The organism is Burkholderiales bacterium (assembly GCA_035543335.1).
Classification (GTDB): Bacteria; Pseudomonadota; Gammaproteobacteria; order Burkholderiales; family JAHFRG01; genus JAHFRG01.
In genome coordinates this window covers 1-55,364 of sequence record DASZZH010000007.1, presented here as the reverse complement: position 1 = coordinate 55,364, position 55,364 = coordinate 1, and the positions used below count along the sequence as shown (strand labels likewise).

Genomic DNA, 55,364 nt, shown 5'->3' with positions numbered 1-55,364 from the left:
GACGGTCAGAACTATCTTCTCAATCTGATCGACACCCCGGGCCATGTGGATTTTTCCTATGAGGTGTCGCGTTCGCTCGCCGCTTGCGAAGGCGCGCTGCTGGTGGTGGACGTCTCACAGGGCGTGGAGGCGCAAACCGTGGCCAACTGCTATACGGCATTGGAGCAGGGCGTGGAGGTGGTTCCGGTGTTAAACAAGATGGATTTGCCTTCCGCCGACCCCGAACGCGTCATCGCCGAAATCGAGGACATCATCGGCATTCCCGCCAAGGGAGCGCTGCGCGTCAGCGCCAAAACCGGACTGGGAGTGGAAGAAATTCTCGAATCGGTTATCCAGCGCATCCCGCCGCCCAAAGGTAAATTGGACTCCCCACTCAAGGCGCTGATTATCGATTCCTGGTTTGACAATTATGTCGGAGTGGTCATGCTGGTGCGGGTGGTGGACGGCGCTCTAAAGCCAAAGGACAAGGTTCTTTTAATGTCAAACCAGGCGACTTATCTTTGCGAGGAGGTCGGAGTGTTCACGCCGAAACCGAAAACCAAGGATTCGCTATCGGCGGGCGAGGTCGGGTTTGTGATTGCAGGCATCAAGGAACTTAGGGCCGCCAAGGTGGGTGACACCCTCACACTGGCCGTCAACCCGGCTCCGGCCGCGCTGCCCGGCTTCAAGGAAATCAAACCTCAGGTGTTCGCCGGCCTGTACCCGGTGGATTCCAACCAGTACGACGCGCTGCGCGACGCGCTGGAAAAACTCAAGCTCAACGACGCCTCGCTGCACTACGAACCGGAAACGTCTCAGGCCCTGGGTTTCGGCTTCCGTTGCGGGTTTCTCGGCTTGCTGCACCTGGAAATCGTACAGGAGCGGTTGGAGCGCGAATACGGCATGAACCTGATTACCACCGCACCCACCGTGGTGTATCAGGTATTGCTGCGCAACGGTGAGGTGCTGGAAATTGAAAACCCGTCCAAAATGCCCGACCCGTCTAAAATCGAGGAAGTCCGCGAGCCCATCATCACGGCCACCATCCTGGTCCCGCAGGATTACGTGGGGCCGGTGATTACCTTGTGCATCGAGAAGCGCGGCGTGCAGAAAAACATGCAATACATGGGACGGCAGGTGCTGCTCACCTACGAGCTGCCACTGAATGAAGTGGTGATGGATTTTTTCGACAGACTGAAATCGGTGAGCCGCGGTTATGCGTCGCTCGATTACGAATTCAAGGCATATCGCGCCGCCGATTTGGTCAAACTCGATGTTCTGATCAACGGAGACAAGGTAGATGCGCTCTCGCTGATCATTCACCGCGCCAACAGCCAGTACCGCGGGCGCGAACTAGCGATAAAAATGCGTGAGCTCATTCCGCGGCAAATGTTCGACGTCGCGGTGCAAGCCGCCATCGGCTCGCACATAATCGCGCGGGAAACCATCAAGGCGATGCGTAAGAACGTGCTGGCGAAATGCTACGGCGGTGACATCACGCGCAAAAAGAAACTGCTGGAAAAACAAAAAGCCGGCAAAAAGCGCATGAAGAAGGTCGGTAACGTGGAAATCCCGCAGGAGGCCTTTCTCGCAATTTTGCGGGTAGAAAGTAAATAACCCATGAATTTCGCCCTGGTCATGTTCATATTACTGGTAGGCACCGGCGGCATTGCACTGCTCGATCGCCTCTGGCTGAAAAATCGGCGCCGGCCCGATCGCGCCGAACCCTGGTGGGTGGAATACCCCAAGAGTTTTTTTCCGGTAATTCTGGTGGTTTTTTTACTGCGTTCCTTTCTGGTTGAACCGTTCAAGATACCTTCCGGCTCGATGATCCCGACCCTGCTGGTGGGGGATTTCATTCTGGTCAACAAATTCGCCTATGGCATCCGGCTGCCCATCCTCAACGCCAAGATCATTGACATCGACGAACCCAGGCGTGGTGAAGTCATGGTGTTCCACTACCCGGGAAACCCGTCACTGGATTACATCAAGCGGGTGGTGGGCCTGCCCGGCGACCAGGTGGTCTACCGCAATAAGCGTTTATGGATCAGCGGAGAGGAGATCAAGATTACGCCTTCCGGCGAGTATAATTATGTCGAGTCCGGGCTGAACTTCATTACCACGAAACGTTTTACCGAGAACCTGGGCGGGCATAGGCATACCATACTCGTCCAGAAAGAGGCGCCGGCGGTGCAGACGGGAGGCGTGCGGCCATTCCCGTTTCGCGAAAATTGCGTCTACAATGAAGAAGGCTTTGCCTGCACGGTTCCGGCAGGCCATTATTTCATGCTCGGCGACAACCGAGACAGCAGCAGCGACAGCCGTTATTGGGGTTTTGTGCCGCAGGGAAACATCGTCGGCAAGGCATTTATGATATGGTGGAATTTTGATAACTTGAAGCGCATCGGCCAATCCATCGAATAGAGGGTGATATGAAACGACAACGTGGCCTTTCCATGACGGGTTTTTTGTTCCTGGCGGTCGCTTCGGTGTTTGTAGCACTGCTTGCTTTCAAAGTGCTGCCCGCTTACCTGGAATATTTTTCGATACAGAGAGCTCTCAGCGGCATGGCCCGTGACCTGGATATGCAAACTACAACACCCAAGGAGATCCGGAGCTCGTTCGACAAACGTGCAGCGATTGACAACATTACCGTCATTACCGGTCAAGACCTAGAAATCGACAAGGAAGGCAATCAAGCCGTGGTGCTCGCCAATTATGCGCAAAAGATCCCCCTGTTCGCCAATATCAGCGTGTACATCGAGTTTCAAGCCTCTACAGGCAAACGCAAGTAGGGGGCTATACCCGGCATAATGGATATCGAAAACGTTTGCCGTAAACTTGGCTATTCGTTTCGTCAACCCGAGCTTCTGCGGCAGTCCTTGACGCACCGCAGCTTCGGCTCGCCTCACAACGAACGTTTAGAGTTTCTGGGCGACAGCATATTAAATTGCGTTATTGCGCATGCCCTGTTCCGGCGTTTCCCAGCTTTAAGCGAAGGCGAGCTTTCGAGACTGCGCGCCAATCTGGTCAACCAGCAAACCCTGTTCGAGCTCGCGCAAAAGCTGAACTTGGGCGATGAAGTGCTGCTCGGTGAAGGCGAGCTCAAAAGCGGCGGCTTCCGCCGCCCCTCCATTCTGGCCGATACGCTCGAAGCCATGATTGCCGCGGTCTTTCTCGATGGCGGGTTCGACCAGGCCGGGCAGGTGGTCCAAAACCTGTACGCCACGTTGTTGCAGGACATCGACCCTAAAAATCCCGGCAAAGATCCCAAAACCCTGCTTCAGGAATTTCTGCAAAGCCGCAAAATGGCGTTGCCCCAATACAGCGTGGTTGCCACCGCAGGCGAAGCCCACCAGCAGCAATTCCGAGTGGAATGCTTGGTTGCGGAGCTTAATATTCGTTCTTTCGGGACCGGCACCAGTCGGCGCAATGCCGAACAGGATGCGGCAAGGCAGGCCTATCAGCTTGCCGCCGGCGCCTGACTCATGCCGGGCTCAATCCATACCCGCTATCGCTCCGGGCTGATTGCCGTTGTCGGACGCCCCAACGTCGGCAAATCCACTTTACTTAACCGGCTCATCGGGCAAAAAATCAGCATCACTTCGCGCAAACCCCAAACCACGCGGCATCGCATCACCGGCATCCTCACTCGCGAGGATGCGCAATATATCTTTGTCGACACACCCGGCTTCCAGACCCGGCACGGCGGCGCGCTCAACCGGATTCTGAACCGCAGCGTCGTACAAAGCCTGGATGCGGCGGATGCGGTGTTGTTTGTGATCGAGGCCATGAGGTACAACAACCGCGACCGGGAAGTGCTGGAGCTCCTGCCCGAACGCCCGGTGGTGCTGGTCATGAACAAAATCGACCGCCTTGAAAGCAAAACCGAACTGCTGCCGCTTATCCAAAAAATTTCGAAAGAATTTAGCTTTGCCGGCATCGTTCCCGTCAGCGCGCAGAAAGGTACGCAACTTGCAGAACTTCTTGAAACCGTTCGCGGTTTGCTGCCGGAGAACCCGGCGCTTTATCCGGAAGACGCCATCACCGACCGCAACGAGCGCTTCCTGGCGGCGGAAGAGCTGCGCGAGAAAATTTTCCAGCTGTCCGGAGAAGAGGTGCCTTACGCCGTCAGCGTAACCGTGGATGAATTCAAGATGGAGCGCGGATTGCGCCGCATTCAGGCTTCGATCATCGTCGACAAACCGGGGCAAAAGGCCATCCTGATCGGTGCTAAAGGGGAAAAACTCAAGACCATCGCCACGCGGGCGCGCAAAGACATGGAAAAGCTTTTTGGCGGCAAGGTATTTTTACAGGTATGGGTCAAAGTGAAAAGCGGCTGGGCCGATGATGCGCAAGCGCTGAAAAAACTGGGCTATGAATAGGCATTACCGGGGAACCCATGAGCGCGCAGGACAAGTTTAAACAAGACAATCAGCCTGCATTTCTACTGCACGGCTACCCGTTCCGTGAAACCAGCCTGGTAACCGAATTATTCACGCAAAACTTCGGCCGGCTGGCGGTGGTCGCGCGCGGTGTGCGCCGGCCGAGATCCGCGTTGCGAGGAGTGCTGCAGGCTTTCCAGCCGCTGCTGGTCGGCTGGTCCGGAAAATCGGAATTGCGCACGCTGCACCGCGCGGAATGGCAGGGGAGAACGCCCCTGCTTCAAGGCAGGAGCTTGCTTTGCGGTTTTTATTTGAACGAGCTGATAATGAAGCTTTTGCCGCGCGACGATCCTCACGAACAGTTGTTCGCGCATTACCAGCACACGCTGCTGGTTCTCGCTGCACAAAACGACCCCGCCACGGCCTTGCGCCGCTTTGAAATCCGTCTGCTCAAGGAACTGGGTTATGCGTTGACGCTGGAGCGCGACCCGCATAGCAGCAAACCGGTGCAGCCTGAACTTCTTTACTCCTACGTCATCGAACGCGGCCCAGTCGCCTCAAACACCGAGCCGGGCGCAATGCATATCCTGGGAAAAACCTTGTTGGACTTAGCGAACGATGACTACAGCGACCCCAATACCCAGCAGGAGAGCAAAGCGCTGATGCGGCTTATTCTCAGCCATTATCTCGGTAACCAGGTGCTCCACACCCGTCAGCTGCTCAAGGATTTACAACAGCTTTAAACGCCTGGCCGCGGTTATTGCGGATATAATTTGTCCTTTTAATCAAATCAGAAACATGATACGGCTGGGAGTAAACATCGATCACGTGGCGACGCTGCGCCAGGTGCGCGGCACGCCTTATCCCGATCCGATAGAGGCCGCGCTGCTGGCGGAAAAAGCGGGCGCCGACACGATTACCCTACATTTGCGCGAAGACCGCCGGCATATTCAGGACGGCGATGTAACCCTGCTGCGCCGCAGGTTACGCGTGCCCATGAACCTCGAACTCGCCGCCGCCCGAGAGATGTTGCAGATTGCGCTGCGCATCCGCCCCCAGCACGCCTGCCTGGTACCGGAACGACGGCTGGAACTCACCACCGAAGGCGGGTTGGACGTGGTCGGGCATTTCAAGCGCATCAAGCACGCCTGCATGCTGCTCGCGGAAGCCGGAGTACGCGTTTCGCTTTTCATCAACCCGGATTGCAAACAACTGGAAGCTGCGAAGGAGACCGGCGCGCCAGATGTGGAAATTCACACCGGCCATTATGCGGATGCGCCCAGCCTCGGTGCGCAGAACCGGGAGTTGAAAAAAATCCGCGTGGCGGTGGTCTATGGGCACAAGCTAGGCCTGCAAGTCAACGCCGGCCACGGTCTTCATTATCGCAATGTGCAAAAAATCGCCGCCATTCACCACATCAATGAGCTCAATATCGGCCATGCCATCGTCGCCCATGCATTGTTTGTCGGCTGGCCGCAGGCGGTGCGGGAAATGAAAAGCATCATGCGCAAGGCGGCGCGGTGATTTACGGCATAGGCACCGACCTTGTCGAAGTCAACCGGGTTGCCCGGCTGCTGGCAAAATACGGCGAGCGTTTCGCCAAAAGAGTGCTGACTCGCAACGAGCGGGAGGACTACGCTTCTGCGCGTCATGCCGCCGCATTCATTGCCAAAAGTTTTGCCGCGAAAGAGGCGTTTGCCAAGGCAGTGGGCAGCGGTTTTCGCTATCCGGTGATCTTAAGCCAAATCAGCGTGACCCATGACGGCCTGGGCAAACCCGAATTGCGGTTCCATCCTGCGCTCGAACTGTATTTGCGGGAGCGCAACATCGTGCGTCATCACCTGAGCCTGAGCGACGAGAAAGGCCTAGCTTGCGCGGTGGTGGTGCTGGAGTGCCCGTGAAAAGCGCAAGATCCATGCCGTTGGGGCCGCTGATGCTCGATATCGCCGGACCAGAGCTTGCGCCTGAAGACAGCGAGCGGCTGCTGCATCCTCTAACCGGCGGCGTCATTCTCTTTTCCCGCAACTACCAGTCACCGCAGCAACTGCTCGAACTCACCTCGGCAATCCATGCGCTGCGCAACCCGCAACTCCTCATCGCGGTGGACCATGAAGGGGGCAGGGTGCAGCGTTTCCGCGAAGGCTTTACCCGCATTCCGGCGATGCGCGAGCTGGGGAAAATCTGGGACGCCCATTCGTATCAGGCGAAGAGCCTCGCGCGCATGACCGGGTTGGTTCTCGCCGCGGAACTTCGCGCCTGCGGGGTAGATTTGAGCTTTACCCCGGTGCTCGACGTGGATCATGGCGCGAGCACCATTATCGGCGATCGCGCTTTCCACAGCGATCCGCAAGCGATAGCCGAACTCGGGCATGAGTTGATGCTGGGCTTGAAACAGAGCGGCATGGGCGCTGTGGGCAAGCATTTTCCCGGCCACGGCTATATTGCCGCCGATTCGCATCTTGAAGTGCCGGTGGATGAGCGCAGCTTTGAGGACATCGAGATGCTGGACCTCGTGCCTTTTGCCCGAATGATAAGCCTGGGCTTGAGCGCGGTAATGCCGGCGCATGTTATTTATCCCAAGGTAGACCTGCAGCCGGCGGGCTTCTCCAGCGTCTGGCTCAAGGACATCCTGTGCAAAAGGCTTGGGTTTGAAGGCACGGTGTTCAGCGATGATTTAAGCATGGAAGGTGCCCGTGTCGCCGGTGGCGTCATTGAGCGCGCGCAAGCGGCCTTGCATGCCGGCTGCGACATGGTGCTGGCATGCAATGACACGGCGGCAGCCGGCAAGCTGCTTTCCGGCTTGCGCTGGCCTATGCCGGCGGTGAGCCTGGCCCGGCTGGCGCAGTTGCATGGCAGGCCGCACCCCGCGTCGCTCACCCGCCTGCGCGAGGATTCTTTTTACGTGAAAGCGGTGCACGAAGTCGCGAGCATCGGGTTTGCCAGCGGCGATCTGGCTTTGGAAAGGAATACCGATGGCCGCGCCTGATCTGCGCTTCCGCACCTATTCCCATCACGGAGAAACACCTAGCCGTGTTCACTGGGCGCTGCTGATCACACTCAGTTTTGCCGGGGTGGAAGCCATTGGCGGGTGGTGGTCGGGTTCGCTGGCATTATTAAGCGACGCGGGCCACATGTTTTCCGACTGCGTGGCGCTGGGACTCACCGCTTTTGCCGGTTGGGTAACCAAACATCCGCCTACCCGGCGCCATACCTACGGCCTGCTGCGCGCGGAAGTCATCGCCGCGCTGTTAAACGGCCTCATGATGTTGCTCATCATTCTGTTCATCGTGGTCGAAGCGGTAGCCAGACTGCGCGAACCGCAACCGGTGTCGGGCGCAGCGGTCATGGTGATTGCGGGCGCGGGATTGGCCGCCAATATTCTGGTTATTTTTCTACTGAGTCATGGCGAGCAAACACTCAATGCGCGCGCGGCGTTGCTGCATGTGATGGGCGATCTGCTCGGTTCGGTGGCGGCGCTGCTCGCCGGCGCAGTGATTTACTTTACCGGCTGGCTGCCGATCGATCCGATCCTGTCTCTGGTGGTAGCGGGGCTGATCCTCTTTTCCACGCTCAACCTTTTGCGCGAAGCGCTGCATGTGCTGATGGAAGGCGTGCCACTCAACTTGCAAATCGAGGCGGTGGGGCGGGAAATGACGCACATCGAAGGCATACGTTCGGTGCATGACCTGCACATCTGGACTTTGGCCTCGGGCAAGGTGGCATTGTCGGCCCATCTGGAAGTGCCCGTACTTGCCGCCTGGCCGAAAGTGCTCGAGGCGGCTCAAGTCATGCTGCACCGGCAATTCGGCATCGACCATGTGACGCTGCAGCCGGAAGAGCCGCAAACCCCCGAAAAGCGTTACCCCGGCTCGATCCGCATTTACCCCAAGAAATAAAAGCCGGCAGAGCGCGGCTTGAGCAACCGGCAGGCCGGGGAAGCCTTAGACTCTTTCAATGTATTCCCCGGAATCGGTACTCACCTTGATTTTTTCCCCTTGCAGCACAAATGGCGGCACCATCACCGTCAACCCGGTCTCTGTTTTGGCCGGCTTATAGGAACTCGTTGCCGTCGCGCCTTTGAGATTCGGTTCAGTCTGGGTAATGGTGAGCACTACACTGGCCGGCAGTTGCATCCCAATGACCCTGCCATTGTGAAAATTCAATTGGACATCGGTATTGGGCAGCAAATACTCCACCTGCCCTTCAAGGAACTCCACCGAGAGGTTGAATTGCTCGTAGGTTTTCTTGTCCATGAACACGTAGCTGCTGCCGTCGTTATACAGGTACTCCATGTCCCGGCTTTCGACAAATGCGCGCTCCACTTTTTCCTCGGTGCGGAAGCGCTGGTTGAGCTTGGTGCCGGCTTCAATATCTTTCATCTCCACCTGCATGAAGGCGCCGCCGCGCCCGCCGACGTGGACATGGTAACATTTGAGGACGCGCCATATGCGTTTTTCGAATTCAATCAGGTTGCCGGCTCGGATTTCGGTTGCGAGAACTTTGGCCATAGCGGGTCGCGTTACCCTTAGCAAAGAGCGCGATTTTACTATAGAGGAGGGAAGAAAAGAATTGCCGCATGCGGTATTTTCCACTAACTGCACGGATTGCCTGCGCTTGTCCGGTTTCTGGAGTGCATCCGCCGCGAGCATCCGGACTATTACGCTAAGCCGGTGGCAGCGTTTGGCGACGCCAAACCCGGGCTGCTCATCGTCGGCCTGGCGCCCGGATTGCACGGAGCCAATCGTACCGGGCGGCCGTTTACCGGAGACCACGCTGGGATTTTGCTTTATCGGACGCTCCATCGTTTCGGTTTTGCCAGCCTGGTTGAATCGAAGAGCCGCAAGGACGGTTTGCAGCTCATCGGCTGCAGGATTACCAATGCCGTCAAATGCGTACCCCCAGCCAATAAACCAAACCCGGAAGAAATTGTTAATTGTAATAAGTATTTAAAGCATGAGATTAAAGCTCTAAATGAGAATACGGCTATCCTGGCTTTGGGAAGAATTGCACACCAGGCGGTGCTCATGTCGTTATTGTTGAAGGCGAGAGATTTTCCTTTTGCCCACGGTGCAGAGCATAAACTTGGCAACGGGCTCACCTTATACGATAGCTTCCATTGCAGCCGTTATAATACTCAGACAAAGCGCCTTACCCCGCAGATGTTCGAGGTGGTGTTCGCCCGCATTTCTCAACAGCTGCGCAAGCAAAAGGAAGTCTGGTGCCCTACGTGAATGTCCGCTTGGTTGGAACTCTGACTCGAGAACAAAAGCGCAAGATCGCCGAGGAAATCACCGAGATTCTCGAGCGCATCGCGCACAAACTCAAATCCTGCACTCACGTCACCTTCGACAAGCTGGCCGGCGAGAACTGGGCGGTTGGCGGAAAGCTTCTCGACGAATGACGCTTTAGGCAGCCGTGCTCAATCCCAAAGAAGTCATCGCCGGGCTGCCCAATCTGCCCGGGGTGTATCGCATGCTCAACGCGGCTGGAGAGGTGATTTATGTCGGCAAGGCGCGCGACCTTAACCAGCGCGTTTCCTCCTACTTCCGGAAAAACCTGCAATCGCCACGCACCCGGCTGATGATGGCGCAAGTCACTCAAGTCGAAACCACGGTCACCCGTTCCGAAGGCGAAGCGCTGCTCTTAGAAAACAATTTAATTAAAAGTTTAACTCCACGCTACAACATATTGTTTCGTGACGATAAATCATATCCGTACATTATCCTCACCGAGCACCGTTATCCACGCCTGGGCTTTCACCGTGGCGCGCTCGACAAGAAAAACCGTTACTTTGGTCCCTACCCGAATGCCTGGGCGGTGAGGGAAAGCATTCAGTTGCTGCAGAAGGTATTCCGCATCCGTACTTGTGAAGACAGCGTGTTCAATAATCGCTCGCGCCCCTGCCTGCTGCACCAAATCAAACGCTGCACCGCGCCATGCGTAGGCCTGGTCAAGGAACAAAGTTACCGAGCGGATGTGGCCAATGCCGCGTTATTTCTCGACGGCAAGCAAAACGAAGTACTGCGTATTCTCGGCCAGAAAATGCAGGAAGCCGCGAACGCGCTGAACTATGAAACCGCCGCGCTTTACCGTGACCAGATGCAGTCGTTACGCAAAGTCCAGGAAAAGCAATTCGTAAGCAGCGCCAGCAGCGCGGACGCGGACGTGATTGCCTGCGTTTCCCGCGGCGGAATTCTGTGCGTGAATCTGGTGATGGTAAGAGGCGGCCGGCATCTTGGCGACAAAAGCTTCTTTCCGCAAAACGCCGAGGGTTATGAGCCGCAGGCGGCGCTGGAGGCGTTTCTGGCGCAACATTATCTTTATCGTCCACTCCCGGATACGATAGTGATCAATCAGCCGGTTGATCGCGACGCGCTCGGGGTGCTGTTGGGCAAACGCAAGACTCAGGTGGTGACGCGGACGACAGGCGAGCGCCGCGTCTGGCTCAATATGGCGGTCAAGAACGCAACCCTTATGCTTGAACAGAAATACCAAAGCCAGGCGAGCCAGGAAGCGCGGATGCAGGCACTGCAGCAAGCCTTGGATCTGCCTTCCAGCGTGCAACGCATCGAATGCTTCGATATCAGTCATACCATGGGCGAAGCCACCTTGGGTGCTTGCGTGGTGTTCGACAATCTCGCCATGCAATCCGGGGAATACCGGCGTTATAACGTCGAGGGCATAACGCCAGGCGATGATTTCGCCGCCCTGCGCAATGTGCTGACGCGCCGCTACCGAAAAATTTCCGCAGGGGAGGGCAGGGTTCCGGATTTGATCTTGGTGGACGGCGGCAAGGGACAGGTGAGCGTTGCCCAGGAAATCTTCGCCGAGCTCGGGCTCAATGACGTTTATCTTGTCGGCGTGGCCAAGGGTGCGGAGCGCAAACCCGGGCTGGAACAACTCATTTTTCCCGGGGATAAAAACCCGCTACAATTGGCTCCGGATAACATCGGTTTGCATCTGATTCAGCAAATCCGCGACGAAGCGCACCGCTTCGCGATTCAAGGCCACCGCGCCAGGCGCGCCAAGACGCGCGTCACGTCCTCACTGGAAAAAATCGGCGGCGTGGGCGCGAAGCGCCGGCAAAAACTGCTGTCGCGGTTTGGCGGCCTCAAAGGGGTGCTTGCGGCGAGTGTGGACGACCTCGCGATGGTGGAGGGCATCAGTCGCAAATTGGCCGAAATAATCTACCGCGAGCTGCATTAGTAGCGCACCCCATGCCATTCAACATACCCAATCTCATCACTTGGCTGCGTATTCTTCTGATTCCGCTGTTTGTCGGAATCTTCTATCTCTCCGATGCCGTGCTGGCCATGCATTATAAAAACCTGCTGGCAACAGCGATTTTTGCCGTAGCCGCGATCAGCGACTGGCTCGACGGCTATCTCGCGCGCACGCTCAACCAAACCTCGGCTTTTGGTGCGTTCCTCGACCCGGTCGCCGATAAGCTAATGGTGGTGGCCGCGTTGATTATCCTGGTCAACCTTGGTCGCGTTGATGCGCTGATCGCTTTCATCATCATCGGCCGTGAGATTGCGGTTTCGGCGCTGCGCGAATGGATGGCGAAAATCGGCGCCGCCAAGAGCGTGGCGGTGTCCTTTTTCGGCAAAATCAAAACGATTTCGCAAATGGCGGCAATTTTGCTGCTGCTTTATCACGATACTTTGCCATGGATGCTGAACGCCCAGCTAATCGGCACCTGGTGCATTTACATTGCGGCGATTTTGACTTTGTGGTCAATGGCCTACTATCTGAAAAAAGCCATGCCGCAGGCGTTGAAACGCGCGTGAGTAACCTTGACTTTAGTGACCAGACTCCTATAATGCACACTCTGTTTTTTGCGGGAATAGCTCAGTTGGTAGAGCGCAACCTTGCCAAGGTTGAGGTCGCGAGTTCGAACCTCGTTTCCCGCTCCAATTCCGGGGAAAACGAACCAATGAATCAATATTTCGTTTTCCCTGTTTAGTTTTAATGACCCGTAAAAACGGCGGGGTGGCAGAGTGGTCATGCAGCGGCCTGCAAAGCCGTGTACGCCGGTTCGATTCCGACCCCCGCCTCCAAGATACAAGAACCGCCCGAACTGTCCTGCGCCCGGATGGTGGAATTGGTAGACACAAGGGACTTAAAATCCCTCGGGCTCTAATCCAGCCCGTGCCGGTTCGATTCCGGCTCCGGGCACCACCTAGTAAACTCGTGTTCTTCCCCTATTGCAATACAACAAAAAAACGAATTGAGTTAAAGCGTATATTAGTTAAACCTAATGTATTACTTTAATTTAACATAATATACATTATACGAAGTTATTGATAGCATTGGGCCCAACCATTTTATATTTCTTTTGGAGGCAACCATGGGCCCAAAACCCTACTTACTGAAGTCTGAAAAGCCTGAAAAAGTTCTGTGTGGTGGCGCTGGCAACGTCTTCGAGCGGGATGTTGCGCAACCTGGCGATTTCCTCGGCGACATGGCGGACAAAGGCAGGCTGGTTGGTTTTGCCACGGTACGGTACCGGCGCCAGAAAGGGAGAGTCGGTTTCAATCAGCATGCGTTCAAGCGGCACTTGCGTGGCGACTTGCCTCAATGCAACTGCATTCTTGAACGTCACGATGCCGGAAAAGGAAATATAAAAATTCATCGCCATGGCGGCTTGCGCCATTTCCCAGCTTTCGGTGAAGCAGTGCATGACACCTCCGATTTCGGACGCGCCCTCTTCTTGCATAATGCTTAAAGTATCCGCCGCCGCTTCACGGGTGTGGATGATAAGTGGCTTGCAGCAGGCCTTGGCGGCACGGATGTGGCTGCGGAAGCGCCGCTTCTGCCATTCCAGATTGCCTTTCAGGCGGTAATAGTCAAGCCCGGTTTCGCCGACGGCTATAATTTTAGGATGGTCGGCGCGCTTGAGCAGTTCGTCGATCGTTACCTCCCCTTCTTCCTCGTAATCCGGATGCACTCCTACGGAAGCGTAGATGTTGGGATATTGCTCGGCGAGCGCGCGCACCTGGGGAAATTCGGGGAAATTGACGCTGACGCAGAGCGCGTGGCTCACCCGGTTCTCGCGCATTTTCGCCAGCACTCCGGGAACGTTGTCCGCGAGCTCAGGAAAATTGATGTGGCAGTGGGAATCGACAAACATGCCAGAAGCCGGGCGAGCCCGGGTTACATGGTGTGCGTCGGCCGGCTGGATTGCAGGTAGTCGCCCAACAGCCCTTCTATCTTGGTGCGCGCCGCAATGCCGCTTGCATCGTTGTTGAATTGCACGCCTATCCCCTGCGTCTTGTTACCTTGGGCGCCGGAAGGCGTAATCCATACCACCTTGCCCACCACCGGCAGTTTGTTGGGGTCATTCATTAAGCTTAACAGCATGAACACTTCATCGCCGACACGGTAAGGCTTGCTGGTGGGAATGAAGATGCCGCCGTTTTTCAAACCCGGCATGTAGGAGGCATAGAGCGCCGACTTCTCGCGGATGTTCAGCGACAACACGCCTGGCCGCGAGGCGGCTAGCAGTTTGGGGGCATCACTCATTTTTCAGCACCAAGCAATAATAAGACAATGCAAGCTGCTCCAATACCAGCTTGGGGTTAAGCGGGTGCCGCACGGCGCGCTGCGCGATCAGGAGTTCGCGGTAATATCGCATGAGTCCGAGGGCGTCCGCTTTTTCGGCAAGGCGCTCCAGCTTGTCCGCAAAGTCTAAATGATAACGGATTTTACCGGTGAATTTGCAGTAAGCGAGGTCGCAAACCCATTTTTGCAGCCAATTCACCACGTCAGGAAGCGGGTATTGCAATGCGCTTTCGGCCAATGCCAGCGGATTCGGAACGGCTGCGCCGAGGCGTTCGAGAAAATCGCGGCGCTGGATTTGTTTTTCCTCCTCTTTAACTTCCAGTGCGGCAAGCGGCGCGTAGCCTGCCTGCGCCAGCGCGATTTCCGGATGGGCGACGCCCTCCCCTTGCAGCCACTGCAATGAAACAGCGGCGGCGGGGACCGGCAGTGGAATGCCGCGGCAGCGGCTGATGATGGTCGGCAACAGGCGCTGCGGCGCGTGGGAAACCAGGACGAAAACGGTGTTCCCCGGCGGCTCTTCCAGAGTCTTGAGAAGCGCATTGGCGGCATGCGGATTCATCGCCTCCGCAGGGTGAATCAGAATGACCTTGTAGCCGTTGCGGTGGCTGGTGAGATTGACGAAATCATCGAGTGCACGGATTTGCTCGACGCTGATTTGATTGGCCGCTTTCTCGGATTTTTTCTCTTCGGCTTCTTCCTCGCCGGCGGCCGCGCTGTATGCGGCGGGTTCGAGCAGGCGGAAGTCTGGATGATTGGCGCCAGCAAACCACAGACAGCTTTGGCATTTGCCGCAAGCAGCCAGAGGCTCTCGCGCTTCGCACAGCAGATACTGTGAAAGCGCTTGCGCGAAGGCGAGCTTGCCGATGCCTTTCCTGCCTTTTATAAGGACTGCGTTCGGCCAGCCTTGGCTGCGGGAAACAAGCGCGTCCCACACTGGTTTATGCCAAATATATTTACTCAAAAACAGCATGTTATAATAATTACTTCAAGTTGTTTCCTAATGGCTGACAGGCCCTGCGTGGCGTCGATTACGTGCAGGCGTTCAGGGTGGCGCCTGGCCCGCTGCAAATAAGCTTTGCGCACCTTCTCGAAAAACATTTCCTGCTCCTGCTCAAAGCGGTCCAGTCCAGGATTATTTACCAGCCGCTTTTTGCCGACAGCGGGCGGCACATCAAACAACAGCGTGAGTTCCGGCTGCAAGCCCTGCTGTACCCATTTTTCCAGAATTTCCAGTTTCTCTACGGCCACTCCCCTGCCCCCGCCCTGGTAGGCGAAGCTGGCGTCGGCAAAGCGGTCGGAAACCACCCAGGCACCGCGCGCCAAGGCCGGAAGAATTATTTTATCCAGGTGCTCGCGGCGCGCGGTAAACATGAGCAATGCCTCGGTTTCCGGGTGCATGGTTTGGCCGAGCAGGATTACCCGGAGTTTTTCACCTAGCGACGTCCCGCCAGGCTCGCGCGTCACCACCACCTCAAGCTGGCGCGCGCGCAGTTGCTCCGCAATCCACGGCAAATGCGTGCTTTTGCCCGCGCCGTCTATACCTTCAAGCGTGATGAATTTACCTTTGCTTTTCGGTTTTGCCGCCAAAGCCTGCTCCCGTTCAAGGTTTGCGCCGCCCGCTTTTCTGGTATTTTGTCACGGCGCGGTTATGTTCTTCCAGCGTATCAGAAAAATACGACGTGCCGTCGCCGCGCGCGACGAAATATAGCGCTTTGCTGTTTGCCGGATTAAGTGTCGCCTGAATCGAGGCCAGCCCGGGCATGGCAATCGGCGTCGGCGGTAATCCAATTCGAGTGTAGGTGTTGTAAATCGTATCCGTTTCCAAATTGCGCTTGCGTATATTGCCGTCAAAGCTCTCGCCTATCCCGTAAATTACCGTAGGATCGGCCTGCAATTTCATGCCGAGCCGCAGCCGGTTTATCAGAACCACTGCGACCATGCGCCGCTCGGTCGCCTGGCCGGTTTCCTTTTCGACGATGGAGGCAAGAATCAATGCCTCGTAGGGATTGGCGAAAGGCAGGTTCGGCGCGCGCCCAGCCCAGGCGGTACTGATATTGGATTTCATGGTCTGATAAGCCCGCTTGAGGATGGTAGCATCGCTTACGCCCTCGCTGAAATGATAAGTGTCGGGGAAAAGCAAACCTTCGGTGGACTCTTCCGTCGCGCCGATGCTCTCGAGTATTTCTTTCTCGCTCATCTTAACGGTGTCATGACGGATACTCGGGTGGTTGTTGAGCGTCTGGCGCGCTTTACTGAAAGTCCAACCTTCGATAAAGGTGATTTCCTTCTGCGTAAAATCGCCCTCGGTGAGCTTAATGAGCAAGGAATAAGGGCTTAACTCGCCTTTCAGCTCATAGTTGCCGGCCTTGATTTGCCCGGCCTTGCCCAAGGTTCTTCCCAGCGCCACAAAGTTCCACGGCTCAGGCAGTACGCCGATTTCGGTGAGTTGTTTTGCCGCGCTCCTCAGGCTGCTGCCGGGTTTCAAACTGAATTCGACCGGGGTATTTGATAATTGCAACGGCGTGTTGGCATAGTAAGCCAGCCAGCCCGCTGCTCCGGCCAAAAGCGCAACGAGAAGAAAACCCAGAATCCGGATGGCGCGTTTAGTCACAATCGCGGTCAAGCCAGTCGCGGACCATGGGAGCAAAACAGCCTGGTTCCCAGCGTTTCTCTCCGATTTCCCTGATCTGCCACACGCCGATTACGCTGTTGGTCAGAAATGCTTCATCCGCTCGCAGGAGCTCAGGCAAGGAAATAGCTCTGACTTTGCAGGCAATGCCTGCTTTGCCCGCCCGCTCCAGAACGCGCTCGCGCTGCACTCCGGCCAGCCCGCAGCGGGACAGATCCGGTGTGCATAGCTCGGCGCCTTTCAGCGTGAACAGGTTGGTCATGGTACCGCAGATGACATGGCCTTCACCATCGAGCAGCAGTCCTTCGGCAATGGCTTCGTCGTTCCATTCCTGGCGAGCCAATACGTTTTCCAGCCGGTTGAGATGCTTGATCCCGGCAAGCCGCGGTTGCAGTCCCAATCTTAAATCACAGATCCGCACCTTCACACCTTGCTCGTAGTGACTTGCCGGATAGTCGGGAAGCGGGCTCGACATAACGACCCGGTTGGGTGTGGCGCCAGGCGCGACACGATAACCCCGCGTTCCGGCACCACGGGTGATGATGATTTTGACGACGCATTCAGGATTGGCTTTTGTAACCGCTTCCACTTCCATGCTTAAAACCGCGATGGAAGGGCAATTAATGTTGAGCGCCGCACAGTCCGCCAGCAGTTTGCGGTAATGGCGTTGCCAGCACAGCGCTACGCCGTGGCTTACACGCAGGGTGCGGAACACGCCGTCACCGTACATCAAGCCGCGGTCGTGCACGCTTAACGAGTCGGTTTGAACGCCGTTGACTAGAATCATTTTGAACTCACCGGCAGCACGCAAAAAGCCGTAATAAATGAAACTAATTTAACCCGGTTGCCGAAAAAGGAAAAGGCGCCGCCGTATCAAGCCTTGGTAAAAACCAGCGTGCCGTTGGTGCCGCCGAAACCAAACGAATTGGACAGGGCCGCCCTGATTTTCATGTTGCGCGCGGTGTTCGGCACGTAATCGAGATCACACTGCGGATCCTGCTCGAAGAGGTTGATGGTGGGAGGGGCGATCTGGTGATGAATGCTCAACGTTGAAAATACCGCTTCCACCCCTCCCGCCGCGCCAAGCAGGTGCCCGGTCATGGATTTGGTGGAACTGACTGCGATTTTTTTTGCGTGATCGGCAAAACAGCGCTTGACCGCCACGGTTTCGGCAATATCGCCCAGCGGCGTTGAAGTGCCGTGGGCGTTGACATAATCCACCTGATCCGGGTTGAGTCTGGCGTTGCGCAAGGCATTCGCCATGCAGCGCGCCGCGCCTTCGCCGTCTTCACAGGGTGCAGTCATATGGTGGGCGTCGGCGCTCATGCCAAAACCGGCAAGCTCGGCGTAAATACGCGCGCCGCGTTTTTGAGCATGCTTCATTTCCTCGAGCACCAGCACCCCCGCCCCTTCGCCGAGCACAAAACCGTCGCGCCCTACGTCCCACGGCCGGCTGGCGGTGGCCGGATCGTCGTTGCGCGTGGACAGCGCACGGGCGGAAGAGAAGCCGCCTATGGCCAGCGGCGTCAAAGTGGATTCGGAGCCGCCGGCTACCATCACGTCCGCGTCGCCGTATTCGATGAGCCGCCCCGAATCGCCGATGCAATGCGTGGCCGTGGTGCAGGCGGTGACCATCGCCAGATTTGGGCCTTTCAATCCATACAGAATGGAGAGGTTGCCCGAAATCATATTGATGATGGTCATGGGGATGAAGAACGGTGAAATTTTGCGCGGCCCGCCCTTGAGGAAGGCGTTGTGGGTTTCCTCGATGATTGGCAAGCCCCCGATGCCCGACCCGATGTTGACGCCGATGCGCTCGGCGTTCTGCGGCGTGATTTCGATTCCCGAATCTTTGATCGCTTCAATGGCCGCGGCCATCCCGTAGTGAATGAACGTATCCATGCGGCGGGCATCTTTCGCTGAAAGATAGTTCTCGGGATTGAAACCTTTTACCTCGCCGGCAATCTGCGAAGCAAAGCCTGAGGCGTCGAAGCGGGTGATTCGGGTGATGCCCGGTTCCCCCGCGACGATGTTTTGCCACGCTTCAGCGACGCCAATACCGACCGGTGACACGATACCGAGGCCAGTAATGACGACTCTGCGTCTGGACAAGATTACTCCAGGTGCGAAGGGTTAAAACGCGGGGGAATCAGTTTAGGTGGGTTTTGATGTAGTCAATGGCTTGCTGCACGGTGGAGATTTTTTCCGCCTCTTCGTCGGGAATCTCGCACTCAAACTCCTCTTCCAGCGCCATCACCAGCTCAACTGTGTCTAGCGAATCCGCGCCCAGATCGTCCACAAACGAAGATTCGTTCTTGACTTCGCCCTCGTTGACGCCGAGTTGTTCAGCAACAATCTTTTTTACGCGTGGCTCTATGTTTTCCATCTAAATCCCTTTCTGGTTCCGTGGTGGTCAAAGCAATTCAATCTTGGGCTGCAGCAAATTCGACTATTCTACCAAATTTACCCTGATTACAAAATCGCAATGGTCGCTGTCTAATTCATGTACATCCCGCCGTTCACCTGCAGGGTGCAGCCGGTAATGTAACCGGCGCCATTTGAAGCCAGGAAAGCCACAGCTACGGCAACTTCTTCGACCCGCCCCAGTCGCCCCATCGGCACATGCTGCAGCAGCGCCTGCCGTTGCGCTTCGTCGAGCGCCCGGGTCATGTCGGTGTCGATAAAGCCGGGCGCGACGCAATTAACCGTGATATTGCGGCTCGCTACTTCGCGTGCCAGTGACTTACTGAACCCTGCGATTCCGGCCTTGGCCGCGGCGTAATTGGCTTGACCGGGATTGCCGATTTCCCCGGAAATGGAAGTAATGTTGATAATGCGACCGTAGCGTACTTTTACCATGGGGCGCAATAATGCGCGACATAGCCTGAATACCGATTTCAGGTTGGTCGACATGATGTCGTCCCACTCCTCGTCCTTCATGCGCAGCAGCAGATTGTCGCGGGTAATGCCGGCATTATTGACCAGAATCGAGATCGCGCCATGGCGGTTCTGGAGGTCCTCGAGCAGGTGTTCAATCGCTTCGCCGTCATTGACATTGAGCGCCATTCCGGCGCCCTTGATCCCCGCCTTCGCCAGATAGGCGCTGATGGCCAGCGCGCCGTTATCCGTGGTCGCGGTGCCAATCACGGTTGCGCCCTGTTTGCCCAGTTCCAAAGTAATGCCCTGCCCGATCCCGCGGCTCGCGCCTGTGACTAAAGCAATTTGGTTTTCCAGCATTTTTTGTGAGTTGTCGTGAAAAAGTCAGGCCAGTACCGCCAACGCCTGCTTGAGCGCCGCCCCATCGTTGAACGCAAATACTTCCTGAGCGGGAGCAATTCGCTTGTTGAGGCCGGCCAGCACTCCGCCCGGCGCGCATTCCGCGACATGCGTTACGCCTCTTTGCGCCAAAGCCCGGATGGTTTCCACCCAGCGCACTGGATTATACAGTTGTCGTACCAGCGCTTCCTTGATCGCGTCGGGCTCCGCATGTTCGCTCACGTCCACATTATGCACTACCGGGATTTGGGGTGGCTTGATTGCCGCTGATTGCAAACGTTCTTTCAGCTTTACCGCCGCTCCGCGCATCAGCGAACAATGCGAAGGCGCGCTCATCGGCAGCATGATGGCGCGCTTTGCGCCTTTGGTCTTGGCCAGCTCCATGCCGCGCAGCACCGCTGTTCTATGCCCGGCGACCACAATCTGGCCCGGCGAATTGAAATTCACCGCCTCCAGGACTTCGCCCTGCGCCGCTTCCAAGCAGATTTCCTTAATCTTTATTTCATCCAGGCCGAGTATTGCGGCGATTCCCCCCATTCCCTCGGGTACGGCTTGCTGCATGGTTTCCGCCCGGAATCGCACCAGCGGCAACGCTTCGGCGAAATCCAGCGCTCCGCCCGCGACCAGGGCAGTATATTCCGCCAAGCTATGGCCGGCCAGCAAGTGGGGCGCTGCGCCGCCCAGCTTTCGCCAGGCGCGATAAACTGCGATGCCGGCAATCAGCATCACCGGTTGGGTATTGACCGTCTGGCTCAATGCCGTTTCCGGCCCGTTTTCCACTAGCGTCCACAAATCCTGATTGAGAATGCCTGAAGCCTCATCAAAGGTCTGGCGTACCACGGGTAAATCGGCAAAGCCGCGCATCATGCCAACCGACTGCGAGCCTTGGCCGGGGAAGACGAATGCGAATTTCATGTTTATTTAATTACCAGCGCAACAGAACCGAGCCCCAGGTAAATCCCCCGCCCACGCCTTCCATGAGAATCAGCTCGCCACGCTTGATACGGCCATCCTGCACCGCGTCGTCCAAAGCCAGCGGAATCGAGGCAGCGGAAGTGTTGGCGTGGCGATCTATCGTCACTACCACCCGATCCATGCCTAAACCCAGTTTCCTGGCGGCTGCCTGAATGATGCGGATATTTGCCTGGTGCGGAATCAGCCACTGGATATCGCTTTGTTGCAACTTGTTGGCGGCGAGGGCCTCATCCACCATTTCTTCCATTACCTTCACTGCAAACTTGAACACCGCATTGCCTTCCATCACCACCTGCGGATTGCCCGTCACCTTTCCGCCGCACACGCTGCCCGGAACAGCCAGGGCTTTGTGGTAGCTGCCGTCCGCATGCAAATGGGTGGAGAGGATTCCAGGCGTTTCGCCGGCTTTTACGATAACCGCGCCCGCGCCATCGCCGAACAGCACGCAAGTGGCGCGGTCATTCCAGTTCAGAATGCGTGAATAAATTTCAGTCCCCACGACCAAAGCACAACGGTTCTTGCCCGAGCGAATAAACAGGTCGGCGGTGGCCAAGGCATACACAAAACCGCTGCACACCGCCTGCACATCGAAAGCCGGGCAGTTCTTGATGCCGAGCTTGGACTGCAGGATGCAGGCGGTGCTGGGAAAAATCATGTCCGGTGTGGTGGTGGCGACGATGATCAAGTCGATATCGCCCGCTTTCACTGCCGCCGCTTGCATCGCTTTCTTGCTGGCGTTAAGCGCCAGATCACTCGCGTTTTCGTTGTCTGCCGCGATATGGCGCTGACGAATACCGGTTCGGGTGAAAATCCACTCATCCGAGGTATCCACCATGGTTTCAAGGTCGCGGTTGGTGAGGATTTTTTGCGGCAGGTAGCTGCCGCTGCCGACAATGCGCGAGTACATCAAACCGGCTCCGGGTGAATCGGCGCCATGCGCTCGCTGATGCGACGCAGGACGCCGTTTTGCACCTCCTCCACTGCGCGCCGGATGGCAAAGCCAAAAGCAAAGCTATCCGCTGACCCATGGCTTTTTATCACTACGCCGCGCAAACCGAGCAGACTCGCGCCGTTGTAGCGGCGGTAATCAACCCGGTGCCTGTAGGCTTTGAGCGCCGGCATGGCGAACCAGGCGCTTATCCTGGTCAAAAGGCTGCTCTCGAATTCCTCGCGCAGGAAGGTCCCCAGCATCTGCGCCATGCCTTCGGAAGTCTTCAACGCCACGTTGCCGACAAAACCGTCGCACACTACGACATCGGTGGTGCCTTTAAAAATATCGTCGCCCTCGACATTGCCGTAGAAATTGAGCCCACTTGCGCGCAGCAGTTCCGCCGCCCGTTTCACCACTTTGTTGCCCTTGATTTCTTCCTCGCCGATATTGAGCAGGCCGATGCTCGGACGTTCGTTGTGCTCCACCGCGGAAACCAGGGTGGCGCCCATGATGGCGAACTGCAGCAGGTGTTCCGGGGTACAGTCGGCGTTGGCGCCCAGATCCAGGACATAAGTTTGACCGCGCAAACTGGGCAATGCGGTGGCAATGGCGGGGCGTTCGATGCCCGGCAGGGTTTTCAGCACAAAACAGGAAATGGCCATGAGCGCGCCGGTGTTACCGGCGCTGACACCGGCTTGGGCTTCGCCGTTTTTCACCAGATTGATCGCCACGCGCATCGAGGAATCTTTTTTGCCACGCAGGGCGAGGACCGGTTGTTCATCCATGGTCACTATTTCGCTGGCGTGATGCACGCGCAGCCGTGGACCGGTTTCGGCGCGCATGGCACGCAACTCCGGTTCGATGACGTCGCGCAGGCCGACCAGGACGATTTGCGTATCGGGATTGCGTTGCTGGAATTTTACCGCTGCCGGCACCGTAACCTGCGGGCCGTGGTCACCGCCCATGCAATCGATGGCTACCGTGATATCCATTCCCGTGCAGGCAGGGGTCGCCCGGTTTGGCGACTATTCGCCCCTGCCGCGAGTTACTTTCTTGCCACGGTAATAGCCGTTAGGGCTGATGTGGTGGCGCAAATGGACTTCGCCGGTGGTGGGCTCGACTGCCAGCGGCGGGTTGGTCAGAAAATCATGCGCACGGTGCATGCCGCGCTTCGACGGGGATTTCTTGTTTTGCTGAACTGCCATGACAAACTCCTATTCAGTGTTCCGATTTTTCAGCGCCGCGAGCGGCGCAAAAGCCGTGCGGCCGGCCCGGCTGCCATCATACTCTTCACTGATTCGACATGCCGCCGTGTCATGCCTCGGAGAAAGCGGCAACCCCAATATGATTTCTTCCTCGAGCAAGGCCAGCACATCCAGCTCCGTTTCCGCCGGGATGCAGTCTACGGTTTCGTCTTCTTCCGTAACTTCGGAAAAATCATTTTGGTTTTCGATCAGCAGCAGATCGCAAACCCGATCCACATCCTGCGCCAGCTCGCCCAGGCAGCGTTGGCATTTGAGACAAATCCTGCCTTGAATTGCTAGATGCAATTGCGGCTTGCCCCGGGAATTTACCGTGCCGCGCAACTCGTATTCGATGACACCTTCCGTAGAATATAAATAGGTGCGCAAACGCAGCAAGTCGGCGACGGGTATTTTACCACGCAGAGCTTCCGCGCCGCGGGCAAATGTCAGGCTGTCGACAGCGACCTGTTCAGGCATAAGGCGCGCATGATATTATTTTTGCAGTTTGGTGTCAAAAACTTACGAGAAAAATTTGAGCTCTCCACAGCTGGTTTTAGCTTCGACTTCTATTTATCGCCGCGAGCTGTTAGAGCGCCTGCAACTCCCCTTCTCCGCCGCCGCTCCCAACGTTGATGAATCGCCCTTGCCGGGCGAGCGGCCCGAACAAACCGCCGCTCGTCTAGCCCAAGCTAAAGCCCTGGCGGTGAAAAACCTATACCCGCAAGCGCTCATCATTGGCTGCGACCAGGTCGCAGCCCTGGACGGCACGCTGCTGGGCAAACCACACACCCATGATAATGCGTTGAAGCAATTACAATTCATGCGCGGCAAGACCGTGATGTTTCACACTGCCATATGTCTGCTTAATGCTCGAACCGGAAACCTGCAAACTCGGGTTGTGCCTTACCAGGTCAGGCTGCGCGATTACAGCGATGCGCAGATTGCCGGCTATCTGGCCAGGGAACAGCCCTACCATTGCACAGGCAGCGCCAAAACCGAAGGCTTGGGCGTCGCGCTCCTCCAAAGCATGCGGGGCGACGACCCCTCTTCATTGGTAGGCTTGCCACTGATCGCACTGGTGGACATGTTGAAAAACGAAGGCTTCGAGGTCCTCTAGGCTTAGGAACCTCTGATTAAGTCCCACGTGGTTGCGACGGCGGCTTTCCGGAAGGGGATGCGCGAAGCGAGGCGCAGCCAATGGCCAGACCCCCTTGGCAAGCCGAGCGACAAAGCAGACCGCCCGGACAAGCGCCCCGGACTCAGTCTCGCGCAGCGTGGTGCGGGCAGGGGCGCAAGCTGCCGCAAGAATCACTGTTAAACGGGGGCGCCCATGCTGCCGCTCCCGCACCCCAAGCTTCGCTCACCGTGTCGCGGCAGCCGTCCCATCCGGGTTGCGGTAAAATGCGGTGTCTGCGTCGTGCTCGCCGGAGCGTGGAGCCTCGGCACGTGCGACCGCGAAGGCGAGCGCTGGCCCGCTTCACTGCACAGCTTCGCAGGTGCGGACGCTGCGCGGGCCCTCCTCGGTGTCGTACTTCGAGTACGACCTTCGTCGCGCGCCTTGCATCCATCCGCATTTTGCCGGCAACGCAATTCGCGGAGGACTTAATCAGAGGTTCCTTGATCTGAGGCAGAGCAATGGCGGCTAAGAAAGGCGAGCGCAAGATGCAGATTTTGCAGACGCTCGCGCAAATGCTGCAAAACCCTCGTGCGGAGAAAATAACTACCGCGGCGCTGGCGGCGAAACTCGACATTTCCGAAGCGGCGCTTTATCGCCATTTCGCCAGCAAGGCGCAGATGTTCGAGGGGCTGATTGAATTCGTCGAAGAATCGCTGTTTGGGCTGATTAACAAAATCACCTCGGACGAACAAAGCGGCTTGAAGCAGCTGGAAGCGATGCTCTCGATGCTTTTGGGTTTCGCCGAGAAAAATCCGGGGATGACCCGCGTGCTGATAGGCGATGCGCTGGTGAATGAGAATGAACGGCTGCAAACCCGCATCAATCAATTGCACGACCGGCTCGAAGCCTCGCTGCGCCAGGCGCTGCGCTTTGCCGCGAGCCGCAATGAAATTCCTGCCGATCTGGACACGGCGGCGCAGGCCAATCTTTTAATGTGCTTCGTCACCGGCCGCTGGCACCAATACGCCAAGAGCGGTTTCAAGCGCGAACCGATGGAGCACTGGGCCGGGCAGTGGCGGGAGTTGATAAGAGGTTAAGTATTTAACACTTGCGCTTTCGCGCCTCAAGCAGGGCACGGCGGGTTCTTACCGAATTTAATTGAGCGCCATTTCTTTGAAAGCGCAGCAAGCAGGGCGTTAGGCCGCCGAACACAACTTAAATATGCAATCCCTCAAACAACTGCTCAAAAACAATCGAGCATGGGCTGACCGCATTCGGCAGCAGGATCCGGATTTTTTTCTCAAGCTCTCGCACCAGCAGTCGCCCGCCTATTTGTGGATTGGCTGCTCCGATAGCCGGGTGCCCGCCAACCAGATTGTCGGGCTCCCGCCGGGCGAGCTGTTCGTTCACCGCAACGTGGCTAACATAGTGGTGCACACCGACCTCAACTGTCTCTCGGTGATGCAGTTCGCGGTAGATGTGCTCAAGGTGCGCCACATTATCGTCTGCGGGCACTACGGTTGCAGCGGTGTTAAAGCCGCGTTTTCCTTCACCCGCCTGGGCTTGATTGATAACTGGCTGCGCCACGTGCAGGATGTGCGCCAGAAGCACGAGGCGTTATTGGCTGGGATGCCCGACGATTCCAGGCGCTGCGACCGGCTGTGCGAGCTGAACGTCATTGAGCAGGTGGCCAACGTCTGCCAGACTACGATTGCGCGCGACGCATGGGAGCGCGGGCAGGAGCTGGCGATTCACGGCTGGATTTACGGGCTGGAGAACGGGCAGCTGCGCGACATGGAAATCACGGTTAGTGGAACGCATGAGACCGCCGCGGCCTACCAGGCGGCGATTTCCGCTTTGTCATGATTTGCCGCGGCCTGACTGGCTGCTAAGCATTCACCGCCTGCGCCTTTCTGTCGCACACGGTGCACTGCGGGTCTTTGGCGAGTTTGATCGAGCGCCATTCCATCGAAAGCGCATCAACCAAAAGCAATCTCCCATTCAGCGTTTCGCCCGCACCGGTCAATAGCTTCAGCGCTTCCGCCGCCTGAATGGTGCCGATGATGCCGGTTAACGGCGCGAACACGCCCATCACCGCGCAGCGCGTTTCCTCGACTTCGCCTGCTTCGGGGAACAGGCAGTGGTAGCAGGGGCTTGAAGTTTCCCGCAAATCGAACACCGCGACTTGGCCGTCGAAGCGCACGCCGGCGCCTGAAACCAAAGGCTTGCGGTGCGCGACGCAGGCGCGGTTCACTGCATGGCGGGTGGCGAAGTTGTCGCTGGCATCGAGCACCACATCGGCGTTCCTTACCAAATCAAGGATGTCTTCGCGGGTTACGCGCTTGGAAACCTCGACCACGGTTACTTCGGGATTGATGAGTCCAAGCGTGTTGCGCGCGGATTGGGTTTTGGGTGTGCCAACAGAAAGTGTGTGGTGGACGATTTGCCGTTGCAGGTTGGTGAGATCCACCTTTTCGCCATCGCAGATGGTGATTTTGCCGACCCCGCTCGCCGCGAGATAAAGCGCGGCAGGAGAGCCCAGACCGCCTGCGCCGATAATCAGCGCATGCGAGTGAAGCAGCTTTTCCTGGCCTTCAATGCCGATTTGCGGCAGCAGAATATGCCGGCTATACCTGATTAACTGGTTATCATTCATGGCAAAGCCGGGTCGAGCGGCAAACCTGCAAGAACTTATTTTTGCCCTTGCAGGATTTGCAGGCCTTTGAGCAGGTTGACCGCCTGGTTCAGCTGGTAATCGTTTTTTCCGCCGAATTCCGGAAGCTCGACCTTGCCTTCTTCGCCTTTGGGTTTGGGGTTCAGCTTGGGCGGCGTGGGCTTTGGTGGAGCGGATTTCTCTTCCGGCTGCGTATCGTTGGAAAGATGCCGCTCCAAATCCGCTTCGCGCAGCCGCGGGCCCGGTTCGACACCATTCACCGTGGCTTCTTCCACCACGATGTCCGGCACGATGCCCTTGACCTGGATTGAACGGCCATTTGGCGTGTAATAGCGCGCCGTGGTGAGCTTAATCGCCGTGTTGTTGCCGAGCGGCAGGATGGTTTGCACCGAGCCCTTGCCGAAGCTTTGCGTGCCCATGATGATGGCGCGCTTGTGGTCCTGCAGCGCGCCGGCGACGATTTCGGAAGCCGAGGCCGAGCCGCTGTTTACCAGCACGACCAGCGGCACGCTCTTTACCGCCGGTGGCAGTTTTTTCAGGTAATCTTCCTTGAAATTGCCGCGCAGGTAATTTTCCGGGATGGCGGAAAGCCGCATCTTCGCGTCATCGGAGCGGCCTTCGGTGTAAACCACCAGCGCATTGGGTTGCAGGAACGCGGCGGACACGGCGACGGCGCTGTTGAGCAGCCCGCCTGGGTCGTTGCGCAAATCCAGAACCAGGCCTTTCAATGTGCCGGGCTTGTATAAATCGTTGATTGCCTTAACCAGCGTCTCGCCGGTGTGCTCCTGGAACTGGGTGATGCGGATGTAGCCGTAGCCAGGCTCGAACATCTTGGATTTGACGCTTTGCACCTTGATGACGGCGCGTGTCAGCGTAAACACCAGCGGCTTGGACTCGCCCTTGCGCACCACGGTGAGCGTAATTTGCGTATTGGGCTTGCCGCGCATGCGCTTCACTGCATCGTTGAGGGTCATGCCTCTTACCGCAGTGTCGTCGAGCTTGATGATGAGGTCGCCGCTCCTGAGCCCGGCAGTGTAAGCAGGGGTATCTTCAATCGGGGAAACCACTTTTACAAAACCGTCTTCCATGCTGACTTCTATCCCCAAACCGCCGAATTCGCCCTGGGTTCCGACTTGCAGTTCCTTGAAGGCATCGGCATCGAGATACGCCGAATGCGGGTCAAGGCCGGTCAGCATGCCGTTGATGGCCTCGGTGATGAGCTTCTTGTCATCCACCGGCTCGACGTAGTCGTTCTTGATGCGGCCGAACACTTCGGTGAAGGCTCGCAACTCCTCGACCGGCAGCGGCGTGGCGGCTTCTTTCTGCGCCACCGCGGAGAAGTTAAGGCTCAAAGCCACGCCCAGCAAGGCGCCCAGTATTACCAGGCCGAGCTGCTGTAATTTGTCCCGCATTTAGATCTCCTCGTGCTGCTTTCCAGTGACCTGTTTGCCTATTTGACGGTGACCCAGGCCAGGGGGTCGAATGGTTTGCCCTGGTACCGCATCTCAAAGTATAAACCGGAATCGGGATTGCCGCCGCTGTTTCCGACCGCCGCGATGGTGTCTCCGCCGTGGATTTCGTCGCCCACCTGCTTGTATAGGGTTTCGTTATTGCCGTAGAGGCTCATGTAGCCCGCGCCATGGTCGAGGATGATCAGGTTGCCGAATCCGCGCAGCCAGTCGGCGTACACTACCCGCCCGGCGGCGACGGCTTTCACTTCCTGCCCACCGGGGGAGAGGATGAACAGCCCTTTCCAGGTAAGCCCGCTGTCAGAACGTGGACTGCCGAAACGATTGGCGAGTTCCCCTTTGACCGGCAAATTCAGCTTGCCCTTAAGTTGCTGGAAAGGACTGGTATCGAGCGAGGAGTCGGGAAGCCGGCTGTTGCTGAGTCTGGAGGGTGCTTTTTTTTCCGAAAGGATTTTCGCCAGCCTCTCGATGAGCCGGGTCAGGCGTTTCTCGTTGCGCTGAAGCGTGCCGATCTCGTGCCGTTGCTTGGTGATTTGCTGGGAAAGTCTGGCCAGCACGCGCTGATGTTCCGCATTTTCCTTTTCCAATTGCCGCTTCTGCGCCGCATGTTCCCGTTGGATGGCCTTGAGCTCGTCGCTTTTTTCCCTAGTTTGGGTGGAGAGGGTGGCGAGCTGGTTGAGATTGCCCCGCAGCCTGGCGATTAAATCGGCGCGCGCGCGGGAAATGTAGCTGTAGTAATGGAGCTGCCGCGCCAGCCGGTCGGGGTCCTGGCCGTTTAGAAGCAGAGCAAGGTAATCCGGCTGCTGCCCGATGTAAGCCTGGTAAAGCAGTTTTTCCAAAAGCGTTTGCTGATTGCGCAAGCTGCTTTCAGTCTGCCGGCTTTGTGTTTGCAGCGTGGCCAGTGCGGAATTTATTTCACGCTGCTGGCGGCTTAACTCATACAGCTTGCGATTGGCCTCGGAAATGGCGCGCTCGGATTCCTTCAACGCATCGGCCGCCTCGGATTTTTCGTCTTCCGCGCTCGCCAGCTCCTGTTGCAGCGCTTCGATGCGCCCGCGCAGTTGTTTGAGCTCTTCCTTTTTGAGCTCTTCCTTGGGAGGGGCGGCATCAAGAGGGAAAGCCGGTGCAAACACGAGCAGGAAGCAGCTTGCGCAAATCCAGCAGCGTTTCACGCCCGGGCTTTGCCCTGGTCGGCGACCGCCTGGCTCGCCTGTTTTATTCTTTCCTGATCCCCCAAATAGTAACTTTTGAGCGGCCGCAGGCGGTCGTCGAGTTCATAGACCAGAGGAATCCCGGTCGGGATGTTGAGTTCGACGATTTCCTCGTCGGAAACGTTGTCGAGATACTTAACCAGCGCGCGCAGCGAATTGCCGTGCGCGACGATGATGACTTTTCTCCCCGCTTTCACCGCCGGAGCAATGGTTTCGTTCCAGTAGGGCAGAAAGCGATTTACCGTATCTCTCAGACACTCGGTAAGGGGAAGCTCTTTTTCGGCAAGATTTTTATATTTTGCGTCGTGTCCCGGATAACGGGGGTCGGACTTGTCGAGGGCAGGAGGAGGCACAGCGTAGCTCCGGCGCCACACCAGAACCTGCTTCTCGCCAAATTTGGCCGCGGTTTCGCCCTTGTTCAAGCCCTGCAAGGCGCCGTAATGTCGTTCATTAAGCCGCCAGGAATGATGTATGGGAATCCACATCAGTTCCATTGCCTCAAGCATGAGCCACAGGGTTTTAATCGCCCGCTTGAGCAGCGAGGTGTAGGCAACATCGAAGGCAAAACCGTTTTGCCTGAGAATTTGTCCGACGGCTTGCGCTTCCTCCAAACCCTTTTCCGACAATTCGACGTCGGTCCAGCCGGTAAAGCGGTTTTCCTTGTTCCAGGTGCTTTCGCCGTGGCGCAGCAGTACGAGTTTTTTCATTACAATCGGCCTGCGGTAGGTTGGAATACAGTATTATCTTATAGTTTTTCCCTGCCGACACCTCTTGACAACAAATCGTTCCGCGACTTTTCCGGGCTTTTCTCACATCAGCCTTGCCCTCGTCGGACTCATGTGGGTGTTGCCTTTCCTTCAGCCGCGCCATTTTTACCCGCTTTCCCTCTTCTACAGCGAGTGGCTGGCTTTTGCGCTTGGACTTGCAGCGCTGTTTTTACTGTTGAGCAAACGGCATGACTGGAAAAATCTGGAGCTTCCTGGTTTTGGTCTGGTGCCGTTCATACTTTGCGCGGTGCTGCTGGTGCAATGGGCGCTCGACAGAATAGTCTATCCGGAGCAGGCATTGCTGGCGTTGCTTTACCTGCTGTGGGCGGCCTTTCTGATATTGCTCGGAAATATTCTGCGACGAGAAATTGGATTGGCCACACTCAGCACCACGCTTGCCTGGTGTCTTGTTGCAGGCGGAGTATTGAGCGCCATTGCGGCCTTGCTGCAGCACTATCAGATTCATACCTTTCTTGATCCGCTGATCGCGGTAAAAACTTCTAATGCGGTTTATGGCAATCTGGCGCAACCGAATCATTTCGCCGACTATACCTGCCTGGCTTTGGCTTCGCTGCTGTTTCTCTCCACAACCCGCAGGCTGGCGTGGGCCGCCGCTGCGGGATTGGCGGTAGTATTCCTATTTGGTCTGGCCTTGAGCGGTTCGCGCAGCGCCTGGCTTTATCTTTTTGTGCTGCTGGCGCTGTCGGTATGGTGGTATCGGCGCAATCAAAATAACGTCGCACTGCTGATAGCCAGTATTCTGTTGATTCCTGGTTTCGCTTTGATGGAATGGGTGGCGCAATTACCCTGGTTTGCCGCGCCGGTACCCGCAATAACCCCCACGCAAAGACTATTCGAGCTCGCTGTTGGTGGCATCCGCCTTGAGCTGTGGCACGAAGCGTGGTTTATGTTTTTGCAGTCTCCGCTGCTGGGTGTGGGATGGGGCCAGTTTGCCTGGCAGCATTTCGAGTATGGGGTATTGTTCAAAAGCTCCGGCATCGGCGGCTTGTACAATCATGCGCACAATATCGTCATGCAATTGCTGGCCGAAACCGGACTAGTCGGTGCTCTGGTGGTAGTGGGGGGTGTGGTGATGTGGCTGCACGGGTTGAGGCGCATGGCTTTCGATATCCACCTCTGGTGGCTGCTGGGGTTGCTGGCCATCATCGGCATTCACAGCATGCTTGAATTTCCGTTATGGCATTCGCATTTTCTCGGCATAGCCGCGCTGTTGCTGGGCCTAGGAGAAACGCGTTTCTTCCGCTTGGAGCTGCAACGCGTGGGCAGAATCAGTTTTGCCTTGATGCTGGCTTTAGGATGGTTATCGGCAGCCTCGCTGATTTACAGTTACCACGACCTGGAGGGGGCGCTCTATGCCCAGGGCCTAGAAAACCTGGATGCGGCAGGACTCGAGCAGCTCAACCAGGATTTGCTGCGAATTCACCGCACTTCGCTGCTCGCGCCTTACATAGAGCTGGCTTATACCGGCACCATTGTCCTCAACAAGGATAACCTCTCAGACAAGCTTGAATTGAACAGCCGGGTGATGCATTTTGCTCCGGTCAGCGATGTGGTTTTTCAGCAGGCGATTTTGCTTGCGCTAAACGGTGAAGCGCAGGCAGCAAAGATACAGCTCGAGCAAGCCGCCATTGCTTATCCGGGGGAACTCGAAAACTTCACGAAAGTAATGGACCGCTTCGCCAAACACCCTGCGGAATTTGAGCCTCTGCTAGAATTAGCTAACCAGAAACTCAAGGAGTTTGGAATTGCAGTTCGTGCAAAATAACTTCTGGCTTATCCTGCTCGCGGTGGCCAGCGGCGGCATGCTGATTTGGCCGTATCTCAGCCGCGGTTTCGGCGGCGGCGGTCCGGAACTCGGCACCCTGGAAGCGGTGCAGCTCATCAACCGTCGCGACGCGCTGGTGCTGGATGTGCGCGAACGCGGCGAATTCGCGGCCGGGCATATCCCCCATGCCAGGCACATTCCGCTTTCGCGCCTGAACGAGAGCTTGCGTGAACTTGAGAAGTTCAAGACGCGGCCAGTGCTGGTGAGCTGCGGCAACGGCGCGATATCAGGCAAGGTGTGTGGCATACTGCGCAAGAACGGTTTCAAGGAAGTGTTCAAGCTGAAAGGCGGCCTCGTGTCCTGGGAGCAGGCAAACCTGCCGCTGGAAAAAGGTTCCTAAATGCCCCTGGTCCGGATGTACGCGACCGGTGTGTGTCCGTATTGCATGATGGCGGAACGTTTGCTGCGCGCCAAGGGTGTATCAGAAATCAACAAAGTTCGTGTCGATCTGGAGCCGGAAAAACGCGTGGAAATGATGCAGAAGACTGGACGGCGCACCGTACCACAGATTTACATCGGCGAGCAGCATGTCGGCGGGTACGAAGACCTGGCAGCGCTGGATCACGCCGGCAAGCTCGACGCGCTGCTGTCCGGCGGCAAAACCTGATTTTTATTCCCGGAATTATCTAAATGAGCGAAGAAAAACAGCAGGCGGTTTTTTCCATCGAGAAGCTCTACGTCAAGGACCTTTCTCTCGAAATCCCCAACGCGCCGCGCATTTTTCTGGAGCGCGAGGCGCCGCAGGTGGATGTGCAGCTCCACACCGAGGGCACGCCGGTTGATGAGGGCGTATTTGAAGTGGTGCTGACGGTTACTATCACCGCCAAGCTCAAGGACAAAACCCTGTTCCTGATCGAGGCGGCGCAGGCTGGAATCTTTCACATCCGCAATGTGGCGCAGCAGGAAATCGAGCCGATTCTGGGGATCGCCTGTCCGAATATTCTTTACCCTTATGTGCGCGAAGTGATTTCCGACGTGGTGAGCCGCGCCGGTTTTCCGCCGGTGATTCTCAATCCGGTGAATTTCGAAGCGCTGTATCAGCATCGCAAGCAGCAGTCGCAACCCAGCACGGAGACTGCCCATTGATTTTTCGCAAGATGCATTTTTGCTTGCTCGCGCCTTTGCTTTTCGCGGTCCCGCTGCAGGCGGCGGAATTCCGCTCGGTTGTGGAAAATGTGGCGGTGCTATACGACGCGCCGTCGCTTAAAGCCCGACAGCTCTATCTTCTTGGCCGCGATTATCCGCTGGAAGTGGTGGTGAAGCTGGAAAATTGGATAAAAGTGCGCGACGCAACCGGTGAACTGGCCTGGGTGGAGAAAAAATACTTGAGTGAAAAGCGCACGGTGCTGGTCACGGCGCAACTCGCTGATATCCGCCAGGCGCCGGAAGACAATTCGCCACCCGTGTTTCAGGCGGAACAATCCGTGCTGCTGGAATTGCTGGAATTTTCGGCGCCCGGCTGGATCAGGGTGCGGCACCGCGATGGGCAGACCGGCTATGTGCGCATAAGCCAGGTGTGGGGCGGATGAAACTCGCGATTCTGGGCGCCGGCGCCTGGGGCACCGCACTCGCGATCGTTCTGTCACAGCGCCATCAGACGGTTCTGTGGGTGTGGGACCCCGATCAGCTTGCAGAAATGCAAGCGAACCGCAGCTCGCGCTTTCTCCCGAATTTTTCCTTGCCCGCCTCCGTTCAACTTCATGCAAACGTGGAAGACGCGCTGGCCCAGGCTGAACTTGCAATTGTAGTAGTGCCCACGCAAGGCTTGCGGCAGACGCTCAAGGAAATCAGCGCGAGCGCAAAACCTGTTTCGGTGATTTTAGCCTGCAAAGGTTTTGAGCCGGGAAGCCCGAACCTTCCCCACCAGGTGGCCGTGCAGGAACTGGCTGCCGGCACGCCTTGCGCGATTTTGTCCGGGCCCAGTTTCGCCCAGGAAGTGGCGCAAGGCCTGCCCGCGGCGCTAACGCTGGCTTCCAACGACGGCGCGTTTGCCCAGTCCGCCGCCAAGGAGCTGCACAGCCAAATGCTGCGGGTTTATTCGAGCGATGACGTGATCGGCGTGGCCGTCGGAGGCGCGGTAAAAAACGTCATGGCGATTGCAGCAGGAATATGCGATGGCATGGGTCTGGGCAACAACGCCCGGGCGGCGCTGATCACCCGCGGGCTCGCGGAAATCACGCGCCTGGGACTGAAGCTGGGCGGAAAGCCGGAAACGTTTATGGGTTTGGCCGGTGCGGGCGATTTGATTCTCACCTGCACCGGTGATCTTTCACGCAATCGCCAAGTCGGAATGATGCTGGCAGCGGGAAAATCCTTGCCGGCCATATTGGCTCAACTCGGTCATGTGGCGGAAGGCGTGCCTACCGCGCGCGAGGTGCTGCAGCTCGCCGGAAAGGTGGGCGTGGACATGCCGATTACCCGCGCCGTAAACCAAGTGCTTTACGAGAATGTTCCAGCCATGGCGGCGCTGCAGGAACTTCTCAATCGCGATCCCAAGGCGGAATTTTAGCGACCAGCAAATTCAGTGAAAACCGACACTGACCAAAGCTGATGGCTGACTGCTGATTGCCGATAGCTGGTTTATTTTCCACCTTTGAATCCGTTTTGGCGCCATGCTTCGTAAATTATTATTGCGGCGACGTTGGCGAGATTCAGGCTTCTGCTTTGCGGCAACATGGGTAGCCGAATGCGGTTTTGTTCCGCAAAGCTTTCCAGCATGGATTGCGGCAGGCCGCGTGTTTCGGAGCCGAAGACCATCATCTGGTTTGTACGAAAGCGCATCGTAGCGTTGCTTGCCGCGGGTGGAGACGGCGAATGCCCGGCGCCCGGAGAAAAATTCCCTGCAGCATTCCCAATTTTCGTGGAGCTTGATGCTGGCAAACTCGTGGTAATCCAGCCCGGCGCGCTGCAACTGCCGATGATTCAGCCTGGACCCCAAGGGCTTCACCAGATGCAGAGATACCCCGGTATTCGCGCACAGACGGATAATGTTTCCGGTATTGGGGGGAATTTCCGGTTCGAACAGGAACAGGTTGAACATAGGGAACCTCTGATTAAGTCCTCCGCGTGACGCGTTGCGGGCGAGGAGCGGCCGCATGCAAGGCGCGAAGACGTGGCGCTACCGAGTTAGTAACGCGAGCCCGGGGCGCCCGGCCGCCGGGCTTAGTCGCTCGTCGCTTATTGGGGAACGGCCCAACGGCGCTCCTCGCTTTGCAACCGACAGCCGGAAAGCGCATCGTCACGCACGTGTAGGACATAATCAGAAGTTCCTTGAGCTTGTATCATAAGGCAAAAAAGACTAAGTTAGCGCTAGCACGCCGCATGCTTGCCGCAAAACGCTGTTGATGTCATTTGGAGAGAGTATGGCCAGACCGGAAAGAATCCGTTTGGGTGAAATCCTGGTGCTGCAAAAGCTGATTTCGCAGGAGCAGCTGAAACTTGCGCTCGAACAGCAAAAACGCAGCGGGCGCAAGCTGGGACGCGTACTTTTCGAAAATGGCTTCATCACCGAAGAGCAGATTTCCGAAGCGCTCGCCAAGCAGCTTAATATTCCCTACATCAACCTCAAGTACTACAACGTCAGCGCCGATACCATACACAAGCTGCCTGAGGCACAGGCGCGCCGCTACCGTGCGTTGGTTCTGGAAGAACGCAAGTCCACGTATCTGGTCGGCATGGTGGACCCGACCGATCTCATTGCTTACGATGAAATCTCGCGCATCCTGAAACGCGAGATCGAGCTCGCGGTGGTCACCGAGAGCCTGTTGCTCGGAACCATAGACCGGATTTACCGCCGCACCGAGGAAATCAGCGGCCTGGCGCGCGAGCTGGAGCAGGATCTCGGCGACACCTACATTGATTTCGGCGTGCTGGGAGCGGCCCTCGGGGCCGAGGAGGCGCCGGTGGTGAAGCTCCTGCAATCAGTGTTTGAGGACGCGACCCAGATTAATGCCTCGGACATCCATATCGAACCGCAGGAGAGAAGCCTGAAAATCCGCTTCCGGATTGATGGCGTGCTGCACACCCAGACCGAAGCCGACGTCAAAATTGTGCCGGCGCTGGTGCTGCGCTTGAAGCTCATGTCCGGTCTCGACATCGCGGAAAAACGCCTGCCGCAGGACGGCCGCTTCAACGTGAAGGTGCGCAACGTGCCGATAGACGTGCGCATGTCCACCATGCCAACGCAATACGGCGAGTCGGTGTCGATGCGGCTGCTCGACCAAAGCAGCGGGTTGCTCGGCCTGGATCTCCTCGGCATGCCCAAGGACATGCTCACCAAATTCCGCGACCTCATCCACCGGACCACCGGCATGATCCTGGTCACCGGTCCGACCGGCAGCGGCAAGACCACTACGCTTTATGCGGCACTCGCCGAAGTCAATACCCCCGACAAGAAAATCATCACCGTGGAGGATCCGGTTGAATACCGGCTTCCCGGCATAAACCAAACCCAGGTCAATGAAAAAATCGACCTTACTTTTTCACGAATTCTCCGTTCGAGCCTGCGCCATGACCCCGACATCATCCTGGTGGGCGAAATGCGCGACCAGGAAACCGTGCAAATCGGCCTGCGCGCGGCGATTACCGGACACATGGTGTTTTCCACCCTGCATACCAGGGACGCGGCGAACACGCCGATTCGCCTGATTGATATGGGCGCGCCGCGCTACATGGTGGCGACTTCGCTGCAGGCGGTGCTGGCGCAGCGTCTGGTGCGGGTGATTTGCGAAAGCTGCGCTGAGCTTTATGTGCCCGATTCGCACGAGATATCGTGGCTGGTGCACGAATTGGGCGACAAACTGGTGCAACGCAAGTTCATGCACGGCCGCGGCTGCACGCATTGCAATGGTTCCGGCTATCAGGGACGGACCGCGGTTTACGAAATGCTCGAGATGACGGGGCCGCTGGTCGAGGCGGCGGGCCGCGATGATCCCGCGCACTTCATCCAGACCGCGCACCAGCAGTTGAGCGGCAGAACCCTGCGCCATCACGCCCTGCAACTGGTGACCGAGTGCCGGACCACTGTGGCGGAAGTAATGCGCATCACGACCCAATTGGAAGACTGACCCATGCCTTATTTTGCCTACCGTGGACGCAACGCGCGCGGCGAGCTGGTGCAGGGCAGGCTGGAGGGTGCGGACAGCGGCGCGCTTGCCGACCAGCTCTTCAACACCGGGATTACGCCGGTGGAGATTCACCCGGCTGGCGAGTTGGCGCCCAAGGAAATCCGCGGCTGGCTGTCGCGTATTGCAACCGACAAGGTGTTGCTCGTCGATGTGCTGCTGTTCAGCCGCCAGATGTACACCCTGCTCAAAGCCGGAGTGCCGATTTTGAGGGCGCTCACCGGACTGCAGGAATCCACCGCCAACCGCGCGTTCGCCGCCATGATTCAGGAACTGCGCGAAAGCCTGGACAGCGGCCGCGAGTTGAGCGTTGCGCTGCTGCGCCACCCCAAGGTCTTTTCGCCTTTTTACGTGAGCATGGTGCGGGTGGGCGAAATCACCGGCTCGCTGGAGGAGATTTTCCTGCGGCTTTTCCACCACCTGGAATTCGAACGGGAGATGCGCGTGCGGATACGCTCGGCTCTTCGCTACCCGCTGTTCGTGCTTGCCGCCATGGCGGTCGCGCTGGTGATAATCAACCTGTTTGTGATCCCGGCTTTCGCTAAAGTGTACAAGGGATTCCACACCGAACTGCCGTTTCTCACGCAAGTGCTGATCGGTTTTTCCGAATTCACGGTGCGCTATTGGCCCTTATTGCTGATTATCGTGGCGGGGGCGGTGATAGGTTTCAGGTTGTATGTGGCGACGCGAGACGGCAAATACCAGTGGGACCGGTTCAAGCTGCGGATTCCGATTGCCGGCAAAATCATCCTGAAAGCGACGCTTGCGCGCTTTGCGCGCAGTTTCGCGCTGGCGTTCAAGAGCGGCGTGCCCGCGGTGCAGGCCTTGAGCGTAGTGGCACAGGTCGTGGAAAACGATTACATCGGAACCCGCATCGAGCAGATGCGCGACGGCGTTGAGCGCGGCGAGAGCCTGCTGCGCACCGCGGTGACGACCGGCGTGTTCACGCCGGTGGTGCACCAGATGATTGCGGTGGGGGAGGAGACCGGCGAGCTGGACGACCTTATGCAGGAGGTCGCGGACATGTACCAGCGCGAGGTCGAATACGAGGTCAGGACTTTGAGCGAGCAAATCGAGCCGGTGCTGATAATTTGCCTCGGCTTCATGGTCCTGATACTGGCGCTAGGCGTATTCCTGCCCATCTGGGATTTGGGCAAGGCGGTGATTAAGTAGTTATCCTGACTATTCTAGCGACGTACTTAATGGCAAAAGTAACGATTTTTTGGCAGCATGTTGGACTGACGCAGAACGGCAGTTACTGACAAAAAACGTTATGACGCAAAACGCTAATCAACACGGCTTCACTCTGTTTGAGCTGATTATCGTCATCATCGTTCTCAGCCTTCTGATCACCGTGCTGTTGAGCCGCGTTCCCCTGTACCAGGAGCTTGCGGAAAAAACCGCAATGGAGCAGACCGCGGGCGTGATACGCAGCGCCTTGCACCTCAGGGTCGCGAGCTACCTCGTCAAGGGCAGGGTGAATGAAATGACCGGGTTGGTTAAGGACAATCCGATGAACTGGCTTGCCGAAAAACCGCAAAATTACCTTGGCGAATACTACGAGCCCAAACCGGGCGAAGTGCCGGCGGGAAACTGGTATTACGACCTCAAAACCCACGAGCTGGTTTACCTGGTTGAAAGGGGCGAGCATTTCGTTCCGGGAAAGGGAGGGCTAAAACGCGTGCGCTACCGTGTTACGCTGCTCTACAATGATGAGTCGGGCGTTTCCGTGGCCCCGGACAAGAAAGAATTGGGCGGGGTGGTTTTTCAGTTGGTCGAGCCTTACACCTGGAAAGCGGGTTAAAGAAAGGAGGTTAGGCTTATGCAAACGGTGATCCGGATTATCGAAGAAGCGCTGCGGCAGGCCTTTTTGATTTTTCTTGCGGCCGGCTGCGTGGTGAGCCTCGTGATTGGCGTGTGGCTGCTGGTGCAACCGCAAGCCATTATTCGGCTTAATCAGTATTTCAACAAATGGTTTGGAACCGAGAAGTTCACTTTAGCCCTGGACAATCTGCATCACATTGAGCATGCCCTGTACCGCCACCACCGGCTATTCGGTTTCCTGGTTCTGGCGAGCGGGGCGTACATCCTTTATGTCCTGACTTTTTCCTTCAGCAAGAAAGCGGCGGTGAGCTTCTTTGCGCGCGGCATGAATATTCACGCCGCTGCCTGGCTGATGGACGCCTTGGTGGTCGTCCTCTTTCTGGCGGGGGTCTGCGCCGTTGTCATAGGGGGGTTTTTAATCATCAGGCCGAGCCTGCTCAGGAACTTCGAGCAAAAGTTGAATAGTTGGTACGCGACCGAAAAGCGATTACAAGTCCTTGATACAGCACGTTATGACACCGATGCCTGGGTGGCGCGGAACGCGCGCATTCTGGGGGTGATAATCACTGTGGGTAGTGCATATGCCATAGCTTTTTTGTGGAAAGTGTTGTTATAGTGGCATGAGACTTGCGGAAGTCTGGTTTGGCGCGGCCATCAGGCCGTGCAAAGGGGTCTTCTGGGGAACTGCAAAAGGCTGTAGCCATTTGCACCGGCGGGCCGGCTGGGGCTGCGGCCCCTACATAACGGGGCTGCGGCCCCAAAACGAAGGAGTCATCATGAAGAAGCAATCAGGTTTTACTCTTATCGAGCTGGTAGTGGTCATCACTATTCTCGGCATTTTGGCGGCGACCGCCCTGCCGAGATTTATCAACATAACGTCAGATGCGCGGCAAGCCAAAGTAAAAGGCGCTGCAGGAGCGCTGGCTTCCGGGGGTGCCTTGGCCCATGCGCAGCAACTGGTGTCTGGACTGGCCTCAAACGCATCGGTTACCATGGAAGGCTCTGTCGTAACCATGCTGAACGGTTACCCGACTGATAATAGCGCGGGTATTGGGGTTGCAGCCAACATCCAGTCGACTTCAACCGATTTCAGTGCTAGCGGGGCTGCCCCCTACACTGTGGCAGCCGACGCCGGCCATGCGACCTGCAATGTGACTTACACGGCCGCTACCGCCACCGCTCCGCCGGTCATTAACACGACTGGAATAATAGCTGCCAATTGTTAATGATTTTCGCAAAGTGTTTACTTAAAAACGACTGACAAAGGCCGGCGTAGCAGGCCTGTTAGGTAAATGGGGTGGGTATGGCGCGTACTGCGGCTTCCCACCCTGTTTTTTTAATGGGCTAGTTTTTCGTGGATTGGCTTACGGGAGAATGCTGCGAGCTTAAACATGAACCATTCGGGTTTTACTCTGGTGGAGCTGATTACCACACTGATTATCGTGGGCATCCTTGCAGCCATCGCGGCCCCGCGCTTTTTCACGCAGCAGGTGTACAGCGACCGGGGTTTCTATGACCAGACCCTGGCCATTACGCGCTATGCGCAAAAGTCGGCGATTGCCTTGAGGCGCAATGTTTGCGTCAATATTGCGCCGCCCTCGATTAATCTCACTTACGCTTCAGCAGCCGGTTCGGGCTCGGCGTGCGATACCGCGCTACCTAGTCCGGTTGGCGGCTCGCCGTTTACCATCACCGGCCCGAGCGGGGTCACGCTCAGCCCCTCAACTACGATTACTTTCGTCGCGCTCGGCAGTGCGGGGGCAACGACGACGATCACGGTTTCGAGCCGCACCATCACCGTTGAAAGCGGGACTGGCTATGTGCACTAAGGGCGGTATTTACAAATCTTGGTTTTCGCGCCAGGGCGGTTTGACACTGGTCGAGCTCATCATGTTTATTGTGATTGTCAGCGTGGGCATTGCCGGCATATTGCTGGTGTTAAACCGCAGCATCCGGACCAGCGCCGACCCTGTGGTACGCAAGCAGGCGCTGGCGATTGCCGAATCACTGCTGGAAGAAGTCGAATTAATGCCGTTTACATTTTGTGATCCGACTGACCCGGCTGTCACGACTGCCACCAGCCCCGCAAGTTGCGCTACTCCCGAAGGCACCAGCCCGACACCTGGCACCGAAACCCGTTATTCTTCGACTACCCCGTTTAATAATGTGGGCGACTACGGCGGCTTCGATACCAATACCGCATCACCCAGCGGCATACGCGATATTACCAGCAGCCTCGTCCCGGGTCTTGGCGCATACCGTGCTCAAGTAAGCGTGGTGCAGGAATCACCGGGAACGGGAGGAGCAGCCATTCCAGCAACAGAATCCCTGCGCATCACCGTGACCGTGACCGGGCTGAACACCACAGTTACCCTCGACGGCTACCGCACCCGCTATGCGCCGAATACGACTTGACGAATATGAAGAATCATCGGCAAGTTCTTGAAGCAGGCTTCACTCTCGTGGAGGCGGTGGTGGTGATTGCCGTCACCGGCATCGTCGCCGCCGCGGTCGCCCGGTTTATCAGCGCGCCGGTGACAGGCTATGTGGACACCGCGCGGCGCGCGGAGCTGGTGGACATTGCCGACACCGCATTGCGCCGCATCGGGCGCGATCTGCATGATGCTTTGCCGAACAGCGTGCGGGTGACCAATGTGGGCAGCGTGTTTTTTCTCGAATTCCTGCAAGTGCGCACTGGCGGCCGCTATCGCGCCAGTGCTCATAGTGGTGGCGCCACCGCGCCGGTCTGCCCCAGCGACGATACGCGGGTGACCGACAACGACATCCTGAGTTTTTACGCATCGCCCAGCGTGCTGACCGACACATGCTTCAAGACGCTGGGAAACATTCCTAACCGCGCGCAAATCGTCAACACTGATTTTGTGGTGGTTTTTAACCTGGGCATCCCCGGTGCCAGCGCCTACGAATCACCCAATACTAACAAAAGCTTGATCAGCAGCACCTCCACGAGCGGCAACGAAGACCGAATCGCTTTCAATGCCCAGACCTTCAGGCTGTCCTCGCCTGGAAATCGTTTCGTCGTCATTACCGGCCCGGTGAGTTATGTATGTGATCCGGCCGCCGGCACCTTGCGGCGCTATTCGGGTTATACCATACAGGTGGCGCAACCCAACAATGCGGCCGCTGCGCCCTTGTCCACGGCGCCGGCAAATAATTTGCTTGCGAGCAACGTCAACGCCTGCACCTTTACTTACAACGCTGCAGCTGTGGCGCAGCGAGATGGGCTGGTCTCGATGAGCCTCAGCGTCACCGAGGTGAGCAGCCAGGGACAAAACGAAACCGTGAGTCTTTACGAGGCGGTGCATGTCAGCAATGTGCCATGAATCCGTCAAGCGCTACTCCGGTTTCTCGCTGGTCACGGCGATTTTTCTGCTGGTGATTCTGGCCTCGCTGGGCGCCTTTATCTTGACCATCGCGGGCGTGCAGCAAACTAGTTCAGCGCTGGATGTGCAGGGTTCAAGAGCGTATCAGGCGGCGCGCTCGGGTATCGAATGGGGAACTTATCAGGTGCTGATTAATACCGGCGGGGCGTTTGCCGCCGCCTGCAACCCGGGGCCGACCACGCAAACGCTGACCGGTATGGGCGGGACGCTGTCCGGTTTCACCACCACCGTGGATTGCAGCACCACCACCCAGAATGAAGGCGGGGTAACTGTGCTGATTTTCCAAATCACTTCTACCGCGGCACAGGGAACGGTGGCTACCTTAGACCGGGTGGAACGGCAATTGCAAGCGACCCTAAGCAGATGACCATCAGTCCGACACCACATTTATTCGGTTTCTCGTGCACACCGCGTGTCGCTCTGGCGCGCCTGCTCGTTTTCTTAATTGCCGCGGTCGGAATCTTCTGGTCATGCGGCGTTTACCCCAAGACCGCTGCCGTGGTAAGCGTTCCGGGCCGTAGTAGAAACGATTTTGGTTTGGCCTTCATGAAAATAATTTGCACTGTACTGGCTTTTGTCGTCCTGATCCTTGGCTTGCCGGCCGTGGCCGGGGCCGCCGTCGCTTTCGACGCAGCAGCGAGCACCTCGTCTGCCGCCTCCTCGACGACGTTTTCGTGGACGCACACGGCCTCTGGAGCCAACCGAGTCGTCATCGTAGGAGTCTCGTATATATCCCCCAGCGCGACGGCCACTGCCACCTATGGCGGGACCTCGATGACGTTGGTCGGGTCCCAGTTTACGGCGGCCGACAGCCGAATGGCGATGTTTAGTCTGGTGAACCCTCCGACTGGCGCTCAGACTGTTACCGTCACCTTGACAGCCGCCCCGACTCAAGGCTTTGTGGGCGGGTCCGTCTCGTTCACGGGGGCCAATCAGACGACGCCGACAGGCACGTTCGTCTCGGCAATCGGGACGACCTCCCCAGCCTCGCTGACGGTGACGAGCGCGACCGGCGAGCTGGTGATTGACACGCTCCAATGCGACAACGGCTGCGTCAGCATCACGCCGGGTGGCTCGCAGACCCAGAGATGGAATCTAAACGCGGGTGCGGGTGGGAACTTCGGCGGCGGAAGCACGGCGGCCGGTGCCGCCACTGTGACGACGACGTGGACGTTCACCAGCGACAACTGGGCCTACGGGGCCGTATCGGTGAAAGCCGCCGTCGGCGCCACCACGATCGGCGGCTTCAATGCGTATGAAACCTCGACCGCTGCAGGTGCCATCACCGGTGTAATCAAGACCAAGATTGCCGGCGCCACCGTGAGTCTCGACATGATTGCGTTGAATGCAGCGAAAACCGCGATCGCGACGACTTTCACCGGCACGGTGCGGGTCGAGGTGCTCGACGCGAGCAACAATTCCGGCGCGCTCGATGCCAACAACTGCCGGCCGACCTGGACGGTGATTCAGACGCTCTCGCCCGATCCAACGTTTGTCGCCGGCGACAACGGACGCAAGACCATCAGCTTCACACAGGCCAATTCCTACCCCGAGGCGCGGCTGCGCATCACTTTCCCGGCGGGCGCGCCCACTGTTACCGGTTGTTCAACCGACAACTTCGCGATTCGCCCCAATACGTTCGCCAGCTACAGCGTGACCGACACCGATTGGCAAACCGCCGGCACGGTGCGAACGCTCAACACCGTCGCCGTCCCCGGTGGCGTGACGCATAAGGCGGGACGGCCGTTCACGGTCCGGGCGACCGCGGTGAATGCGGCCGGCACGCCGGCGACGACGACCAACTATGCCGGTACGCCAACGCCTACGCTGACGGCCTGCGCAGGCACTGCCTGCACCGCGACGTTCGGCACGTTCACGCTGGGCGCGAGCTTTGCGGCAGGGGTGTTAACCTCGAACGTCGCCACCTATGGCGACGTCGGCTCGTTCGCCTTGCAGCTCGTTGACTCGACTTTCTCGAACGTGGATGCAGCCGACGGGTCCACGACCGCCGAGCGCAACATCACCTCCGCCGTCATCAACGTCGGCCGCTTTGCGCCCGATCACTTCGCGGTCTCGCTTAACACACCGGTATTCGGCACCGCCTGCGGCTCCTTCACCTATATCGGCCAGCCCTTCAGCTACACGACGCAGCCGGTGATCACGGTCACCGCGCAGAACTTCACGAACGGCACGACCACCCGCTACACCGGCGCGCTGTGGCAGATCACCAATGCGAGTCTCACCGGCAAGGCCTACACTGCGGCGAGCGGCACACTCAACACGAGCGGCCTGCCGGGCACCGACCCGGTGATTGTCTCGACTGGTGCGGGAGTGGGAACGCTCACCTTCAGCTCTGGCACCGGGCTGTTCTTTACACGTACCACGCCGACGGCTCCAGCTTCGCCGTACAACGCCGATATCAGCCTCGCGATCAACGTGATAGACGCCGACGGTGTCATTTTGGCGAGCAATCCGGCGAGTTTCGGGACGGCGACCGCCGGCAACGGCATCGCTTTCAGTTCCGGCAAGCCAATGCGCTTCGGAAGGCTGCGGCTGGGCAACGCCTTGGGATCGGAACTGCTGGATTTGCCCGTGCCCCTCCTTGCTGAATACTGGAATGGGACGGACTTTGTCACCAATACCCTGGATAACTGTACTTCGATTGCAGCTGCCAATGTTGTGTTGAGCAATTACCAAGGCGGTCTTAGTGCCACCAACATGGGCCAATCTCATGTCAGTATCAGTGGAACGTTCAGTTCCGGGGCGGGCAACCTGAAACTGACCAAACCCTCGCCTGCCGCAACCGGCAGCGTGGATTTATGCGTGGATCTGGACGCAGGCGCGGGAGGAGATACGACTTGCGTGGCCACCACACCGGCAAACAAAACTTATTTGCAAGGTGTATGGTCAGGTACCAACTACAACCGCGACCCCAGCGCGCGCGCAGGTTTTGGTCTCAACCAAAACACCAACAGGTTTATCTACCGAAGAGAGAATTTCTAGCACTGAATCCGCGCAGAGACCGATATCTTTCGGGGCTTTTTAGTAAAGCACAGCAGGAATCGGTTTGGCTCGCCTTGTGTGCGACGGGCAAAGGGGTGAATTTCGCGCAGGCGTATCGCCGCGGGGCGGCCTGAAGTACTGCGTTGCGAATTTCACCCACTACACCGCGAATTTCACTCGCTGCAAGCGCCCGATGCGCAGGGGCTGGCGGCGGATCGGGAGAGAAGCGCGCCCCGACCAATATCACAGCGCCAGCAACGGGAACCGCGACCATGAACGTCACTCTTTCCCCTGCCATAATGATCAACAGAAGTGCCCCTATTCTTTCGGTGAGCGACAATCCGGCGAGCACGACGATGACTAATGACCTCGGTGACACGTCTTGGGCGGATGCATTTACCTCAACCACCAATCTGCAATTGACTCGGACGGGTAATCTCGTTACTCAACCCACGGTGGCCTGGTTTGGGGTGCAATTTACCAATGTGGTCAATCTCATCGACCGGCGGGAGATCTACCCGTAGTGATGATTGCGGCATGGGTAACCTAACCGAGGAGCACGCCTAAATTTAGCCACATACTTGGTTGTGGCGAGATTTACAGTACCGCTTCCGCGCCGCTACCAAACTAACCCTCCAGCCGTCTTGTAGATAAGCGGGATGCTGAATTTGCAGCCGATGCGTTCAGCAAGAAGATTGAAAAACCGCAAGCCGCTGTTCGCTTCACTTCATATATTGCAACTTCGGCAGGGGTCACCAAAATTGCCCGTCATCCCAGAAAAGCAAACCTGACTCACCCCGTTTAGGACTTGGGGAGATTGCCGCTTTGGCGCCCTTTTGAGAGGCATTGCCTATTTACAAGCGGCGCACTACAATTAGTCACTTCCGGCCGGCCGGGATACCATGTATTGTGGTTTCTACGGCTGTCTGGCAAGATGCAAAAAAATGAAGATCCGAGAAGGCGGAACCATGATGATTAAGCACAGGTGTGACCGGATAGAGCCGGTTTAGCCGACAAGCGGCCGAACCGACCGGCTACCCAAGGAGAACGTTATTGACCGCAATACTTGAGTGATTATTGATGTAACTTCAAACCAACATTTGCTTCGGGGCGACGGCGAATGAGGTTTTTTAGTAAAATGAGACAAGAACCGGGTTGGTTCGCGCTGGAAATCAACCGGCGAGGGGTGAATCTTGCACACATCTTTCGCACCGTTTCCGACAAGCCGCTCGTTTTGTGTTGCGAGTTTCATCCCTTGGACGCGGCCGACTCCGTGGCGCTGGAAAAATTGAGGAAGGAAAAGCGCCTCGAGCAATACAGCTGCACGACTTTGCTCGGCGCCGACGAGTATCAGATGCTGCAGGTCGAGGCGCCAAGCGTGCCGCGGGAGGAGCTCAAGGCCGCGATTCGCTGGCGCATCAAGGACATGCTCAATTACCACGTTGACGACGCGATGGTGGACGTCCTTGGCATACCCACTGACAAACATAAACATACGGACTCGCGCAGCCATCCGATATATGCGGTTGCCGCGCCGAACGGCGTGATTCAAAAACGCGTATCGCTTTTCGAAGAGGCGGGGATTCCGCTTTCAGTGGTGGACATTCCGGAAATGGCCCAGCGCAACATCGCGGCGCTGTGCGAGCACGAAGGCAAGGGTCTTGCCATGCTTTCCTTCGACGACGCTAGTGGCTTGCTTACCTTCACCCACGGCGGTGAGCTTTATTTGTCTAGGCGCATAGATGTCGCCTTCGGCCAGCTCAGCGATGCCGATAATGCCTTGCGCGAGCGAAACCTCGAGCGCCTGGTGTTGGAATTGCAGCGCTCTTTCGATTATTTCGACCAAAGCTGGGGTCGGCGTACTCGGCGCGCTGGAGACAGCCACATCACGCTGGACAAGCTGCTTCTTGCGCCCCTGCCCGAGGAGACGGGTTTGCAGGAGAAGCTTGCCGCAAAGCTCGATGTCACGGTGGAGGCACTCAACCTCTCCCAGATAATTGATTGCGGTCCCGCTCCCGCGCTCAAAGATGCGGCTGAGCAGGCGCGCTTGTTTTACGCGCTAGGGGCCGCGCTGCGCCACGAGGTAAAAACGCTGTGAGCCAGCAGATCAACCTATTCAGCCCGATTTTTCTGAAGCAGAAAAAGTATTTCTCCGCGATGACCATGCTGCAGGCGCTGGGGCTGATTTTGCTTGGCTCGCTTTTGTTCTATGGGTATTTGCTGTTTGAGACCCGCTCGTTGAGCACGCAGGCTGCTGACACCGAGAAGCAATCTGTAAACGAGCAGGCTCGGCTTACGAAATTCAGCAGCGAATTTTCCCCGGCGCAAAAAAGCGCCGCGCTTGACGAGCAAATCAAAAAGCTGGAAGCACAGGTCCAGTCGCGCCAGGAGGTCGTGGCGGCGATCAAAAACGGCGTGATCGGCAATACCGACGGCTATTCGGAATATATGCGCGCGATTGCCCGGCAATCGATTCAAGGCTGGTGGCTGACGGGCTTCAGCATCAGCGGCGCTGGCAACGAAATGGTGCTGAAGGGCGGGGTGCTGCGCCCGGAACTGGTGCCTCTTTACGTGCAGCGGCTCAACCGCGAGCCGGTAATGAAGGGACGGCAATTCGCGTTTTTGCAGATCAACCGGCCGCAACAGAAAAGCGGGACTAAGCCGGTGGCGCGAGCCGGCTATCTCGAATTCAACCTGCAATCGGTGGAGCCGGAAAAAACCAAATGAAGTTCGACTGGAAAAAGCTGGCGAACAAGATCGATGACATGAGCCTGCGCCAGCGGGCGCTGATTTTCGCCATGGCGGCGCTCATTTTGGTGACGCTTATCAACACCGCGTTTCTTGACCCGCTGCTCACCGGGCAGAAACTGCTGTCCCAGCAAATCATCCAGCAGCAGAATCAGATCCGAGGAATTCAGGCGCAGATTCAGGCGATGGTGGAGGCACGTTCGACCGATCCGGATGCGGTGAACCGCGCCAAGCTCGAATCGCTTGGGCGGCAGCTAGCGCAGCTCGAGGCGTTCCTGCAGGGCAAGCAGCAGCACCTGATCCCGCCGGACAAAATGGCCGGGCTAGTGGAAGACATGTTGAACCGCAACGCCAGGCTGCAGCTCATGTCGCTGGAAACGCTGCCGGTAAGCACGATCACCGGGAAGCAGGAGCAGACCGACCGGCAAATATTCATGCACGGCGTCGAGATCACCGTCGCCGGCAGGTATCTGGATCTTTTGGATTATGTAGCGCAGTTGGAAAAGCTGCCGTCGCAGATGTTCTGGGGCAAGGCGGCGTTGAACGTGGAGGAGTATCCCATCTCCAGGCTGACGCTGACGCTTTATACTTTGAGTTTGGACAGGGCATGGCTGGTGGTGTGAAATGATAGGGTGGAAAACGAGAAAAAGTTATACAACATGGCGACACGACTCATTGCCTCTGCGACGCAGCGCTTGCGCGTTGGTGATTGCGGTAATGGCGCAATCCGTTTGCGCTGAAAATTTGCCGGATCCCACGCGGCCGCCCCCCGGAGCACTGACGCTTGGGGCCGCCGTCGCGTCGAGCGGTCCGGTGCTGCAATCGGTGCTGATATCGCCTGGGCGTAAAACTGCGATCATCAGCGGAGAGACCGTCAGGCTGGGCGGGAAGTACGGCGCAGCGACAGTGATACGGATCAGCGAAAGCGAGGTGGTGCTGAATCACGGCGGCAATCTGCAGACGCTGCGACTTTTTCCGGAAGTCGAGAAGAAGACCGACCACGCCGGCGCGGTGACGGAAAAGAAAACCCGCCGCGGTGGCGTAAGCCACGGGGCGGAATGATATGAGAAGAATGTTCCTAATCTTGTTGATGGTGGGCCTGACAGGGTGTGCTACCCATACGGCGCGTTACGATACGACCGCCGATCAGATCAATGCCGAGCTCGACAAAGCTGTTGAAAAAAGGCCCGAACCCGCGCAGCCCGAGGCGGTGAGCAGGGCTTTACTTCCTCCGCTCACGGTGGAGCTGCCGAAACCCGAGGGCCAGGCCGCCGAGACGCGGTTTGATCTGGTGGTGAACAACGCGCCCGCCAATCAAGTGTTCCTCGCGGTGGTTTCCGACACCCCTTACAGCATGCTGGTGCATCCCGGAGTCAGAGAGCCCATTTCGGTCAGTCTCAAAGACGTTACCGTATTCGAGGCGCTGGATGCCATACGCGAGCTCTACGGCTATGAGTACAAAGTGGACGGCACGCGGATTTTTATCCAGTCATTGACCCTGCAGACGCGCGTGTTTCAGGTGAATTACCTTGAAGGCCAGCGCAAGGGCAGTTCCGAAATTCGCGTGACCTCCTCAGGCGCGATTACCAATACTGGCGCGGGCGGGGCGACAGTCACTCCCTTTGTGACCACGACTGGCGCTGGCGGCAGAGGCGTTGGAGTGGAAAGCAGTAAAATCACCACGACGTCCAGTACTGACTTCTGGGAGGAGCTGACCAAAGCGCTCACTGCCATCATAGGAAACGCGGAAGGCCGCAACGTGGTGGTGAGCCCGCAGTCCGGTGTTGTGGTGGTGCGTGCACTGCCTGCGGAATTGCGCGATGTTGCCGCCTATCTTAAAGCGGCGCAGGTAAGTGTAGAAAGGCAGGTCATACTCGAAGCTAAAATTCTTGAGGTCCAGCTTAACGACGGGTTCCAGTCGGGCATCAATTGGTCTGCTTTCAGGAGTGCCAACAATAGCCGGGGATCGGTCGGACAGCTTACTCCGGGAACAGCATTAAGCACGACCGGTACCTTGACAGGCGGAACGACCACCAGCCCAACCGGTGGATTGAGTGCTGGATCGCTTGCCAATGTCACGATAGCCGGCACACCCATTATCTCAGCCCCGGGAACCAATATTGCAAGCGCCGCAGGGGCAGCAGGCGCGCTATTTGGACTGGCGTTCCAGACCAGCAATTTTGCCGCCCTGATCAGCTTTCTGGAAACCCAGGGTAATGTACACGTGTTGTCCAGCCCGCGCATTGCTACATTGAATAACCAGAAAGCGGTGCTGAAAGTCGGACAGGACGAGTTGTTTGTAACCAATGTAAGCACAACCACCACCACGGGTACCGCCACTACCACCACTCCGACCGTTACCTTTCAGTCGTTTTTCTCCGGCATCGCGCTGGATGTTACGCCACGGATTGACGAAGACAACAATATTATTTTGCATATCCATCCGTCAGTCAGCGATGTGCGGCAAGTAGAAAGGAACATTTCACTGGGAGGAACTTTGGGGTCAATAAACATACCGGTGCCGAGAAGCGCCATTCAGGAAACCGACAGTGTGATTCGCGCGCAGGACGGCCAGATTGTCGCCATAGGCGGGCTGATTACGCAATCCCAAACGACGGACCGCTCTCAAATTCCCGGGTTGGGAGATCTCCCGGTTGCCGGGAATCTGTTCAGGGAGAACAACAAGGTCTCGCAAAAAAGAGAGCTGGTAATTTTGCTCAAAGCGACGGTAATTCAGAGCGACAAGGACTGGCAGCAGAATATCCTGGAGTCGCGCGAGCGCATACAAGGCCTGAAGCGCGGTCCCGCACCTGAAGCCAGGAGCGACACCAGCATTCCAAAATAGCGGCTGCATGACTTCGAGTATGGTTTATAGTTCATAATCTGAAATGATCGGAATCATGAACTCTGAACCCGGAACCAGGAACTGAAATATGTACCGAGCCCACTTTGGCTTGCGCGAACCGCCTTTCGGCCTCACTCCCGACACCAGCTTCGTTTTCGCCTGCACCGCGCACCAGGAGGCGCTCAATACGTTGCTGGTTGCGGTGAAAAGCGGCGAGGGTTTCATGAAAATCACCGGCGAGGTGGGAACCGGCAAGACGCTGCTGTGCCGGCGCTTTCTTGCCATGTTGGGCGATTCCTGCGTTTCCGCCTATATTCCCAATCCCTACCTCGATCCGCGCTCGCTTTTGCTCGCGCTGGCCGATGAACTGCGCGTACTTCTCGACAAAAACGCCGACCAGCATCAGCTGCTCAAGTCACTGACCCTGGCTTTGCTGGGCTTTGCGCGGCGGGGGAAACAGGCGGTGATTTGCCTGGACGAAGCGCAGACGATGCCTCTGGAAAGCCTGGAGGCACTGCGGCTTTTGACCAACTTGGAAACGGAAAAAAGAAAGCTGGTGCAAGTGGTGCTGTTCGGCCAGCCGGAGCTCGATAAAAAACTCGCGCAACCCTCGGTGCGCCAACTGCGCCAGCGCATCACTTTTCAGTATCATCTCGGCGCGCTGGCCAAGAACGAGCTAGGCCACTATCTGACACATCGCTTGAACATTGCGGGCTGTCGCGGAAGCCGCGTATTCACCGCGCCTGCGGTCAGGCTGATGCACCGGCTGAGCGGTGGCATACCCAGGCTGGTCAACATCCTTGCGCACAAGACGTTGCTGCTGGTCTACGGCGAGGGCAAGCACCAGGTGCTGCCATACCACGTGCGCGTTGCCGCAGCCGACACGCCTTCGGTGAAATCCAGCGTCTATCCCGGCTGGTGGTTTGCGTTTGCCATGCTGCTGATTTCGGTGGGCGGCTTCGCCTGGAAGTTCCTGCAATGAGCCTGATCAACCAGATGCTGATGGATCTCGAGAAGAGGCACGCGCCGCGTCCCGATGGCGTATTGAGCCAAGCCCGCGCCTTGCCCCCGACGCTAAGCTCGATGCGTCCGCGCTGGGCGGTGTTACTCGTCTTGTTGGTCCTGGTGGGTGGGATTTTCGCCTGGCAGGTGCTTCGCGAGGAAGAGCCCACGCCAGCCATCGCTAACGCGCCTGTACCTGTACCCGCTGCGCCTCCGGCCAAGCTTGCAACCGAGGAGAAAACGGTGGTGGAAGATCTGGTGGTCGCTGAACCTCTGTTTAAACTCGCTTCGCGCCTGAGCTTGGAACTCAACAACCCTCCTCCTGAACCTGAACCGCTGGTGCCGGATAAACCGGCGGCCAAACCGGCCAATGAACCTCCCGTCAAAGCCAAGTCAAAACCCGCACCGGCGAGCGTAGCGGCGATCAACAAACAGATGCGGCAGGAAACGCCGCAGCAGCAGGCTGAGAATGAATACCGCAAGGCACTGGCGCACTTGCAGCAGGGCAAAATTCAAGTGGCGGAGGAAAGTTTCCGGCAAGCCTTGCGCCTCAACTCCAACTACGCCGCCGCGCGGCTGGCGCTGACGGTCTTGTTGCTGCAGGAGAAGCGCGCAAATGATGCGGAAAATCTGTTGCGTGAAGGACTCGATCAGGAGTCCGGACAAGCGGGATTTTCGATGATGCTCGCGCGCATCCAGGTGGAGAAGGGCGAATCGCAAGCTGCCCTGGAAACCTTGCAGAAAACGCTGCCTCATGCCGCCCAGAACGCGGATTACCGCGCCTTCCTTGCCGCCCTGCTGCAGCGTAAGTCACGGCATGGTGAAGCGGTGGAGCAATATCAAGCCGCGTTGCAACTGAAACCCGCCGGCGTGTGGTATATGGGGCTGGGAATTTCCCTGCAGGCTTTGCAGCGCCTGCCCGAGGCGCGGGACGCTTTTCAGCAGGCCATGGTTTCAGGCGCGCTCAATCCGGAGTTGCAGGCGTATGTCGAGCAGCGCTTGAAGCAAGTTAAATAAACTATCAGCAGTCAGCTTGGCCGGGATTGTTTTTACTGGTAGCTGACCGGCCGGTTGCTGCATTTAACAGGGTGTTGAAGAACTCCATGGGGCCGCGGCGTCGGCTTTCCGGGATGGGATGCGCGAAGCGAGCCGCGTCGAATAGCCGTTGCATATTCGCAAGGCGAGCGACAAAGCAGACCGCCCGGAAAGCCACGCCCCATCCGGGTTTGCACGAAAAATGCCCATCTGCTGCGTTGCGCTCCTCGGCATCGTAGTCCTGGCTACGACCTTCGTCGCGCGCCTTGCATCTGAGCATTTTTCGTGTCAAACGCGGCTCCAGGAGAGTTTTTCAACACCCTGCTAACCCTCAGTGCACAGCCATAGTTCAGGTTTTAACCAGCCTGATATTTCTGAACCAGCCGCTTGCCAGCACCGGCACGTCGCTTTCAACTTTCAACCCCGGCACATTTTCCAGTACGTCTTCAAATACTACATCCAGCCGCGTGGCGATGCGCGCGGCGAGCGGATTCAATGCGCGCCGCAGATAAGAACGTTCGCCTCTGCGCAGGAATTTGTCGAGTATCAAAATGCTGCCGCCGGATTTCACCACGCGCGCCGTTTCCTTAAGGCACTGTACTGGGTCGGGCACTACTGCCAAAATCAGATGCAACACAGCCTGGTCAAATATGTTGTTTGCAAAAGGTAATTTCAAGCTGTTGCCCTGAACGCAGGTCATTCTCGGGCCGCCGCCGCGCCGCTTGGCGCGTCGCAACATGGCGGCAGTCAAATCCAGGCCCACGTAATGATGATTCTGCGGCAGATAAGGCAGGTCAAGGCCGGTACCGATGCCGTTAATTAGGATCTTGAGATCGCCTTCTCTCGGCAGCTGCTTGAGGCTTTGCGCGCGGATGTCGGAAAATACAGCGCGAATAAAAGCATCGTAGAAAGGCGCGAGCAGCGTGTAGTTGAATTGTAAAGACATGATTCCGTATTCCGCGTTTCGCGTTCAGGGTTTAATCGGGACGTTGAACGCCGAACCCGGAACCGTCTAATGCAGCACGCGCGGGATGCTCAACGCAAATTCAGGAATCGGCGCATCGAAGTTCACTCCGTCCTCGGCGACCATCTGGTAGCTGCCTTTCATTGTGCCCACCGGTGTCGCAATCGCCGTGCCGCTGGTGTATTCAAAGCTTTCGTTGGGCTTCAGGAACGGCTGTTCGCCCACCACCCCCAGGCCGCGCACTTCCTGAACATGGTTTTCCGCGTCGGTAATGATCCAGTGCCGGCTGATGAGTTGCGCGGCAACACTGCCGGTGTTGGTAATGGTGATGTTGTAGGCGAAGACGAAGCGGCCGTTTTCCACGTCGGACTGATCTGAAATGAAAGTGATGCGCGCGTTGACCGTGATTTCGTACTTTTTACTCTCGCCCATGGTGTTATTGTAAGCCAAGCCTTGCCCAAAAGGCTATGTGCCGCAAGCGATAAAAGGTAAAATGCGCCTTTGAGTAAATTTTCAGGACGGGCGGCCATGTATCGAATCGCTCCCAGCATACTTTCCGCGAACTTCGCCAAACTCGGCGAGGAAGTGGTGAATGTGATTGCCGCCGGCGCGGACATGATTCACTTCGACGTGATGGACAACCATTACGTGCCCAACCTCACCATCGGCCCGCTAGTGTGCGAAGCGATTCGTCCGCTCACCAAAGCCACCATCGACGTGCATCTGATGGTGAAGCCGGTGGATCGCATCGTTCCCGATTTCGCCAAGGCCGGCGCGAACATCATTTCCTTCCACCCGGAGGCGTCCGAGCATATTGACCGCACCATCGGCTTAATCCACGAGCAGGGCTGCAAGGCCGGGCTGGTGTTCAATCCTGCGACACCTTTGCATTATCTCAACCATGTGCTCGACAAGCTGGATTTAGTGCTCATCATGTCGGTGAATCCCGGTTTCGGCGGGCAGAAATTCATTCCCGAAGCGCTCGTCAAGCTGCGCCAGGTGAGAAAAATGATTAACGAAAGCAAACACGAGGTCTGGCTGGAAGTGGACGGCGGAGTGAAAACGGACAACATCGCCGAAATCGCTCGCGCCGGCGCCGACACCTTTGTCGCCGGCTCAGCGATTTACGGCACCAAGGACTACAAAGCTACCATCGCCGCCATGCGCGCCGCGCTTGCCAAGGTCTAGCAGGGTGTTGAAAAACTTCCGGGAGCCGCGTTTGACACGAAAAATGCTCAGATGCAAGGCGCGCGACGAAGGTCGTAGCCAGGACTACGATGCCGAGGAGCGCAACGCAGCAGATGGGCATTTTTCGTGCAAACCCGGATGGGGCGTGGCTTTCCGGGCGG

63 protein-coding genes, 3 tRNA genes and 2 pseudogenes (1 of these 68 running past the window's edge) are annotated in these 55,364 nt (G+C 57.4%); 45 read left to right on the top strand and 23 right to left on the bottom strand.

Annotation, left to right across the window (positions count from 1 at the left end; all coding sequences use genetic code 11):
• The 10 genes and pseudogenes from lepA to VHE58_01660 form a co-directional block, all read left to right on the top strand.
• Positions 1–1,596: the 3' portion of a translation elongation factor 4 gene (lepA, locus tag VHE58_01705; GenBank protein HVS26013.1), read on the top strand. Its footprint begins 198 nt before the window's first position; only the last 1,596 of its 1,794 coding nucleotides appear in the window; its start codon lies beyond the left edge, outside the window; the stop codon is at positions 1,594–1,596.
• A gap of 3 nt (positions 1,597–1,599) precedes the next feature.
• Positions 1,600–2,403, top strand: coding sequence for a signal peptidase I (lepB, locus tag VHE58_01700; GenBank protein ID HVS26012.1), 804 nt, complete (start codon positions 1,600–1,602; stop codon positions 2,401–2,403).
• A gap of 8 nt (positions 2,404–2,411) precedes the next feature.
• Positions 2,412–2,774, top strand: a complete 363-nt coding sequence (locus VHE58_01695) for a DUF4845 domain-containing protein (GenBank protein HVS26011.1) — start codon at positions 2,412–2,414, stop codon at positions 2,772–2,774.
• An 18-nt stretch (positions 2,775–2,792) separates the two neighbouring features.
• Positions 2,793–3,452 (top strand): annotated as a pseudogene (gene rnc / locus VHE58_01690) (ribonuclease III).
• Between the two features lie 15 nt (positions 3,453–3,467).
• Complete coding sequence (era, locus tag VHE58_01685; GenBank protein ID HVS26010.1) at positions 3,468–4,364, top strand: GTPase Era; 897 nt, start codon at positions 3,468–3,470, stop codon at positions 4,362–4,364.
• Between the two features lie 17 nt (positions 4,365–4,381).
• Positions 4,382–5,107, top strand: coding sequence for a DNA repair protein RecO (gene recO / locus VHE58_01680; GenBank protein ID HVS26009.1), 726 nt, complete (start codon positions 4,382–4,384; stop codon positions 5,105–5,107).
• A gap of 55 nt (positions 5,108–5,162) precedes the next feature.
• Positions 5,163–5,888 (top strand): pyridoxine 5'-phosphate synthase, encoded by a 726-nt coding sequence (gene pdxJ / locus VHE58_01675; GenBank protein HVS26008.1) that lies wholly within the window; start codon positions 5,163–5,165, stop codon positions 5,886–5,888.
• A complete protein-coding gene (gene acpS, locus VHE58_01670) occupies positions 5,885–6,265 on the top strand; it encodes a holo-ACP synthase (GenBank protein ID HVS26007.1) in 381 nt (126 codons plus the stop codon). The genes pdxJ and acpS overlap by 4 nt, the downstream gene beginning before the upstream one ends.
• A gap of 14 nt (positions 6,266–6,279) precedes the next feature.
• On the top strand, positions 6,280–7,350 hold the full coding sequence (nagZ, locus tag VHE58_01665; GenBank protein HVS26006.1) for a beta-N-acetylhexosaminidase: 1,071 nt from the start codon (positions 6,280–6,282) through the stop codon (positions 7,348–7,350).
• Positions 7,337–8,260 (top strand): cation diffusion facilitator family transporter, encoded by a 924-nt coding sequence (locus VHE58_01660; GenBank protein ID HVS26005.1) that lies wholly within the window; start codon positions 7,337–7,339, stop codon positions 8,258–8,260. The genes nagZ and VHE58_01660 overlap by 14 nt, the downstream gene beginning before the upstream one ends.
• Positions 8,261–8,305: 45 nt before the next feature.
• On the opposite strand, the gene efp is transcribed toward VHE58_01660, so the two are convergent.
• Complete coding sequence (gene efp, locus VHE58_01655; GenBank protein HVS26004.1) at positions 8,306–8,872, bottom strand: elongation factor P; 567 nt, start codon at positions 8,870–8,872, stop codon at positions 8,306–8,308.
• 96 nt (positions 8,873–8,968) lie between these two features.
• Here efp and VHE58_01650 point away from each other — a divergent pair, with 96 nt between their 5' ends.
• The 7 genes from VHE58_01650 to VHE58_01620 all read left to right on the top strand — a co-directional run bounded on the left by VHE58_01650 (position 8,969) and on the right by VHE58_01620 (position 12,545).
• A complete protein-coding gene (locus VHE58_01650; protein ID HVS26003.1) occupies positions 8,969–9,595 on the top strand; it encodes a uracil-DNA glycosylase in 627 nt (208 codons plus the stop codon).
• Positions 9,583–9,765 (top strand): 4-oxalocrotonate tautomerase family protein, encoded by a 183-nt coding sequence (locus VHE58_01645; GenBank protein ID HVS26002.1) that lies wholly within the window; start codon positions 9,583–9,585, stop codon positions 9,763–9,765. Before VHE58_01650 ends, VHE58_01645 begins: the two co-directional genes overlap by 13 nt.
• 14 nt (positions 9,766–9,779) lie before the next feature.
• A complete protein-coding gene (gene uvrC, locus VHE58_01640; protein ID HVS26001.1) occupies positions 9,780–11,570 on the top strand; it encodes an excinuclease ABC subunit UvrC in 1,791 nt (596 codons plus the stop codon).
• An 11-nt stretch (positions 11,571–11,581) separates the two neighbouring features.
• Positions 11,582–12,154, top strand: a complete 573-nt coding sequence (pgsA, locus tag VHE58_01635; GenBank protein ID HVS26000.1) for a CDP-diacylglycerol--glycerol-3-phosphate 3-phosphatidyltransferase — start codon at positions 11,582–11,584, stop codon at positions 12,152–12,154.
• 50 nt (positions 12,155–12,204) lie between these two features.
• A tRNA-Gly gene (locus VHE58_01630) sits at positions 12,205–12,280 on the top strand.
• Between the two features lie 70 nt (positions 12,281–12,350).
• Positions 12,351–12,424: transfer RNA gene (locus VHE58_01625), tRNA-Cys, on the top strand.
• A 29-nt stretch (positions 12,425–12,453) separates the two neighbouring features.
• Positions 12,454–12,545: transfer RNA gene (locus VHE58_01620), tRNA-Leu, on the top strand.
• A 187-nt stretch (positions 12,546–12,732) separates the two neighbouring features.
• Here VHE58_01620 and VHE58_01615 read toward each other — a convergent pair.
• The 14 genes from VHE58_01615 to VHE58_01550 form a co-directional block, all read right to left on the bottom strand.
• Entirely contained in the window at positions 12,733–13,497 is a 765-nt protein-coding gene (locus tag VHE58_01615; GenBank protein ID HVS25999.1) for a TatD family hydrolase, read from the bottom strand.
• Positions 13,498–13,520: 23 nt separating this feature from the next.
• Positions 13,521–13,889, bottom strand: coding sequence for a PilZ domain-containing protein (locus VHE58_01610; GenBank protein HVS25998.1), 369 nt, complete (start codon positions 13,887–13,889; stop codon positions 13,521–13,523).
• The gene (gene holB, locus VHE58_01605) at positions 13,882–14,862 is read right to left on the bottom strand and encodes a DNA polymerase III subunit delta' (GenBank protein HVS25997.1); all 981 of its coding nucleotides are present in this window, start codon (positions 14,860–14,862) and stop codon (positions 13,882–13,884) included. Before holB ends, VHE58_01610 begins: the two co-directional genes overlap by 8 nt.
• Positions 14,863–14,885: 23 nt before the next feature.
• Positions 14,886–15,515, bottom strand: coding sequence for a dTMP kinase (tmk, locus tag VHE58_01600; GenBank protein HVS25996.1), 630 nt, complete (start codon positions 15,513–15,515; stop codon positions 14,886–14,888).
• A 13-nt stretch (positions 15,516–15,528) separates the two neighbouring features.
• A complete protein-coding gene (gene mltG, locus VHE58_01595; GenBank protein ID HVS25995.1) occupies positions 15,529–16,542 on the bottom strand; it encodes an endolytic transglycosylase MltG in 1,014 nt (337 codons plus the stop codon).
• Positions 16,532–17,344: an aminodeoxychorismate lyase gene (gene pabC, locus VHE58_01590; GenBank protein HVS25994.1), complete on the bottom strand. Its 813-nt coding sequence runs from the start codon at positions 17,342–17,344 to the stop codon at positions 16,532–16,534. The genes mltG and pabC overlap by 11 nt, the downstream gene beginning before the upstream one ends.
• Before the next feature lie 86 nt (positions 17,345–17,430).
• Positions 17,431–18,669, bottom strand: coding sequence for a beta-ketoacyl-ACP synthase II (gene fabF / locus VHE58_01585; GenBank protein ID HVS25993.1), 1,239 nt, complete (start codon positions 18,667–18,669; stop codon positions 17,431–17,433).
• Between the two features lie 37 nt (positions 18,670–18,706).
• Positions 18,707–18,943, bottom strand: coding sequence for an acyl carrier protein (gene acpP / locus VHE58_01580; protein HVS25992.1), 237 nt, complete (start codon positions 18,941–18,943; stop codon positions 18,707–18,709).
• 110 nt (positions 18,944–19,053) lie between these two features.
• A complete protein-coding gene (gene fabG / locus VHE58_01575; GenBank protein HVS25991.1) occupies positions 19,054–19,794 on the bottom strand; it encodes a 3-oxoacyl-ACP reductase FabG in 741 nt (246 codons plus the stop codon).
• Between the two features lie 24 nt (positions 19,795–19,818).
• Complete coding sequence (gene fabD / locus VHE58_01570) at positions 19,819–20,748, bottom strand: ACP S-malonyltransferase (GenBank protein HVS25990.1); 930 nt, start codon at positions 20,746–20,748, stop codon at positions 19,819–19,821.
• A gap of 10 nt (positions 20,749–20,758) precedes the next feature.
• A complete protein-coding gene (locus VHE58_01565) occupies positions 20,759–21,715 on the bottom strand; it encodes a beta-ketoacyl-ACP synthase III (protein ID HVS25989.1) in 957 nt (318 codons plus the stop codon).
• Positions 21,715–22,731, bottom strand: a complete 1,017-nt coding sequence (gene plsX / locus VHE58_01560; GenBank protein ID HVS25988.1) for a phosphate acyltransferase PlsX — start codon at positions 22,729–22,731, stop codon at positions 21,715–21,717. The genes VHE58_01565 and plsX overlap by 1 nt, the downstream gene beginning before the upstream one ends.
• 33 nt (positions 22,732–22,764) lie before the next feature.
• On the bottom strand, positions 22,765–22,944 hold the full coding sequence (rpmF, locus tag VHE58_01555; GenBank protein HVS25987.1) for a 50S ribosomal protein L32: 180 nt from the start codon (positions 22,942–22,944) through the stop codon (positions 22,765–22,767).
• 9 nt (positions 22,945–22,953) lie between these two features.
• Positions 22,954–23,460: a YceD family protein gene (locus VHE58_01550; protein ID HVS25986.1), complete on the bottom strand. Its 507-nt coding sequence runs from the start codon at positions 23,458–23,460 to the stop codon at positions 22,954–22,956.
• A gap of 31 nt (positions 23,461–23,491) precedes the next feature.
• Between VHE58_01550 and VHE58_01545 the strand changes: the two genes are divergently transcribed.
• The 3 genes from VHE58_01545 (at position 23,492) to can (ending at position 25,966) form a co-directional block, all read left to right on the top strand.
• Positions 23,492–24,100, top strand: a complete 609-nt coding sequence (locus VHE58_01545; GenBank protein HVS25985.1) for a Maf family nucleotide pyrophosphatase — start codon at positions 23,492–23,494, stop codon at positions 24,098–24,100.
• Between the two features lie 518 nt (positions 24,101–24,618).
• A complete protein-coding gene (gene slmA / locus VHE58_01540) occupies positions 24,619–25,197 on the top strand; it encodes a nucleoid occlusion factor SlmA (GenBank protein HVS25984.1) in 579 nt (192 codons plus the stop codon).
• Between the two features lie 124 nt (positions 25,198–25,321).
• Positions 25,322–25,966 (top strand): carbonate dehydratase, encoded by a 645-nt coding sequence (can, locus tag VHE58_01535; protein ID HVS25983.1) that lies wholly within the window; start codon positions 25,322–25,324, stop codon positions 25,964–25,966.
• A 22-nt stretch (positions 25,967–25,988) separates the two neighbouring features.
• Here the strand turns inward: can and VHE58_01530 are convergent, their stop codons facing one another.
• Genes VHE58_01530 through gpmA form a run of 4 tightly spaced genes read right to left on the bottom strand, consistent with a single transcriptional unit; the run spans position 25,989 to position 30,161 of the window.
• Entirely contained in the window at positions 25,989–26,756 is a 768-nt protein-coding gene (locus VHE58_01530) for a HesA/MoeB/ThiF family protein (protein HVS25982.1), read from the bottom strand.
• A gap of 35 nt (positions 26,757–26,791) precedes the next feature.
• Positions 26,792–28,186, bottom strand: a complete 1,395-nt coding sequence (locus VHE58_01525; GenBank protein HVS25981.1) for a S41 family peptidase — start codon at positions 28,184–28,186, stop codon at positions 26,792–26,794.
• A gap of 38 nt (positions 28,187–28,224) precedes the next feature.
• Positions 28,225–29,415, bottom strand: a complete 1,191-nt coding sequence (locus tag VHE58_01520) for a peptidoglycan DD-metalloendopeptidase family protein (GenBank protein ID HVS25980.1) — start codon at positions 29,413–29,415, stop codon at positions 28,225–28,227.
• Positions 29,412–30,161, bottom strand: a complete 750-nt coding sequence (gene gpmA, locus VHE58_01515) for a 2,3-diphosphoglycerate-dependent phosphoglycerate mutase (GenBank protein ID HVS25979.1) — start codon at positions 30,159–30,161, stop codon at positions 29,412–29,414. The genes VHE58_01520 and gpmA overlap by 4 nt, the downstream gene beginning before the upstream one ends.
• Before the next feature lie 64 nt (positions 30,162–30,225).
• On the opposite strand from gpmA, the gene VHE58_01510 reads away from it, so the two are divergent.
• From VHE58_01510 to VHE58_01485, 6 genes are read left to right on the top strand one after another with little or no spacing between them, the layout of a single operon-like run.
• On the top strand, positions 30,226–32,007 hold the full coding sequence (locus tag VHE58_01510) for a Wzy polymerase domain-containing protein (GenBank protein HVS25978.1): 1,782 nt from the start codon (positions 30,226–30,228) through the stop codon (positions 32,005–32,007).
• Entirely contained in the window at positions 31,997–32,407 is a 411-nt protein-coding gene (locus VHE58_01505; protein ID HVS25977.1) for a rhodanese-like domain-containing protein, read from the top strand. The genes VHE58_01510 and VHE58_01505 overlap by 11 nt, the downstream gene beginning before the upstream one ends.
• Positions 32,408–32,674 carry a glutaredoxin 3 gene (grxC, locus tag VHE58_01500; GenBank protein HVS25976.1) on the top strand — a complete coding sequence of 89 codons (267 nt, stop codon included), beginning with the start codon at positions 32,408–32,410 and terminating at the stop codon, positions 32,672–32,674.
• A gap of 23 nt (positions 32,675–32,697) precedes the next feature.
• Positions 32,698–33,153, top strand: coding sequence for a protein-export chaperone SecB (gene secB, locus VHE58_01495; protein ID HVS25975.1), 456 nt, complete (start codon positions 32,698–32,700; stop codon positions 33,151–33,153).
• Positions 33,150–33,596 carry an SH3 domain-containing protein gene (locus VHE58_01490; protein ID HVS25974.1) on the top strand — a complete coding sequence of 149 codons (447 nt, stop codon included), beginning with the start codon at positions 33,150–33,152 and terminating at the stop codon, positions 33,594–33,596. The genes secB and VHE58_01490 overlap by 4 nt, the downstream gene beginning before the upstream one ends.
• A complete protein-coding gene (locus VHE58_01485) occupies positions 33,593–34,576 on the top strand; it encodes an NAD(P)H-dependent glycerol-3-phosphate dehydrogenase (protein HVS25973.1) in 984 nt (327 codons plus the stop codon). The genes VHE58_01490 and VHE58_01485 overlap by 4 nt, the downstream gene beginning before the upstream one ends.
• A 71-nt stretch (positions 34,577–34,647) precedes the next feature.
• On the opposite strand, the pseudogene VHE58_01480 reads toward VHE58_01485, so the two are convergent.
• A pseudogene (locus VHE58_01480) lies at positions 34,648–35,107 on the bottom strand (tRNA (cytidine(34)-2'-O)-methyltransferase).
• A gap of 322 nt (positions 35,108–35,429) precedes the next feature.
• Between VHE58_01480 and VHE58_01475 the strand changes: the two are divergent.
• The 18 genes from VHE58_01475 to VHE58_01390 all read left to right on the top strand — a co-directional run bounded on the left by VHE58_01475 (position 35,430) and on the right by VHE58_01390 (position 53,033).
• Positions 35,430–37,133: a GspE/PulE family protein gene (locus tag VHE58_01475; GenBank protein HVS25972.1), complete on the top strand. Its 1,704-nt coding sequence runs from the start codon at positions 35,430–35,432 to the stop codon at positions 37,131–37,133.
• A gap of 3 nt (positions 37,134–37,136) precedes the next feature.
• Positions 37,137–38,363: a type II secretion system F family protein gene (locus tag VHE58_01470; GenBank protein ID HVS25971.1), complete on the top strand. Its 1,227-nt coding sequence runs from the start codon at positions 37,137–37,139 to the stop codon at positions 38,361–38,363.
• Between the two features lie 100 nt (positions 38,364–38,463).
• Positions 38,464–38,994: a type II secretion system protein gene (locus VHE58_01465; protein ID HVS25970.1), complete on the top strand. Its 531-nt coding sequence runs from the start codon at positions 38,464–38,466 to the stop codon at positions 38,992–38,994.
• Positions 38,995–39,012: 18 nt separating this feature from the next.
• Entirely contained in the window at positions 39,013–39,630 is a 618-nt protein-coding gene (locus tag VHE58_01460; protein ID HVS25969.1) for a hypothetical protein, read from the top strand.
• A 160-nt stretch (positions 39,631–39,790) separates the two neighbouring features.
• Positions 39,791–40,240: a type II secretion system protein gene (locus tag VHE58_01455; GenBank protein ID HVS25968.1), complete on the top strand. Its 450-nt coding sequence runs from the start codon at positions 39,791–39,793 to the stop codon at positions 40,238–40,240.
• A gap of 165 nt (positions 40,241–40,405) precedes the next feature.
• Positions 40,406–40,843 carry a type II secretion system protein gene (locus VHE58_01450; GenBank protein ID HVS25967.1) on the top strand — a complete coding sequence of 146 codons (438 nt, stop codon included), beginning with the start codon at positions 40,406–40,408 and terminating at the stop codon, positions 40,841–40,843.
• A complete protein-coding gene (locus tag VHE58_01445; GenBank protein HVS25966.1) occupies positions 40,833–41,429 on the top strand; it encodes a type II secretion system protein in 597 nt (198 codons plus the stop codon). The genes VHE58_01450 and VHE58_01445 overlap by 11 nt, the downstream gene beginning before the upstream one ends.
• A 5-nt stretch (positions 41,430–41,434) precedes the next feature.
• Positions 41,435–42,358 carry a prepilin-type N-terminal cleavage/methylation domain-containing protein gene (locus VHE58_01440; protein ID HVS25965.1) on the top strand — a complete coding sequence of 308 codons (924 nt, stop codon included), beginning with the start codon at positions 41,435–41,437 and terminating at the stop codon, positions 42,356–42,358.
• A complete protein-coding gene (locus VHE58_01435) occupies positions 42,348–42,785 on the top strand; it encodes a hypothetical protein (protein HVS25964.1) in 438 nt (145 codons plus the stop codon). Before VHE58_01440 ends, VHE58_01435 begins: the two co-directional genes overlap by 11 nt.
• Complete coding sequence (locus VHE58_01430; protein HVS25963.1) at positions 42,782–45,421, top strand: DUF6701 domain-containing protein; 2,640 nt, start codon at positions 42,782–42,784, stop codon at positions 45,419–45,421. The genes VHE58_01435 and VHE58_01430 overlap by 4 nt, the downstream gene beginning before the upstream one ends.
• Positions 45,422–45,720: 299 nt before the next feature.
• Positions 45,721–45,945: a hypothetical protein gene (locus VHE58_01425; protein ID HVS25962.1), complete on the top strand. Its 225-nt coding sequence runs from the start codon at positions 45,721–45,723 to the stop codon at positions 45,943–45,945.
• Between the two features lie 614 nt (positions 45,946–46,559).
• Entirely contained in the window at positions 46,560–47,519 is a 960-nt protein-coding gene (locus VHE58_01420; GenBank protein HVS25961.1) for an agglutinin biogenesis protein MshI, read from the top strand.
• Positions 47,516–48,148 carry an MSHA biogenesis protein MshI gene (locus VHE58_01415; GenBank protein HVS25960.1) on the top strand — a complete coding sequence of 211 codons (633 nt, stop codon included), beginning with the start codon at positions 47,516–47,518 and terminating at the stop codon, positions 48,146–48,148. The genes VHE58_01420 and VHE58_01415 overlap by 4 nt, the downstream gene beginning before the upstream one ends.
• On the top strand, positions 48,145–48,792 hold the full coding sequence (locus tag VHE58_01410; GenBank protein ID HVS25959.1) for an MSHA biogenesis protein MshJ: 648 nt from the start codon (positions 48,145–48,147) through the stop codon (positions 48,790–48,792). Before VHE58_01415 ends, VHE58_01410 begins: the two co-directional genes overlap by 4 nt.
• A gap of 94 nt (positions 48,793–48,886) precedes the next feature.
• Positions 48,887–49,231, top strand: a complete 345-nt coding sequence (locus VHE58_01405; GenBank protein HVS25958.1) for an MSHA biogenesis protein MshK — start codon at positions 48,887–48,889, stop codon at positions 49,229–49,231.
• 1 nt (position 49,232) lies between these two features.
• Complete coding sequence (gene mshL, locus VHE58_01400; GenBank protein ID HVS25957.1) at positions 49,233–51,014, top strand: pilus (MSHA type) biogenesis protein MshL; 1,782 nt, start codon at positions 49,233–49,235, stop codon at positions 51,012–51,014.
• 88 nt (positions 51,015–51,102) lie between these two features.
• On the top strand, positions 51,103–51,996 hold the full coding sequence (locus VHE58_01395; GenBank protein HVS25956.1) for an AAA family ATPase: 894 nt from the start codon (positions 51,103–51,105) through the stop codon (positions 51,994–51,996).
• Positions 51,993–53,033, top strand: coding sequence for a tetratricopeptide repeat protein (locus tag VHE58_01390; protein ID HVS25955.1), 1,041 nt, complete (start codon positions 51,993–51,995; stop codon positions 53,031–53,033). Before VHE58_01395 ends, VHE58_01390 begins: the two co-directional genes overlap by 4 nt.
• 4 nt (positions 53,034–53,037) lie before the next feature.
• Here the strand turns inward: VHE58_01390 and VHE58_01385 are convergent, their stop codons facing one another.
• The 3 genes from VHE58_01385 to apaG form a co-directional block, all read right to left on the bottom strand.
• On the bottom strand, positions 53,038–53,331 hold the full coding sequence (locus tag VHE58_01385; GenBank protein ID HVS25954.1) for a hypothetical protein: 294 nt from the start codon (positions 53,329–53,331) through the stop codon (positions 53,038–53,040).
• Between the two features lie 69 nt (positions 53,332–53,400).
• The gene (locus tag VHE58_01380) at positions 53,401–53,997 is read right to left on the bottom strand and encodes a class I SAM-dependent methyltransferase (GenBank protein ID HVS25953.1); all 597 of its coding nucleotides are present in this window, start codon (positions 53,995–53,997) and stop codon (positions 53,401–53,403) included.
• Between the two features lie 66 nt (positions 53,998–54,063).
• Positions 54,064–54,447: a Co2+/Mg2+ efflux protein ApaG gene (gene apaG, locus VHE58_01375; protein ID HVS25952.1), complete on the bottom strand. Its 384-nt coding sequence runs from the start codon at positions 54,445–54,447 to the stop codon at positions 54,064–54,066.
• Between the two features lie 96 nt (positions 54,448–54,543).
• Between apaG and rpe the strand changes: the two genes are divergently transcribed.
• On the top strand, positions 54,544–55,203 hold the full coding sequence (gene rpe / locus VHE58_01370) for a ribulose-phosphate 3-epimerase (GenBank protein ID HVS25951.1): 660 nt from the start codon (positions 54,544–54,546) through the stop codon (positions 55,201–55,203).
• The last annotated feature ends 161 nt before the right edge of the window (positions 55,204–55,364 follow it).

Coding starts and splice junctions, on each gene's coding strand:
- lepB (HVS26012.1), top strand. CDS start 1,600: ATGAATTTCGCCCTGGTCATGTTCATATTACTGGTAGGCACCGGCGGC.
- VHE58_01695 (HVS26011.1), top strand. CDS start 2,412: ATGAAACGACAACGTGGCCTTTCCATGACGGGTTTTTTGTTCCTGGCG.
- era (HVS26010.1), top strand. CDS start 3,468: ATGCCGGGCTCAATCCATACCCGCTATCGCTCCGGGCTGATTGCCGTT.
- recO (HVS26009.1), top strand. CDS start 4,382: ATGAGCGCGCAGGACAAGTTTAAACAAGACAATCAGCCTGCATTTCTA.
- pdxJ (HVS26008.1), top strand. CDS start 5,163: ATGATACGGCTGGGAGTAAACATCGATCACGTGGCGACGCTGCGCCAG.
- nagZ (HVS26006.1), top strand. CDS start 6,280: ATGCCGTTGGGGCCGCTGATGCTCGATATCGCCGGACCAGAGCTTGCG.
- VHE58_01660 (HVS26005.1), top strand. CDS start 7,337: ATGGCCGCGCCTGATCTGCGCTTCCGCACCTATTCCCATCACGGAGAA.
- efp (HVS26004.1), bottom strand. CDS start 8,872: ATGGCCAAAGTTCTCGCAACCGAAATCCGAGCCGGCAACCTGATTGAA.
- pgsA (HVS26000.1), top strand. CDS start 11,582: ATGCCATTCAACATACCCAATCTCATCACTTGGCTGCGTATTCTTCTG.
- VHE58_01615 (HVS25999.1), bottom strand. CDS start 13,497: ATGTTTGTCGATTCCCACTGCCACATCAATTTTCCTGAGCTCGCGGAC.
- VHE58_01610 (HVS25998.1), bottom strand. CDS start 13,889: ATGAGTGATGCCCCCAAACTGCTAGCCGCCTCGCGGCCAGGCGTGTTG.
- pabC (HVS25994.1), bottom strand. CDS start 17,344: ATGATTCTAGTCAACGGCGTTCAAACCGACTCGTTAAGCGTGCACGAC.
- acpP (HVS25992.1), bottom strand. CDS start 18,943: ATGGAAAACATAGAGCCACGCGTAAAAAAGATTGTTGCTGAACAACTC.
- fabG (HVS25991.1), bottom strand. CDS start 19,794: ATGCTGGAAAACCAAATTGCTTTAGTCACAGGCGCGAGCCGCGGGATC.
- fabD (HVS25990.1), bottom strand. CDS start 20,748: ATGAAATTCGCATTCGTCTTCCCCGGCCAAGGCTCGCAGTCGGTTGGC.
- VHE58_01565 (HVS25989.1), bottom strand. CDS start 21,715: ATGTACTCGCGCATTGTCGGCAGCGGCAGCTACCTGCCGCAAAAAATC.
- plsX (HVS25988.1), bottom strand. CDS start 22,731: ATGGATATCACGGTAGCCATCGATTGCATGGGCGGTGACCACGGCCCG.
- rpmF (HVS25987.1), bottom strand. CDS start 22,944: ATGGCAGTTCAGCAAAACAAGAAATCCCCGTCGAAGCGCGGCATGCAC.
- VHE58_01550 (HVS25986.1), bottom strand. CDS start 23,460: ATGCCTGAACAGGTCGCTGTCGACAGCCTGACATTTGCCCGCGGCGCG.
- slmA (HVS25984.1), top strand. CDS start 24,619: ATGGCGGCTAAGAAAGGCGAGCGCAAGATGCAGATTTTGCAGACGCTC.
- can (HVS25983.1), top strand. CDS start 25,322: ATGCAATCCCTCAAACAACTGCTCAAAAACAATCGAGCATGGGCTGAC.
- VHE58_01530 (HVS25982.1), bottom strand. CDS start 26,756: ATGAATGATAACCAGTTAATCAGGTATAGCCGGCATATTCTGCTGCCG.
- VHE58_01525 (HVS25981.1), bottom strand. CDS start 28,186: ATGCGGGACAAATTACAGCAGCTCGGCCTGGTAATACTGGGCGCCTTG.
- gpmA (HVS25979.1), bottom strand. CDS start 30,161: ATGAAAAAACTCGTACTGCTGCGCCACGGCGAAAGCACCTGGAACAAG.
- grxC (HVS25976.1), top strand. CDS start 32,408: ATGCCCCTGGTCCGGATGTACGCGACCGGTGTGTGTCCGTATTGCATG.
- secB (HVS25975.1), top strand. CDS start 32,698: ATGAGCGAAGAAAAACAGCAGGCGGTTTTTTCCATCGAGAAGCTCTAC.
- VHE58_01485 (HVS25973.1), top strand. CDS start 33,593: ATGAAACTCGCGATTCTGGGCGCCGGCGCCTGGGGCACCGCACTCGCG.
- VHE58_01475 (HVS25972.1), top strand. CDS start 35,430: ATGGCCAGACCGGAAAGAATCCGTTTGGGTGAAATCCTGGTGCTGCAA.
- VHE58_01470 (HVS25971.1), top strand. CDS start 37,137: ATGCCTTATTTTGCCTACCGTGGACGCAACGCGCGCGGCGAGCTGGTG.
- VHE58_01465 (HVS25970.1), top strand. CDS start 38,464: ATGACGCAAAACGCTAATCAACACGGCTTCACTCTGTTTGAGCTGATT.
- VHE58_01460 (HVS25969.1), top strand. CDS start 39,013: ATGCAAACGGTGATCCGGATTATCGAAGAAGCGCTGCGGCAGGCCTTT.
- VHE58_01455 (HVS25968.1), top strand. CDS start 39,791: ATGAAGAAGCAATCAGGTTTTACTCTTATCGAGCTGGTAGTGGTCATC.
- VHE58_01450 (HVS25967.1), top strand. CDS start 40,406: ATGAACCATTCGGGTTTTACTCTGGTGGAGCTGATTACCACACTGATT.
- VHE58_01445 (HVS25966.1), top strand. CDS start 40,833: ATGTGCACTAAGGGCGGTATTTACAAATCTTGGTTTTCGCGCCAGGGC.
- VHE58_01440 (HVS25965.1), top strand. CDS start 41,435: ATGAAGAATCATCGGCAAGTTCTTGAAGCAGGCTTCACTCTCGTGGAG.
- VHE58_01435 (HVS25964.1), top strand. CDS start 42,348: ATGTGCCATGAATCCGTCAAGCGCTACTCCGGTTTCTCGCTGGTCACG.
- VHE58_01430 (HVS25963.1), top strand. CDS start 42,782: ATGACCATCAGTCCGACACCACATTTATTCGGTTTCTCGTGCACACCG.
- VHE58_01425 (HVS25962.1), top strand. CDS start 45,721: ATGATCAACAGAAGTGCCCCTATTCTTTCGGTGAGCGACAATCCGGCG.
- VHE58_01420 (HVS25961.1), top strand. CDS start 46,560: ATGAGACAAGAACCGGGTTGGTTCGCGCTGGAAATCAACCGGCGAGGG.
- VHE58_01410 (HVS25959.1), top strand. CDS start 48,145: ATGAAGTTCGACTGGAAAAAGCTGGCGAACAAGATCGATGACATGAGC.
- VHE58_01405 (HVS25958.1), top strand. CDS start 48,887: ATGGCGCAATCCGTTTGCGCTGAAAATTTGCCGGATCCCACGCGGCCG.
- mshL (HVS25957.1), top strand. CDS start 49,233: ATGAGAAGAATGTTCCTAATCTTGTTGATGGTGGGCCTGACAGGGTGT.
- VHE58_01395 (HVS25956.1), top strand. CDS start 51,103: ATGTACCGAGCCCACTTTGGCTTGCGCGAACCGCCTTTCGGCCTCACT.
- VHE58_01390 (HVS25955.1), top strand. CDS start 51,993: ATGAGCCTGATCAACCAGATGCTGATGGATCTCGAGAAGAGGCACGCG.
- VHE58_01385 (HVS25954.1), bottom strand. CDS start 53,331: ATGCTCAGATGCAAGGCGCGCGACGAAGGTCGTAGCCAGGACTACGAT.
- VHE58_01380 (HVS25953.1), bottom strand. CDS start 53,997: ATGTCTTTACAATTCAACTACACGCTGCTCGCGCCTTTCTACGATGCT.
- apaG (HVS25952.1), bottom strand. CDS start 54,447: ATGGGCGAGAGTAAAAAGTACGAAATCACGGTCAACGCGCGCATCACT.
- rpe (HVS25951.1), top strand. CDS start 54,544: ATGTATCGAATCGCTCCCAGCATACTTTCCGCGAACTTCGCCAAACTC.